The 57,671-nt window shown below is 60.4% G+C and carries 48 protein-coding genes (1 of these 48 only partly in view); 19 read left to right on the top strand and 29 right to left on the bottom strand.

Annotation, left to right across the window (positions count from 1 at the left end):
• The 6 genes from BK670_RS22285 to BK670_RS22260 form a co-directional block, all read right to left on the bottom strand.
• Positions 1-325: the 5' portion of a response regulator transcription factor gene (locus BK670_RS22285; protein WP_123452988.1), read on the bottom strand. 302 nt of this gene lie to the left of the window's left edge; 325 of the gene's 627 nt are visible here — the first part of the coding sequence; its start codon is at positions 323-325; the stop codon falls past the left edge of the window.
• Positions 326-683: 358 nt separating this feature from the next.
• Complete coding sequence (locus BK670_RS22280) at positions 684-2,012, bottom strand: deoxyguanosinetriphosphate triphosphohydrolase (RefSeq protein ID WP_123452986.1); 1,329 nt, start codon at positions 2,010-2,012, stop codon at positions 684-686.
• Between the two features lie 76 nt (positions 2,013-2,088).
• A complete protein-coding gene (locus BK670_RS22275; protein ID WP_123452984.1) occupies positions 2,089-3,252 on the bottom strand; it encodes an EAL domain-containing protein in 1,164 nt (387 codons plus the stop codon).
• 123 nt (positions 3,253-3,375) lie between these two features.
• Positions 3,376-3,714, bottom strand: a complete 339-nt coding sequence (locus tag BK670_RS22270) for a hypothetical protein (RefSeq protein WP_093435122.1) — start codon at positions 3,712-3,714, stop codon at positions 3,376-3,378.
• The gene (locus BK670_RS22265) at positions 3,711-4,097 is read right to left on the bottom strand and encodes a phage holin family protein (RefSeq protein WP_007908652.1); all 387 of its coding nucleotides are present in this window, start codon (positions 4,095-4,097) and stop codon (positions 3,711-3,713) included. Before BK670_RS22265 ends, BK670_RS22270 begins: the two co-directional genes overlap by 4 nt.
• Positions 4,098-4,099: 2 nt before the next feature.
• Positions 4,100-4,414, bottom strand: a complete 315-nt coding sequence (locus tag BK670_RS22260; RefSeq protein ID WP_007908653.1) for an ElaB/YgaM/YqjD family protein — start codon at positions 4,412-4,414, stop codon at positions 4,100-4,102.
• Positions 4,415-4,719: 305 nt separating this feature from the next.
• On the opposite strand from BK670_RS22260, the gene BK670_RS22255 reads away from it, so the two are divergent.
• Entirely contained in the window at positions 4,720-5,928 is a 1,209-nt protein-coding gene (locus BK670_RS22255) for an ammonium transporter (protein ID WP_123452982.1), read from the top strand.
• On the opposite strand, the gene BK670_RS22250 is transcribed toward BK670_RS22255, so the two are convergent.
• Positions 5,925-7,637 (bottom strand): cation:proton antiporter, encoded by a 1,713-nt coding sequence (locus tag BK670_RS22250; protein WP_123452980.1) that lies wholly within the window; start codon positions 7,635-7,637, stop codon positions 5,925-5,927. The genes BK670_RS22255 and BK670_RS22250 overlap by 4 nt on opposite strands.
• A 208-nt stretch (positions 7,638-7,845) precedes the next feature.
• On the opposite strand from BK670_RS22250, the gene BK670_RS22245 reads away from it, so the two are divergent.
• From BK670_RS22245 to BK670_RS22235, 3 genes are all read left to right on the top strand, one after another.
• On the top strand, positions 7,846-8,082 hold the full coding sequence (locus BK670_RS22245) for a glutaredoxin family protein (RefSeq protein WP_123452978.1): 237 nt from the start codon (positions 7,846-7,848) through the stop codon (positions 8,080-8,082).
• A gap of 109 nt (positions 8,083-8,191) precedes the next feature.
• Positions 8,192-8,509: a transcriptional regulator gene (locus BK670_RS22240; protein WP_016985469.1), complete on the top strand. Its 318-nt coding sequence runs from the start codon at positions 8,192-8,194 to the stop codon at positions 8,507-8,509.
• Positions 8,510-8,579: 70 nt separating this feature from the next.
• The gene (locus BK670_RS22235) at positions 8,580-9,470 is read left to right on the top strand and encodes a pseudouridine synthase (protein ID WP_123452976.1); all 891 of its coding nucleotides are present in this window, start codon (positions 8,580-8,582) and stop codon (positions 9,468-9,470) included.
• Between the two features lie 80 nt (positions 9,471-9,550).
• Here the strand turns inward: BK670_RS22235 and BK670_RS22230 are convergent, their stop codons facing one another.
• Together BK670_RS22230 and mobA are read right to left on the bottom strand one after the other, a co-directional pair.
• Positions 9,551-9,772, bottom strand: a complete 222-nt coding sequence (locus BK670_RS22230) for a YgdI/YgdR family lipoprotein (protein ID WP_123452974.1) — start codon at positions 9,770-9,772, stop codon at positions 9,551-9,553.
• A 78-nt stretch (positions 9,773-9,850) separates the two neighbouring features.
• On the bottom strand, positions 9,851-10,453 hold the full coding sequence (gene mobA / locus BK670_RS22225) for a molybdenum cofactor guanylyltransferase MobA (protein WP_123452972.1): 603 nt from the start codon (positions 10,451-10,453) through the stop codon (positions 9,851-9,853).
• An 81-nt stretch (positions 10,454-10,534) separates the two neighbouring features.
• On the opposite strand from mobA, the gene moaB reads away from it, so the two are divergent.
• Positions 10,535-11,074, top strand: coding sequence for a molybdenum cofactor biosynthesis protein B (moaB, locus tag BK670_RS22220; protein WP_123452970.1), 540 nt, complete (start codon positions 10,535-10,537; stop codon positions 11,072-11,074).
• Positions 11,058-12,284: a molybdopterin molybdotransferase MoeA gene (locus BK670_RS22215; protein ID WP_123452968.1), complete on the top strand. Its 1,227-nt coding sequence runs from the start codon at positions 11,058-11,060 to the stop codon at positions 12,282-12,284. Before moaB ends, BK670_RS22215 begins: the two co-directional genes overlap by 17 nt.
• Before the next feature lie 60 nt (positions 12,285-12,344).
• Here the strand turns inward: BK670_RS22215 and BK670_RS29690 are convergent, their stop codons facing one another.
• The gene (locus tag BK670_RS29690; RefSeq protein WP_185036814.1) at positions 12,345-12,653 is read right to left on the bottom strand and encodes a hypothetical protein; all 309 of its coding nucleotides are present in this window, start codon (positions 12,651-12,653) and stop codon (positions 12,345-12,347) included.
• Positions 12,654-12,967: 314 nt separating this feature from the next.
• On the opposite strand from BK670_RS29690, the gene yegS reads away from it, so the two are divergent.
• A complete protein-coding gene (gene yegS / locus BK670_RS22205) occupies positions 12,968-13,885 on the top strand; it encodes a lipid kinase YegS (protein WP_123452966.1) in 918 nt (305 codons plus the stop codon).
• On the opposite strand, the gene BK670_RS22200 is transcribed toward yegS, so the two are convergent.
• From BK670_RS22200 to BK670_RS22190, 3 genes are all read right to left on the bottom strand, one after another.
• Positions 13,869-14,528, bottom strand: a complete 660-nt coding sequence (locus BK670_RS22200; RefSeq protein ID WP_123452964.1) for a response regulator — start codon at positions 14,526-14,528, stop codon at positions 13,869-13,871. The genes yegS and BK670_RS22200 overlap by 17 nt on opposite strands.
• Positions 14,525-15,418: a sensor histidine kinase gene (locus tag BK670_RS22195; protein WP_123452961.1), complete on the bottom strand. Its 894-nt coding sequence runs from the start codon at positions 15,416-15,418 to the stop codon at positions 14,525-14,527. The genes BK670_RS22200 and BK670_RS22195 overlap by 4 nt, the downstream gene beginning before the upstream one ends.
• A 486-nt stretch (positions 15,419-15,904) precedes the next feature.
• Positions 15,905-16,372: a hypothetical protein gene (locus tag BK670_RS22190; protein ID WP_123452959.1), complete on the bottom strand. Its 468-nt coding sequence runs from the start codon at positions 16,370-16,372 to the stop codon at positions 15,905-15,907.
• 454 nt (positions 16,373-16,826) lie between these two features.
• Between BK670_RS22190 and BK670_RS22185 the strand changes: the two genes are divergently transcribed.
• Together BK670_RS22185 and BK670_RS22180 are read left to right on the top strand one after the other, a co-directional pair.
• Complete coding sequence (locus BK670_RS22185; protein ID WP_064391361.1) at positions 16,827-17,762, top strand: chemotaxis protein CheV; 936 nt, start codon at positions 16,827-16,829, stop codon at positions 17,760-17,762.
• A 132-nt stretch (positions 17,763-17,894) separates the two neighbouring features.
• Positions 17,895-18,701 carry an MOSC domain-containing protein gene (locus BK670_RS22180; RefSeq protein WP_123452957.1) on the top strand — a complete coding sequence of 269 codons (807 nt, stop codon included), beginning with the start codon at positions 17,895-17,897 and terminating at the stop codon, positions 18,699-18,701.
• A 72-nt stretch (positions 18,702-18,773) separates the two neighbouring features.
• On the opposite strand, the gene ppnP is transcribed toward BK670_RS22180, so the two are convergent.
• The 8 genes from ppnP to BK670_RS22140 form a co-directional block, all read right to left on the bottom strand.
• A complete protein-coding gene (ppnP, locus tag BK670_RS22175) occupies positions 18,774-19,058 on the bottom strand; it encodes a pyrimidine/purine nucleoside phosphorylase (protein WP_003226701.1) in 285 nt (94 codons plus the stop codon).
• Between the two features lie 105 nt (positions 19,059-19,163).
• Positions 19,164-19,706 (bottom strand): 3'-5' exonuclease, encoded by a 543-nt coding sequence (locus BK670_RS22170; RefSeq protein ID WP_123452955.1) that lies wholly within the window; start codon positions 19,704-19,706, stop codon positions 19,164-19,166.
• Between the two features lie 70 nt (positions 19,707-19,776).
• Entirely contained in the window at positions 19,777-21,738 is a 1,962-nt protein-coding gene (locus BK670_RS22165; protein ID WP_123452953.1) for an acetyl/propionyl/methylcrotonyl-CoA carboxylase subunit alpha, read from the bottom strand.
• A 118-nt stretch (positions 21,739-21,856) separates the two neighbouring features.
• Entirely contained in the window at positions 21,857-22,654 is a 798-nt protein-coding gene (locus tag BK670_RS22160) for an enoyl-CoA hydratase/isomerase family protein (protein ID WP_123452950.1), read from the bottom strand.
• Entirely contained in the window at positions 22,651-23,808 is a 1,158-nt protein-coding gene (atuD, locus tag BK670_RS22155) for a citronellyl-CoA dehydrogenase (RefSeq protein ID WP_123452948.1), read from the bottom strand. Before atuD ends, BK670_RS22160 begins: the two co-directional genes overlap by 4 nt.
• A gap of 30 nt (positions 23,809-23,838) precedes the next feature.
• Positions 23,839-25,455 carry a geranyl-CoA carboxylase subunit beta gene (atuC, locus tag BK670_RS22150; RefSeq protein ID WP_123452946.1) on the bottom strand — a complete coding sequence of 539 codons (1,617 nt, stop codon included), beginning with the start codon at positions 25,453-25,455 and terminating at the stop codon, positions 23,839-23,841.
• 3 nt (positions 25,456-25,458) lie between these two features.
• Positions 25,459-26,328 (bottom strand): SDR family oxidoreductase, encoded by an 870-nt coding sequence (locus BK670_RS22145; RefSeq protein ID WP_123452944.1) that lies wholly within the window; start codon positions 26,326-26,328, stop codon positions 25,459-25,461.
• Between the two features lie 12 nt (positions 26,329-26,340).
• A complete protein-coding gene (locus BK670_RS22140) occupies positions 26,341-28,125 on the bottom strand; it encodes an acyclic terpene utilization AtuA family protein (protein ID WP_123452942.1) in 1,785 nt (594 codons plus the stop codon).
• Positions 28,126-28,309: 184 nt separating this feature from the next.
• On the opposite strand from BK670_RS22140, the gene BK670_RS22135 reads away from it, so the two are divergent.
• The 3 genes from BK670_RS22135 (at position 28,310) to BK670_RS22125 (ending at position 30,924) form a co-directional block, all read left to right on the top strand.
• Positions 28,310-28,933 (top strand): TetR/AcrR family transcriptional regulator, encoded by a 624-nt coding sequence (locus BK670_RS22135; RefSeq protein ID WP_123452940.1) that lies wholly within the window; start codon positions 28,310-28,312, stop codon positions 28,931-28,933.
• Positions 28,934-29,025: 92 nt separating this feature from the next.
• Entirely contained in the window at positions 29,026-29,823 is a 798-nt protein-coding gene (locus tag BK670_RS22130) for a substrate-binding periplasmic protein (RefSeq protein ID WP_123452938.1), read from the top strand.
• A gap of 87 nt (positions 29,824-29,910) precedes the next feature.
• Positions 29,911-30,924 (top strand): GNAT family N-acetyltransferase, encoded by a 1,014-nt coding sequence (locus BK670_RS22125; protein ID WP_123452936.1) that lies wholly within the window; start codon positions 29,911-29,913, stop codon positions 30,922-30,924.
• Between the two features lie 109 nt (positions 30,925-31,033).
• Here BK670_RS22125 and BK670_RS22120 read toward each other — a convergent pair whose 3' ends face one another.
• Entirely contained in the window at positions 31,034-31,588 is a 555-nt protein-coding gene (locus tag BK670_RS22120) for an RNA polymerase factor sigma-70 (RefSeq protein WP_123452934.1), read from the bottom strand.
• A gap of 371 nt (positions 31,589-31,959) precedes the next feature.
• Here BK670_RS22120 and BK670_RS22115 point away from each other — a divergent pair, with 371 nt between their 5' ends.
• Positions 31,960-44,958, top strand: coding sequence for a non-ribosomal peptide synthetase (locus tag BK670_RS22115; RefSeq protein ID WP_123452932.1), 12,999 nt, complete (start codon positions 31,960-31,962; stop codon positions 44,956-44,958).
• Positions 44,959-45,152: 194 nt separating this feature from the next.
• Positions 45,153-45,965 carry an alpha/beta fold hydrolase gene (locus tag BK670_RS22110; RefSeq protein WP_123452930.1) on the top strand — a complete coding sequence of 271 codons (813 nt, stop codon included), beginning with the start codon at positions 45,153-45,155 and terminating at the stop codon, positions 45,963-45,965.
• Positions 45,966-46,047: 82 nt separating this feature from the next.
• On the opposite strand, the gene dsbG is transcribed toward BK670_RS22110, so the two are convergent.
• The 4 genes from dsbG to BK670_RS22090 all read right to left on the bottom strand — a co-directional run bounded on the left by dsbG (position 46,048) and on the right by BK670_RS22090 (position 50,199).
• On the bottom strand, positions 46,048-46,818 hold the full coding sequence (gene dsbG / locus BK670_RS22105) for a thiol:disulfide interchange protein DsbG (protein WP_123452928.1): 771 nt from the start codon (positions 46,816-46,818) through the stop codon (positions 46,048-46,050).
• Positions 46,794-47,675 carry a TlpA disulfide reductase family protein gene (locus tag BK670_RS22100; RefSeq protein ID WP_123452926.1) on the bottom strand — a complete coding sequence of 294 codons (882 nt, stop codon included), beginning with the start codon at positions 47,673-47,675 and terminating at the stop codon, positions 46,794-46,796. Before BK670_RS22100 ends, dsbG begins: the two co-directional genes overlap by 25 nt.
• The gene (gene dsbD, locus BK670_RS22095; protein WP_123452924.1) at positions 47,675-49,408 is read right to left on the bottom strand and encodes a protein-disulfide reductase DsbD; all 1,734 of its coding nucleotides are present in this window, start codon (positions 49,406-49,408) and stop codon (positions 47,675-47,677) included. Before dsbD ends, BK670_RS22100 begins: the two co-directional genes overlap by 1 nt.
• 98 nt (positions 49,409-49,506) lie before the next feature.
• A complete protein-coding gene (locus BK670_RS22090; protein ID WP_123452922.1) occupies positions 49,507-50,199 on the bottom strand; it encodes a hypothetical protein in 693 nt (230 codons plus the stop codon).
• 246 nt (positions 50,200-50,445) lie between these two features.
• Between BK670_RS22090 and BK670_RS22085 the strand changes: the two genes are divergently transcribed.
• From BK670_RS22085 to BK670_RS22065, 5 genes are all read left to right on the top strand, one after another.
• Complete coding sequence (locus tag BK670_RS22085; protein WP_123452920.1) at positions 50,446-51,126, top strand: response regulator; 681 nt, start codon at positions 50,446-50,448, stop codon at positions 51,124-51,126.
• Positions 51,126-52,448: an ATP-binding protein gene (locus BK670_RS22080; RefSeq protein WP_123452918.1), complete on the top strand. Its 1,323-nt coding sequence runs from the start codon at positions 51,126-51,128 to the stop codon at positions 52,446-52,448. The genes BK670_RS22085 and BK670_RS22080 overlap by 1 nt, the downstream gene beginning before the upstream one ends.
• A 214-nt stretch (positions 52,449-52,662) precedes the next feature.
• Positions 52,663-53,148, top strand: coding sequence for a GNAT family N-acetyltransferase (locus BK670_RS22075; protein WP_123452916.1), 486 nt, complete (start codon positions 52,663-52,665; stop codon positions 53,146-53,148).
• Between the two features lie 142 nt (positions 53,149-53,290).
• A complete protein-coding gene (locus BK670_RS22070) occupies positions 53,291-54,703 on the top strand; it encodes an aspartate aminotransferase family protein (protein WP_123452914.1) in 1,413 nt (470 codons plus the stop codon).
• Between the two features lie 83 nt (positions 54,704-54,786).
• On the top strand, positions 54,787-55,011 hold the full coding sequence (locus tag BK670_RS22065) for an MbtH family protein (RefSeq protein WP_123452912.1): 225 nt from the start codon (positions 54,787-54,789) through the stop codon (positions 55,009-55,011).
• Between the two features lie 146 nt (positions 55,012-55,157).
• Here the strand turns inward: BK670_RS22065 and BK670_RS22060 are convergent, their stop codons facing one another.
• The 3 genes from BK670_RS22060 to BK670_RS22050 form a co-directional block, all read right to left on the bottom strand.
• Entirely contained in the window at positions 55,158-56,060 is a 903-nt protein-coding gene (locus tag BK670_RS22060) for a metal ABC transporter substrate-binding protein (RefSeq protein ID WP_123452910.1), read from the bottom strand.
• Complete coding sequence (locus BK670_RS22055) at positions 56,061-56,960, bottom strand: metal ABC transporter permease (RefSeq protein WP_007917717.1); 900 nt, start codon at positions 56,958-56,960, stop codon at positions 56,061-56,063.
• Positions 56,960-57,671 (bottom strand): metal ABC transporter ATP-binding protein (locus tag BK670_RS22050; RefSeq protein WP_259697585.1); only part of this gene is annotated, 712 nt, incomplete at its 5' end. The genes BK670_RS22055 and BK670_RS22050, both read right to left, overlap by 1 nt.

Below are 57,671 nucleotides of genomic sequence, written 5' to 3'. Positions count from 1 at the left end.
CACTCAGGTCTTCCTGTTTGCAGACATAACCCGATGCGCCGGATTGCATGCAGCGAATGCCAAACAATGTCGGACACTGTGCCGTCAGGATCAGGATCTTCAGTGGCGAACCCATGGAATTGAAGCGGGCCAGTACTTCCAGGCCATCGAGTTTGGGGATACTCACGTCGAGAATGACCAGATCGGGCATGCACTCGCGCACCATCTGCATGGCATCGACCCCGTTATCGGTTTCACCGACGACCTTGTAACCTTCATGTTCCAGCAGCATTCGAACGGCGAGACGGATGACCGGATGATCGTCGACAATAAAAACGGAGTTCATAATCAAATCCCATGCAAGCACGAATAAAGCGCGCACCTTAGCTCAGTTGAATGAGCACTCGCATGAAGTGACACGGCTCCAGCCACGTTATCGGATTATTCCTACAATTAATGAGGAAGCGGACTACGTCGAAACTAGGTTTGATGTAAGGAAGTGCAGGATTTGAACGGGCTTATAGTCGGCCTTGATTGATTTGCAAGTACTGGCTGTAAATGGCTTTTTAAAAATGTTTAAAGTTGCTGGCCGGTCAGTTGATAGCCGTGGCCCTGTCAGTCGTTCATTAAAGGCTCGCCGGTCAATCATGACAGGGAAAATGCATGCGGGCGGCCAACGTCATGGCCGCCTGCCTGCGAGAGGATCAGTGACTGGAGCGGCCGGTCATTTCCAGCGCCATGTCACTGGCGTAGCTGTCGGTCATGCCGGCGATGAAATCGATCATGCGCAGAAACGACGTGTGTAACGAACCCTGCGGATCCGGTGCGTTATTGCCCAGCAGATCGAGGATACGTCGGCTCTTGAACGATGGTGTACGACCGTTGTGTTGTTCCAGCGCGGCGCCGCAGAACGAGTTGAGCAGGATCTCCAGCGTGGTATAGGCGCCGATTTCATGCAGGGTTTTGCGTTTGTCCTGAAAGATTTTCTTGCGGGCGATGTCCTTGGCATTCAACACGCAACGCTTGGCCGGGCCGTGCATGTGCTCGACGAGATCGCCGTGCAACGTGCCGGCAAGCAGCGCGTCCTGTTGCTCGACAAAGGCCCGCGCCGCCGCGTTGGTCAAATGCTCGATGGCCTTGCCGCGCAGGATCGCCAGTTTGCGTCGGCGCGAATCCTGCGGGCCGAGCTGGCGATAGGTCTCCGGCAGATCATCGCCGACCAGCCCGAGCAGCAGCGATTCGACTTCGGCGTATTCCAGCAGCTCCATTTCGAGGCCGTCTTCCAGATCAATCAGCGCGTAGCAGATGTCATCGGCAGCTTCCATCAGGTACACCAGCGGATGGCGTGCCCAGCGCTGGTCTTCGATTTGCGGCAGGCCCAGTTTGTGGGCGATCTGCTCAAGCAGCGGCAGTTCGCTCTGATAACAACCGAATTTGTGTTTCTTGTAGCCCAGAGAATCGGCGTGGCGCGCGGTCCACGGGTATTTCAGGTAAGTGCCGAGGGTGGCATAGGTCAGCCGGGTGCCGCCGTCGAACTGGTGGTACTCCAGTTGAGTCAGTACCCGGAAGCCCTGGGCATTACCTTCGAAGTTGAGGAAGTCCGCGCGTTCGGCTTCGCTCATGCCGTCGAGCCAGCCGCGTCCGGCCGCCTGCTGGAACCAGTGGCGAATGGCATCTTCACCGGAATGGCCGAACGGCGGATTGCCGATGTCGTGGGCCAGACAAGCCGACTGCACCACCATGCCGAGGTCCGCCGGGTCGCACCATTCGGGCAAGGCACTGCGCAGGGTCTCGCCCACTCGCATGCCCAGCGAACGGCCGACGCAACTGACTTCCAGCGAATGGGTCAGGCGCGTGTGAATATGGTCGTTGCTGGTGACCGGGTGCACTTGGGTCTTGCGCCCGAGACGGCGGAAGGCGCCGGAGAAGATGATGCGGTCATGGTCTTTGTGGAAGGGGCTGCGGCCAAGTTCTTGCGGGCTGTGCAGCGGCTTGCCGAGGCGTTCGCGGTTGAGCAGGGTGTGCCAATCCAAGGCTGATTCTCTCCGTCAGGTGACTGGGGGCGTTGGCCCCTAGCTTCCCGGTTCACGCCCGCCCCTGCAAGCGGAACTACAGCCCTGCGGCGTCGATGTCGATCAACAGCAAGCGTTCACCGTTGTCGAAAAACTGCCCGGCCGTCAGGCAGTACTGATTGCTGGTGGCATCGCGGTAGGTATTGGAGAGCGTCAAACGCCGCTCCCCCCAGCCTTCGGCGAGCAAATGATAGAAGTACGGACGCCACGACCAGTTGTGCCCCAGATAACGATTGTCGGCGACCCAGCCGTTCTGCCGCCATTCCATATTGGGCGTGAGCTGAGTGCCGTGGCGATCGCATTGATAAAACCGCAGCAGCCAGGGGAAAGCGTCCAGTTGCGGCAATGCGCTCAACGGTGCGTGTGACTGAGCCCAGGCTTGCAGGATCGACATCAGGTCAGCCAGCTGCTGACGCATGTGCATCAGCCTTCCGCGCTCGGCGAGTTTCTGCCGGACATAGCGTTGGCGCAGCTCGGCGAAGCGTTGCACAAACGCATCGGTGGGGAAGAACGCCTCTTGCGCTCGCGCGAACAGGAAACCCTGCACATAGCGCGATCCGCATTCCAGGGCGAAATTCAACTGCGCTTCGGTCTCGACACCTTCGGCAATGATCCAGCAGCCGGTCTTCTCGGCCATCTGCGCGAGGGCCTTGACCACGTCGCTGCTTGGCCCGCCCAGTGCAGCGGCCTGGAACAGACGCATATCGAGTTTGAGAATGTCCGGTTGCAGCGCCAGCACCCGATCCAGTTGCGAGTAGCCGGCGCCAAAGTCATCGATGGCGATTCTCGCTCCCGCCTCGCGATAGCGCGCGACGACTTCGGCCAGACGTTGACCGTTGCCACCCAGTTCGGTGATCTCGAAGACGATGCGTCGCGGATCAATACCGTAGCGCGCCAATTGTTTGAGGCTGGGCAGGGCTTGATCGGCGCGCAGGCGACTGATCCAGCGCGGCGACATGTTCAGGCTGAGAAACCAGTCTGCCGGCGCTTCATGCAAGCGGCTCAAGGCGTTGTCGCGGATCTGCCGATCGAGGCGGCGCAGGGCAATGGCGGGCGTGCGCGGGTCGGCGAACAATGGCCCGACTGAATTCAATTGACCGTCAGCCTGGCGCAGACGCCCCAGCGCTTCAACGCCGGCAATGCGTCCGGTGGCGGTATCAATGAAAGGCTGATAGCAGGCGAGCGGTTGCCCGTCGATCACGGGGCCTCCTTAGTGGTTCTTGTTCTGATGACCCCCGCCGATGAAATAGGCGCACGGGATTGAACCTCCGGATAAAGAGGTTCATCCCGCCGACAGTGCAAGAATGTAGCCAAATGTATCTATTTAGCGTTTCGCCGAGCTCTGCATCACCAGTTTGATCAGCGGCCCGAGGCTGGTGCCGAGCCGGATCAAGCGGGTCAACCCACCGACGCCGCCGCTTTTCGCGCCTTTACCGGTGATGAAACCCAATAGCGTTACGGCGGCCACGCCCCACAATGGCGCGTGTTTGATGCCGAAACCACCCTGCAGATTTTGCGACATGCCGCGCATGCGCTGCAGAGGCTGCAGCACTTGCCCGGCTTCATGGCGGATTTCCTGGCGATGCATTTCCATGCGCAGGCGAATCAACGCCTTGCGCATCTCCCGACGCGAGCTGTTGTGTGGCAGTTCAGGCAGGCTCATGGCAGCAGGCGCTCCCGGTCGTTGGCCAGCTCTTCGAGCGTGCCGTGGAAAGGCGAGGACTCATCGAAGATCGCAGCCTTGAGACGCAGCGCGCAGAAAATCGAGGCCAAGGTATAGAAAACGCACAGGCCGATGATCGCAGCCAGGCGATAGGTATCCCAGAACACGATCATCACCAATGTCGATAAACCCACCAGCAGTAACAGGGCAAAGACCAAGGCCAGACCTGCGAACAGCAACAGGCTCACGGTTCGTGATTTCTGCTCCTGCAATTCAATGCCGAACAATTCGACATGGCTGTGCAGCAGACCGAGGACGGCGGCGCCCAGGCGTCGCGTGGAAGAGGCGGTGCCCGCAGTCGGGCCGGATTCACCGATCGACATAATCAGCGCCGGGTAGCCAGCAGGCCGATCAGGAAGCCGACACCAGCGGCAATGCCGACGGATTGCCAAGGGTTGGCCGACACATAATCTTCGGTGGCGGTGACCGCCGCCTGACCGCGATCACGCAGGGTTTCTTCGGTCAGTTTCAGGGTCTCGCGTGCGCGCAGCAGGCTGTCGTGAATCTGCTCGCGCAGCTCATCGGCCTGATCGCCGGCCAGGGTGGCGGTGTGCTCGAGCAAGCGTTCGGTGTCGGCGACCAAAGTCTGGAAGTCGTTCATCAGGATTTCTTGAGCAGTCTTTGCCTTGATGCTGGCCATGGGTGGATCTCCGTAAGTGACGTCTGAAGCGTTCGAGTATGAGCCTTGCGCGAAGGTTCAGTACAAATGACTGGTACAACTTTTGCTGTGTCGTGGTGCGTCGTCCGGCGGTTGTGCGCTGTTGCCGGGCGGACGCCTTGAGAAACCTTATCCCAAACAAGCCCGGTTCGTGTCAGGACATCGACCTTGTGCGCCAAAGCAGTTCGCCGGTCCTTCGGTTCCGTGACTGCGTGGTCGCAACTTGGTGCATGAAATGTGCGCATGAACCGCTTTGGTGCCTTTTTCGCCTTTAGGTCTGCCTGCTTATGGAAAATCTGCAAAGCGCTGTGGACACGCTGGTTCACAGCTCCAATACCTTGTTCATTCTGATCGGTGCGGTGATGGTACTGGCGATGCATGCCGGTTTCGCCTTTCTCGAAGTCGGTACTGTCCGCCAGAAAAATCAGGTCAACGCGCTGTCGAAAATTCTCAGTGACTTCGCCGTCTCGACCCTGGCCTATTTCTTTATAGGCTATTGGATCTCCTACGGCGTGACGTTTATGCAACCGGCGGCGGTGTTGAGTGCCGATCACGGTTATGGACTGGTGAAGTTTTTCTTCCTGCTGACCTTTGCTGCAGCGATCCCGGCGATCATTTCCGGCGGTATCGCCGAGCGCGCGCGTTTCGTGCCGCAGTTGTGCGCCACGGCGTTGATTGTCGCGTTCATCTACCCGTTTTTCGAAGGCATGATCTGGAACGGCAACTACGGTCTGCAAGCGTGGCTGACGGCGCAGTTCGGTGCCGCTTTCCATGATTTCGCCGGTTCTGTGGTGGTGCACGCCATGGGCGGATGGCTGGCGCTGGCGGCGGTATTGCTGCTGGGGCCGCGTAATGGTCGTTACCGCGACGGTCGCCTGGTGGCGTTCGCACCGTCGAGCATTCCCTTTCTGGCGTTGGGTTCGTGGATTTTGATTGTCGGCTGGTTCGGCTTCAATGTGATGAGCGCACAGACGCTGCAAGGCGTCAGCGGTCTGGTGGCGGTCAACTCGTTGATGGCGATGGTCGGTGGGACCATGGCGGCGCTGCTGGTCGGGCGCAATGACCCGGGCTTCCTGCATAACGGCCCGTTGGCCGGGTTGGTGGCGATCTGTGCCGGGTCCGATCTGATGCATCCGGTCGGCGCGTTGGTGACTGGCGCGATCGCCGGTGCACTGTTTGTCTGGTGCTTTACCGCCGCCCAGGTGAAATGGCGCATCGATGATGTCTTGGGTGTGTGGCCATTGCACGACTTGTGCGGCGTGTGGGGCGGGATTGCCTGCGGGATCTTCGGCCAGACTGCGCTTGGCGGTATTGGCGGCGTCAGCTTGATCAGCCAGTTGATCGGCACCGCGCTGGGTGTTGTGGTGGCGCTGATCGGCGGCTTCGTTGTGTACGGCGTGATCAAGGCGCTGCACGGGCTGCGCCTGAGTCAGGAACAAGAGTATTACGGCGCCGACCTGTCGCTGCACAAGATCGGCGCGGTGAGCCAGGATTAAGTCTCGGCATCGTCGCTACCGGGATAAAAACCGTGGAGCAGGCGATAGCGGTCGATGCGCACCTGATCGACTTTTTCTTGCACCTTATGCGCCGGCAAGCCGAGCATGATCAAGGCGTGGGAGGCGAGCATCAGGCTCGATTCCAATAGCTCCGGCACCACTTCGGTGGCGCCGGCCGCTTTCAGTTCGGCCCACTGGCTGTCGTCGCGGGTGCGTACCAGTATCGGCACGTGGGCGTTGAGCCGACGCGCTTCCTTGAGGATGCGCAGGGCAATGTCGCTCTGATCCACGGCAACCACCAGCAGTTTGGCGCGCAGCAGGCCAACGGCGCTCAGCAGATCGCCACGCGAGGAGTCGCCGTAATGCACGTCACTTTCTCCACTGGCGGCTTCCTGTACCCGCACCGGGTCATTGTCCAGCGCGATAAACGGCTGCTTGGCGTTGCGCATGAAACGACCAATGGATTGGCCGACGCGGCCGTAGCCGCAAATCACCACGTGCTGGTTGAGGCCAGCGTTGAGTGCGCTGATCTCTTCGATCTGTGCCTCCTGATTGGGTTTGCGGTGCAGCACCGCAGCAATGCGTGGTGCGGCGCGCAGCAACAGGGGCGTCAGCAGCATTGAGCAGAACGTCGCAGCGAGCAGCAGGTCGCCGAGCGCTTCGGGCATCATGCTGTGTTGCTGCATCTGCGCCATCAGGGCGAAGCAGAACTCGCCGCCCTGGGCCAGCGCCAGACCGCTGCGCCACGCCGTTTCGCGGTCACTGCCGCGCCACTTCACCAGCAAGGCCACGACGATACCCTTGATCACCATCAAGCCGACGGTGAGTCCGAGGATCAGCAGGCTGTGACTGACGAACAGTTGCAGGTCGATGAGCATGCCGATGCTGACGAAAAACACCCCAAGCAGGATGTCGCGGAACGGTCGGATATCCGCCTCGATCTGGTGCCGGTAGTGGCTTTCACCGAGCAACATGCCGGCCAGAAATGCGCCGAGGGCAGGGGACAGGCCCATCAGGTGAGTCAGCCATGCGGTCAACAGCACAATCACCAGCGCCAGCAGCACGAACAGCTCTGCCGAGCGCGAGGCGGCCACTTCATGGAACAACCTCGGCAGTAACCAGCGACTGGCCAGCAGCAGACCGACAAACAACACCACGGTTTTTGCCAGGGTCAAAGGCAACGCCCAGTACCAGGCTTGTTCGCTGCTGCCGGCAAATACCGGCACCAACGTCAGCAGCAACACTGCGACAACGTCCTGGAACAGCAACACGCCGACGGCGTTCTGGCCGTGACTGCTGAATACCTCACCGAGGCTGCCCAACTCTTTGGTCACAATTGCCGTCGAAGACAGCGAAAGCCCGGCACCGAGCAACAGCGCCGGCGTCATCGGCATGCCCAGCAGCATCAGCAGCAGACCCAGCAGCGCGGTGCTGATCAGCACCTGCTGACTGCCGAGACGGAACACCACTTGGCGCAGCGCGATCATCTTGGACAGAGAAAACTCAAGCCCCAGTGAGAACAACAGAAACACCACGCCCAGTTCGGCGACGTCGGGCAAGTGTTCACTTTCGTTGACCCAGTCGAAGGCACTCGGCCCGACCAGCAGTCCCACGCACAGATAACCCAGAACCGGCGGCAACCGCAGGCGACGGAACAGGGCAATCACCACGAGGGACGAGGCGAGGATGATCAACAGATTGGCAAACACTGGACACTCCGATGTCAGATTCAGGCTTTTCAAGCGTAGAGGCAAAAAGACCGGGAGGATCGCGTAATTGGTTTTTGTGCAGACTGATTTGCGTCAGGTTTTTGCCTGTGAACCTTTATTGGGGCGATGGAGCCTTTGGGCGGCGGTGGCTCGACGGGTTTTCAGGTGCGGCCTAGAATAGGCGCACTCATTTTCTGGTTGAGCAATCATGCCTCCTGAATGTCAGCTATTCGGCACCCTTGGATGCCATTTGTGTGAAGTCGCCGAGGCCGAGTTGATGCCTTTTGTCGAGCACGGCTTGCTGGTGGAACTGGTCGACATCGCTGAAGACGAATCCTGGTTCGAGGCTTATAGCCTGCGGATTCCGGTATTGCGCCGTGTCGATACAGGCGCTGAGCTGGGCTGGCCATTCAGCGCTGATGAAGTCGTCGCGTTTCTGCGTTAATCCGTTTTTCTGGTTTATCCCGCCGGTCGCCCTGCCATCCATTCCTTGGCATTTTGCGGATTGTTCGGTTACTGTATGTTCATACAGTAAAGCGTCAGAGGGATGAACCGTGGTCAATGTCGAACAGTTGAAGAACAGCGTGAACCGGATGTCGGTTGACGTAGTGCGCGAGGCCGTTCTCGAATTGCGCCTGGACGGGCTGGTCACGGAAGGCAAGACGCCCTTCAACAAGTTGCATTTCAACACCTGCTTCGCCGAGATTGAGGCCTTGTTTCAGCGGGCTGGATACCACAAGCAACTGGATGTGGTCGGTTATCAGGGGTTGCTTTACGCCTTGTACGACCCGGGCCGCTGGGATGCAGTCGATGTGTTGCGCTGGCTCAAGGAATTCACCGACGCTGCAGCGCTGAAAACAATCCCGGCCTGAGCATTCTGCGCTAGGTTCGTTTCCCTCAGTGCTAGATAATGCTGCCCTGCATTGAGGGTCCGATTTTCGTATGTCCACATCTACATTCTCTGCTGCTCAGAATCAGGCGAGCACACTTTATCTGCCGCCCGGTAAATGGCTGACCGTACTCGATTGCCTGTGCGAGCATTTCAGCGCCATTGACCGTGAGCAATGGCTGGACCGCATCGCTCGGGGACGTGTGCTGGACGGCCATGGCCAGCCGATTCCGGTGGACCTGGCTTATAAGGAAGGTTTGCGGATTCATTATTTTCGCGAAGTGCCGGACGAGAAGCCGATCCCGGTGGTCGAGTCGATCCTGTACGCGGACGAACATCTGGTGGTGGCTGACAAACCGCATTTTCTGCCGGTCACGCCTGCTGGCGAATACGTTGAGCAAACCTTGTTGCGCAGGCTGATCCGACGTCTGGACAACCCTCACCTGGTGCCACTGCACCGCATCGACCGGCATACGGCCGGACTGGTGATTTTCTCGGCCAATCCGCAAACCCGTTCGGCCTATCAATCGCTGTTCCCCACGCGCCAGATCGATAAGCGCTATGAGGCCATCGCTCCGGCGCTGCCCGATCTGAATTTCCCCTTGGTGCACAAAAGCCGTCTGGTGGATGGCGAACCGTTTTTCCGCATGCAGGAAGGCGCGGGTGCCAGCAACACCGAAACGGCGGTGGAAGTACGGGAAAAACATGGCGATCTGTGGCGTTATGGGTTGTTTCCGGTGACCGGCAAGAAACATCAACTGCGTGTCCACATGACTGCGCTGGGCGCGAGCATCTGCAACGATCCGTTTTATCCGGATGTGTTGAAAGACGTCGAGGATGACTACGCCAATCCGCTGAAACTGCTGGCGCAAGGTCTGCGTTTTATCGACCCGGTGACCGGTGAAGAGCGCGAGTTCGAGAGCCGGATCACGCTGCAGTGGTGACACTGAAACCACTTTTCGAACACCCATGAAAAAGCCCGCAATCAATGCGGGCTTTTCTGTATCCGGTTTCGATCCAGAGCTTACAGCTCTTTAACGGTACGAACCTGATCCTTGTTGATGCGAGTTTCTTTGCCGTCCAGCTGCTTGATCTCGTAGAAGCCCGAATCGTCATCGTATTTCGGGGTGTCGACGGCCTGGATTTCGCGACCGTCATTCAAGGTGATCACTGTAGGCGACGAGCAACCGGCGAGGGTGGCCAGGCCCAGTGCGAGCATGAAAGTGGCGAGGGTCCGTTGAGTCATGGGTGTGTCTCCGAATGTGAATTCTTTTGGTTACTGAGCTTGAGACGTATACAAGGCGTGAGAGTTCCTTGAGTGGTGTCAGTCTGACACAGTGTTGTGAGAATTTAACAGTTCGGGGGTATTCAGGTTGGCCAGACGCGGATCGTTGTCCGGGCACTCCAGCGCGGTGGCACCGAGGTTGCGCATGACTCGGCCGGGACTGCGCTCACCGGCATTCCAGGCGTCTTCGAAGGCCGCTAGAAGGGCCACCGGAATCACACACAGCAACGGCTCCCAGTGCCCGTCATGGCGCAACATTAAAGGTTTTTCAGGATGCTGATCGGCGGTCTCGCGCATGTCTTGCAGCAGCGCGGCGTCAATTCGCGGCACGTCGCAGGGTAAAACCAGCAGGTGACTATGGCGTGCAGCTTTCAGGCCTGCACGAATGCCAGCCAATGGTCCCGGAAAATCGCCTTCGTCATCGACTACCAATTGATCGGCGAACGGCGCGTAACGCTCGCGATTGCGGTTACAGGAGATGATCAAGTCGTCCGTCAGTGCGCGTACCTTGCGTTGCACATGCGCAATCAGCGGCTCGCCCAGCCACTCGACCAAGCCTTTGTCCTGGCCGCCCATGCGTTGGCCGCGTCCGCCTGCCAGGAGCAGAATCGAGCAGGGGGGCAATTGCGAATCCAGGGTCATGACTGCTCTCCAGAGGGGCGGCGAAAAAATGAGGCGCTGTGATATAACACCGGGCTGTTTCTCCTACAACTGGACGAGCCTATGAAAGCCAAGGCTGATGTACCTTTCGTGCCGCTCAATATTGCGGTGCTGACAGTCAGTGATACCCGAACCCTGGAAACCGACACCTCCGGTCAGGTCTTCGTCGACCGCTTGACGGCCGCCGGCCACCACTTGGCGGAGCGGGTTCTGCTCAAAGATGATCTCTACAAAATTCGCGCGCAAGTCGCCACCTGGATTGCCGACGACGTCGTGCAGGTTGTGCTGATCACCGGTGGCACCGGTTTTACCGGACGCGACAGCACACCGGAAGCCGTGACGTGCCTGCTCGACAAACAGGTGGATGGTTTCGGCGAGTTGTTCCGGCAGATATCTGTCGCCGATATCGGCACCTCGACCGTGCAATCTCGAGCGCTGGCCGGTCTGGCTAACGGAACGTTGGTGTGCTGCTTGCCAGGTTCGACCAATGCCGTACGCACCGGTTGGGATGGCATTCTGGGCGAGCAGTTGGACGCGCGTCATCGCCCGTGCAACTTCGTGACTCATTTGAAGCAGGCCGCGCCTTGTGAATCCCGTGGGTAAGCCGGGCAAAACCGGAGCGCTGATGCCGGTCGAGCTGGCGTTGGCACGCCTGCTCGAGATGGCCGAGGCCTCACCCATCGTCGAGCATGAGTTTTTGCCTCTGGCTGGGGTCGAGGGCCGAGTGCTGGCCGAGGATCTGGTTTCAACCCTGGATCTACCGCCCTGGCCCAATAGCGCTATGGATGGTTATGCGCTGAATCTGGCTGACTGGACGGGTGCCCCACTGCCGGTCAGCCAAAAGGTCTTTGCCGGACAGTTTCCCGAGCCCCTGCAGCCCGGAACTTGTGTGCGGATCTTCACCGGTGCACCGGTTCCGCCGGGTGCCGATTGTGTAGAAATGCAGGAAAATGCCGAGGTTCAGGCTGATGGCTGCGTGCGCTTCGTCGAACCGATGTCAATCGGGCAGAACATCCGTCCGCAAGGCCAGGAAACAACCGCAGGCGAGTTGATCCTGGTGGCTGGAACCCGGCTCGGTCCTATAGAACAGGGTCTCTGCGCGTCATTGGGCTGCGCGGGGCTGAAGGTGGTACGCAAGGTTCGAGTGGCGGTGATTTCCACCGGCGACGAATTGATTGAGCCGGGTCAGCCGCTGGGGCCGGGGCAGATATACAACAGCAATCGCGTGGTTCTGTGCAGCTGGTTACAACGTTTGGGCTGTGAAGTGATCGATGCCGGCATTCTCCCAGATGATCTGGCCATGACCCGTGCCCGTCTGACGGATCTGCAGGATGTTGATTTGATACTTTCCACCGGTGGTGTATCGGTGGGCGAAGCGGATTTTCTTGGCATCGCTTTGCGGGAAGAGGGCGAACTGTCTCTTTGGAAGTTGGCCATCAAACCCGGAAAACCGCTGACCTTCGGCCATTTTCGCAATGTGCCGGTCATCGGCTTACCCGGTAACCCGGCGTCTACGTTGGTGACCTTTGCGCTGCTGGCTCGGCCTTATCTGTTGCGTCGGCAGGGTGTACAGGGCGTCGAGCCTCTCAAGTTTCCCGTGCCGGCGGGCTTCGCCTGGCCCGTTGCGGGCAATCGCCGTGAATACTTGCGTGGGCGTCTTGAGCAAGGGCGGGCAATTGTTTACCGCAACCAGAGCTCCGGGGTACTACGAAGTGCAGCCTGGGCGGACGGATTGGTGGAGGTGCTGGAGGGGCGCACACTGAGCGAAGGCGATGAGGTCGTCTTTATTCCGCTGAGCGACCTTCTAGGCTGATTGCCGCTGTGCGTACGCAGGTGCCGGCTGACTCAGCCAACACCTGCGTGTGCGTTTTGGTTAGCTGCTGATCAGAGTCACCAACTGGTCGAATCGGCTATTCGCCACCCAACCCAGCAGACCCAGCACTACCGCGGTCGCTCCCGCCGAGTAGGCGAGACGGTGTTTGATTGTTCTGACATCGCTTCGGACTTCGTCGATGTCCCGTCGAATGTATTTCAGATGGGTTTCGAGTTCGGTCACGCGAGGTTCCATATGAACTTCTCCGGTGGTCTTGGCGCTGTTGTTGAAATTGGACTTTTGATTCGCGCGACTTTCGCCGAGAGGGGCGACCGGGGTTACTGGCATTCTGGCTTCATGGCTTGGCATAAAAACATCCACGGTTTGCTTCAAGTGCACGCTGGCCGCGGTTTACATGGAACGAATTGTCCAAAGCCCTGGGGGCGTATCCATTCATTCTTGCACTTCCTTGTATTGTTGGATTGATGATTGATACCGCCAGCACACGGTGAACCAATGGTCGTGCGTGGTCAATTGAGCCGATTCCTCATGCTTTGTAAGAAAAAATACCGCTTATGTAGGACGCCGCCCTCGCGAGCTTGAATTAATTAAGTCGCAGCCGGCTCTTTTGCGTGCCACAGCGGTCAAGATGACTTAACCGATTCAATTCAAGGAGTGACGCTATGACTGAACGTCGGGCACTGTTGATTCTGCATGGCAAGCAGGCACTCAACGATGAGGTTCGCACCGCGGTCGAGAACAAGCGCAAGCAAGGCTGGGAGCTGGCTGTTCGCCTGACCTGGGAGGCGGGGGATGCCCAGCGATGGGTGGAGCAAGCGCTGGCGGATGGTTACACAAAGATTATTGCGGGGGGTGGCGACGGCACGTTGCGCGACATTGCCGAAGCACTCGCGGCGCATCCGCACAAAGCCAGCCTGGTACTTTTGCCTTTGGGAACCGCCAACGACTTTTCCCGTGCCGCGGGCATTCCACTGGAGCCGGCGGAGGCCCTTGAGCTTCTGGAGGTGGCGCCGCGTGATATTGATCTGGGGCAGGTGGGCGGGCAAATATTCCTCAACATGGCCACCGGTGGTTTTGGCAGTCAGGTCACCGCCAATACGTCAGAGGATCTGAAAAAAGTACTGGGGGGAGCGGCATATCTTTTCACGGGTTTGTCCCGATTCAGCGAACTGCATGCTGCTTATGGCGAGTTGCAAGGCCCCGATTTTCACTGGAGCGGCGAGTTGCTGGCATTGGGCATCGGCAATGGCCGTCAGGCCGGAGGCGGGCATGTGTTGTGCCCACAAGCGCTGGCCGACGATGGATTGCTGGATATCAGCATTCTGCCGGCGCCTCAGGAACTTGTCGGTACATTGAAGAACCTGCTGAGCGACGGTTTCGGCATCGACAACATGTTCGTGCGAACCCGTTTGCCGTGGGTCGAACTCAAGGTGTCCGAGGGGCTTTACATCAATCTTGATGGTGAACCGCTGGAAGGCGACAGCATGCGTTTCGAGGCGCGTCCAGCGGCGCTGCAGATCCATCTGCCAAAGGACTCGCCGTTACTGACCGTTCAATCGTCAGTCAGTCATCAAGACTGATGATCTGCTCGCGTACGGCGAATAGCACCAGGCCTGCCACGTCGTAGATTTGCAGACGTTTCATGATCTGCGAGCGGTGGGTCTCGACGGTTTTGATGCTCAAGCCCAGGCCATTGGCGATTTCCCGGGTGGATTTGCCGCGCACGATCAGGCGCAGGATCTCCAGTTGTCGCGCGGTCAGGTTATGCGAGTCGGCTGTTTCCGGCGGCTGCTTCTGATTGCGGGTCAAGGCCTGGTTGATCACGGTATGAGCGATGGCAGGGCTCAAGTAACGCTCGTTGTTGCGCAAGGCTTCCAGGGCGTGTTCGAGTTCAGTGGCCGTGGTGTCCTTCAGCAGGTAGCCATAGGCGCCCGACTCCAGCGCCTGCATGATCAATGCGGGGTCGGTGTGCATTGACAGGATCAGCACCTTGCTCTGCGGCCGCACTCGCTTGAGCCGTTGCAGGGCTTCGAGGCCGCCGGTTTCTTTCATGGAGATATCCAGCAAGACAATGTCCGGATTCAGTTGCTCGACCATTTCGAGCAATTGCGAGCCGTCACTGGCCTCGCCAATCACCGCGTAACCGGGAATATCCAGCACCAGAGCGCGCACGCCGGCCCTGATCAGCGAGTGGTCATCCACCAGAAGTAAGTTGCAAGTCAACGCATAACCTTATTCGTACTGGCCCGCTCGAGTGCGCGTGGCGCCCAGGGGAAGAGTGCTTCGATTTGAGTGCCTTTGCCCGGTTCGCTGGTGACGTTCAGGGTGCCACCCAGTTGCTCGATTCGTTCGGCCATCCCGGCCATGCCCCGCTGTCCTTCACGACCAGGATTGGCCGACGGGGCAAACCCCCGACCGTCATCGCTGATCATCAGCGTCAAGCCTTCCGGCAGGCGCTGTACGCGTATCACCAGGTTTTTCGCCTGGGCGTGACGCAGGATATTGGTAACAGCCTCTTGGGTAATACGAAAAGCTGCGACCGCCATTTCTTCCGGGATGCCATTCAGTCGCTGCTGGCAATCGAGACTCCAGTGCACGTTCGTGTTGGCCAATGTCTTGAGCAGGTGCGCGCGCAGGCTGGCTTCAAGCCCCAGGCTGGTCAACTGCCGTGGATTGAGAATGGCCGAAACATCGCGCACCTTGTTGAGGGTTTCTTCCAGGGTGTCGCACAACGCTGTGCATTGGTCCTGCAAGTCATCCGGCATACGTCGCTTGAGCCATTCGCTCTGCAGTTTGGCGGCGGTCAGCAACTGGCCGATATCGTCGTGCAGTTCGCGGCTGAGGCGATGGCGCTCGTTTTCCTGAACTTCCAGCAAGCGGTCAGCGAGTTCCTGTGGCTGGAATTTGATCGATTTGCGCGACAGTCGATATTGCACCCAGACACACGCAGTAGCGGTGATATCGAGCAGCAGCAACCCCAGGCAAAGTGGCGTTGAAAACACGTAGGTCAGCAGGCTGCCGAGCGTGGCCGCGACACACAGTATGAGTGTGAACCGGCGAGCATTTTCCCGGGAAGGTGGCCATGTAATGATTGACTTGAGACTGGCGTACATAACGGATGGAGCCAATGGATGTTCGCTGCGGGCAGACCAGCCGGAGGCAGGCGGGTCTCTGTCTGAAAATGCTGTCAATTATGTTATTGATTTCAACGCGGTTCAGTAAACGGGTTGACCGCGAACTTCAGTGGATAGCTATCTCTGAAATCACTGTGCCATTAATTTGAAAGCAACTAGTGGGCGGCATAATACCACTTAAGATACCGTTGGTCGCGCTTGCCATATATGTCCAATGAGTCAGGAAATACATGAAATTGGACGCAAGTTCCATAATGGAAAACGTCGATTTATTGTGTTCGACAGGATATTGGGTTGCCTGAAGTTGTGCTGCTTAACACACAGGCAAACCCTGAGGCCGGCAAAAAAAATCGTGGCTGTCAGAGCTGATTATTTAATTCGACTTGTCGCTGGCGGGTATGAACTAGTCAATTACGACATTCAATGAGTGCGGTCGGGGCAGCTGCGCGGGGACAAGGGTGCTGATCAGGCCTGTCCCGAGAAGGGGCGTTGAGCCAAACGTTTGCCCACCAGTGGCGCTTGAAGCTGGCTTTGGCCGACCTGGAAGGCGAATGCTTCTATCAGCGAAGTCTGCTCACTGTCATCAAGACTGAGTTGCCCGGTCTGCTGATCGACCAGTTCAAGCTGCCAGGCCATCAGCGTGAAGCAATCCTGGAGCGCTTGCAGGGCCTGCTCGTGAAGATCGACGTGATCCTGATTGAGGTTGAGCAAGCTGTAAATGTGCAGGGAGAACTCGGAAATCGCTTCCAGTGCCAGGGCTTCAGCTCGGCGCGCGAGTTTGAGGAGGGTACTGAGCATGCACTCAATGGCGTCCTTGTCATTGCTGATCAATTGCAGATGGCTGAGGCATTCTTCGGATTTGGCCAGGAGTTGCTCGGCCTCGACAAGGAATTCGGGGAAACGTTGTACCCACTCTTTGCGGTCCATTGGCATGCTTATCTCCACAACGTCATGACTGATGAGGGAATGCCGTGTGTGGCGACGGTCGTGAATCGTCGGGAAATCGCGCCCAGACGTGCAAGTGCACAGACTGAGGGGTTCCAGAGGGCTTGTTTCCACTGAACTGCGATTGCACACAATAGCCTGACTCCGTTCATGCAATGAGAATGGCGTCACATTAATGGCTATTGGATATTGCGAATATCAGGTTGGGCCTGATTGTTACTAGGGGAATCCCTTAGGCGCGGGAACCTAACGTGCAAACCAAGGTCGCGCCGCAGAGAATGTAGCAGATGAAAATCACCGGGCCAGTAAAGCATGATGTTAATGTGACATCAATGCCTGATCATGGCATTTTTGACGGGGTCGTGTACGGCAATCAAGAACCGCCATTTGCCGCCGATAACCTCACATAGTGAATTCATCAGAACAAGCCCAGGAGTCATTGATGGCCGGCATTCTCGACACGGTAGACCAACGCACGCAACTGGTGGGTGAGAATCGCCTGGAAATTCTCATGTTTCGACTGGCCGGACGTCAGTTGTTCGCGATCAACGTGTTTAAGGTTCAGGAAGTGCTGCAACTGCCGAAACTGACCTTGATGCCGCAGCGTCACCCGTTTGTGTGCGGTGTGGTCAATCTGCGCGGTCAAACCTTGCCGGTGATCGATCTGTCGCAGGCGATCGGCATGCGCCCGCTGGTGCCTGGCCCGAACAGCACCATCATCGTTACCGAATACAACCGCTCGGTGCAGGCCTTCCTGGTGGGCGGTGTGGATCGCATCGTCAACATGAACTGGGAAGCCATTCTGCCGCCGCCGACCAGCGCCGGTCGTCAGCACTATCTGACTGCAATCAGCAAAGTCGACGATCAATTGGTGGAAATCATCGACGTCGAGAAAGTCCTCGCCGAAATCGTCCCGTACAACGCCAAGGTTTCGCGTGAAAAACTCGATGATCCTGTGCTGGAACGCGCCCGTGGCCGTGAAGTACTTCTGGTGGACGACTCCAATGTGGCGCTCTCGCAATTGCGCGACACCCTCGGTCAGCTCGGGGTGAAAATGCACATTGCCAGCGATGGTCTGAAGGCGCTGAACATGCTCAAGGCCTGGGCCGATACCGGCGTGAACATGACCGACAAGCTGCTGATGATCTTTACCGATGCGGAAATGCCGGAAATGGATGGTTATCGTCTGACTACCGAAATCCGCAATGATCCGCGTCTGCGTGGCTTGTACGTGGTGCTGCACACTTCGCTGTCCGGCAGCTTCAACGACTCGATGGTGAAGAAGGTCGGCTGCGACAACTTCCTCTCCAAATTCCAGCCGGACAAACTGGTCGACGTCGTTCGCCAACGCCTGATGCTCGACGAAGTCCCGGCCTGATCATCACCCCCGCAAATCCTGTGGGAGCGAGCAGACTCGCTCCCACAGGGGATTTGCAGTGCGCAAACTCTGGCTTTGATTCGCGGATAAAGCTCGTATAGGGTGGCGTTTTTATCCTCCAGGGAGTTGGCCATGTTGCGTCTGAGCGCGCTTTATCGTTACCCGTTGAAATCCGGCAAAGTCGATGTGCTGCAAAGTGTTGATCTCGACAAGCTGGGGCTTGATGGCGATCGACGCTGGATGCTCGTGGACGAAGCCAGCGGCCGTTTCCTGACCCAGCGCGCCGAAGCGAAGATGAGTCAGTTGTCGGCGCTGTGGAATGCGCAGGGCGGCCTGACCCTGAGCGTGCCTGAAAGGTCCTCCATCGACATCGCCTTGCCGGGCAACGACGCCGAACTGCGCGGCGTGACGATCTGGCGTGACACTTTGCGTGTGCCGGATGCCGGAGATGAGGCGGCGCGCTGGGTCAGTGATTTCATCGGCAAGCCGACCCGCCTGGTGCAGGTGCCGCTGGAACGCGCCCGGTCCACTCAGGCAGGCTTCGGCAAGGAGGAAGATCAGGTCGCGTTCGCCGACGGGTTTCCGTTGTTGTTGATCGGCGAGGCTTCCCTGCAGGACCTTTCGCAAAAGGTCGGACGACCGCTGGAAATGCTGCGTTTTCGGCCGAATCTGGTGATCGAAGGCAGTGAAGCCTATGCCGAAGACAGTTGGAAGCGCATTCGCATTGGCGATGTCGAATTCCGCGTGGTCAAGCCGTGTTCGCGCTGCATCCTCACCACGATTGACCCGCAAACCGGCGAGCGCAGTGCCGATCGTGAGCCGCTGGCGACCTTGCAGAAATATCGTGCCGAAGCCGATGGCGCGATGTTCGGCCAGAATCTGGTGAATGACAGCAATGGTCGACTCGAAGTCGGCATGCCGGTGGAAATCCTCGAGTAACCCACGCCTGAAACGAAAATGCCCGTGTCCTTGGACACGGGCATTTTTTTTATCGCAGTGAAAGCCGTGGGTTTAGCCGCGGTACTCGCACAGGTAAGCGGTGTCGACCGCTACCTTCAACTGGAACTTGCTGTTGGCAGGGACGTTGAACTGGCTGCCGGCGGCGAAGGTTTCCCAGTCGCTGCTGTCGGGCAGTTTGACGGTCAGTGCGCCGGAAACCACATGCATGATTTCACGCTGAGCGGTGCCGAATTCGTATTCGCCCGGGGCCATGACGCCGATGGTCGCCGGACCTTCAGCGGTGCCAAAGGCGATCGACTTGACGGTGCCGTCGAAGTACTCGTTGACTTTAAACATGGGCGATTCCTCGAAAAGGGTTAGAAATTGGAGGCGGCCAGTATGCACAAGGCTTTTGGCGCCGTCACCTGCCCGGCGTCTGTCCTCTGAGTTCTCGAATTGACCCTAGAGTGGCAAGACCAGTGGCAATAACCGCGCGGTGTTGCGCGCATCTTCCAGCGCCCGATGCTGCTGGCCGCTGAACTGCATGCCAGCCAGTTGCAGCGCGCCGTTGAGGCCGAGTGGCCGTTCCAGGCGTCTGGCCTTGGCGAAACGTTGTTTGAGGTTCATGTGTGGCACTCGGCTCAAGCCGCTTTCGATGTTCAGGCGTTGCCATTCCTGGAGCAATTGCTTGCGGTCGTAATCGCCCCAGCTGGCCCAGCCTTCGAGGCGTGTCTGGTGTTGCGCGAGCCAACGTTCGAATGCCGGCCAGACTTCAGTCAACGGCTGTGCCGAGTCGATATTGGCCTGGGTGATATGCGTCAGTTCACGGCAGAAAGGCGTTAACAACGGCCGCCGTGTCGGTTTGACGAAGCGCTGGAAGTGATCCTGCTCGCGCCCGGCGCGATCGACCAGGGTGGCGCCGATCTCGATAATTTCCATTTCGGTGACTGGCCAGCCACCCTCATCGGTGGTGGCTTCCAGATCTATGACCAGCCAGTGAGGCATCGCAGGGTTCCTGATTTCCGCGTTCTGATAACTCAGAGCGTAGTCAAAACCCGCATGGGTGTGTGGGCGACTACTCGACCTGCAACAGAACCTGACGATTTTTTACCTGATCGCCGACCTTGACCTGCACCCGCTTGAGCACGCCGTCGATGCCGGCCTTGAGCGGGTGCTCCATTTTCATTGCCTCCAGCACCACCAGCAACTGACCTTTGCTGACCGGGCTGCCTTCGCTGACCAGTACGTCGACAATGGCACCGTCCATCGGCGCTTTCAAGGTGCCGGAACTGGCGCTGGTCTGACTACCGATCACGGCATGAGTTCGATCCTCCAGGCACAAGCTGCCGGGACGGCTGAACAACCAGAGGTGCCCGGCGTCGAGCCTATAGGCGTGACGCTGGCGCAAACCGTCGACTTCCAGCGTCACTGACTGTGCATCATGGTCGATGAGCTTCAATTCGAGCGCGCGTTCGGTTACCAGAACGCTGAACACGCCTTGCGCTTGCGCGAGCAGTTGCACGGCCCAGGTCTGATCGTCGAGGCCGAGGCGATAATGCAGCGGCATATTCGCGTTATTGCGCCAGCCGTTAAGTGGCGCGCGGTGGCTGCGGGCGCTGGTTTGATAGAACAGCACCGTTGCGATCGCCAGCTCCTCGGCATCCGGAATATAGCGGTGCAGGCAAGGGTGATCGCTGAAGTGTCGGGCTATGAAGGCGGTACTGAATTCACCGCTGATGAATTGCGGGTGTTGCAACAGGCTGGCGAGCAGGCGCTGATTGCTCTGTACGCCCAATAACACCGTGTCCTGTACCGCGCGCAACAGTTTGCGTCGGGCCTCTTCGCGCGTGGCGCCAAAGGCGATCAGCTTACCGAGCATCGGGTCATAGAACGGGCTGACCGATTGCCCTTCAAGCAAACCATGATCGATTCGCGCCCCGTGCTGCAGTGCCGGTTCCCAGGCTTGCACTCGGCCGGTTTGTGGCAGGAAGTCTTGCGCGGGATCTTCGGCGTAAAGCCGCACCTCCATGGCATGCCCGTTGAGCTGAATCTGGTCCTGGGTCAGCGGCAACGGCTGCCCCTCGGCGACCAGTAATTGCCAGGCGACCAGATCCAGCCCGGTAATCAGTTCAGTGACCGGGTGCTCGACTTGCAGGCGCGTGTTCATCTCAAGAAAGTAGAACTGCCCACGCGCATCGAGCAGAAATTCAACGGTGCCGGCGCCGACATAGTTCACTGCGCGCCCGGCCTGCAATGCCGCTTCACCCATGGCTTGGCGCAACTCGGCGGTCATCACCGGGCAGGGCGCTTCCTCGATGACTTTCTGATGGCGACGCTGGATCGAACAGTCGCGTTCGCCGAGGTAGATCAGGTTGCCGTGCCGGTCGCCGAACAGCTGCACTTCGACATGCCGCGGTTCGATCAGCGCCTGTTCGAGGATCAACTCGTCGCTGCCGAAGCCGTTCAATGCTTCGGAACGCGCGGTGCGCAATTGCGCCGGCAAATCAGCCGCGTTGTGCAGCAGACGCATGCCGCGCCCACCACCGCCGGCGCTGGCCTTGATCATCAGTGGGTAGCCGATGCGCTCGGCTTCACGCAGCAGGGTGGCGTCGTCCTGTTCCGCGCCTTGATAACCGGCGATGCAGGGCACGCCGGCTTCGAGCATGGCGATTTTTGAGCGGCGTTTGCTGCCCATCAATTCGATGGCTTCGACGCTGGGGCCGATGAAGATCAGTCCCGCCTGTTCGCAGGCGCGGGCGAACTCGGCATTTTCCGAGAGAAAGCCGTAGCCGGGATGGATCGCGTCGGCACCGCTACGGCGAGCGGCGTCGAGGATCGCAGGGATGTTGAGGTACGACTGTTGAACGGGGGACGGGCCAATGCGAACGGCTTGGTCAGCCATCTGAACGTGCAGGGCTTCGGCGTCGGCATCGCTGAAGACGGCGACGGTGCGGTAGCCCAAAGCCTGGGCGGTGCGCTGGATGCGGCAGGCGATTTCACCGCGGTTGGCGATCAGGATTTTGTGGATGGCGGGCATGGTCGGTTTCCTGAGGTGTTGGCGGTGAATGTGATGGCCTCATCGCTAGCAGGCTGGTTCCCACAGGTTTTGTGAACGACGCAAATCCCCTGTGGGAGCTAGCCTGCTAGCGAAAGCTTTAGGTGGCCCACCGCGGTTTACGCTTCTGCACAAAAGCCATAGTGCCCTCGATCCCCTCGTTGCCAGTCACTGCCTCGCTGAACCACCGCGCTGCCTCGTCCAGCAGTTCACTCGATGGCTGCCCGGCACTCGCCAAGAGCAATTTTTTGGTCATGGCATTCGCCTCCGGCGCGCAACACAGCACATGTTGCAGCACCTCATCCAGCCTTTCAGCCAAGGCCTGCGCGTCCTCTTCGACGAAATGCACCAGGCCCAGACGCCGTGCCTGATGCCCATCGAAACGTGCGGCGGTCAGCGCCAGTCGGCGGGTTTCGGTCAGGCCGATGCGCTGCACCACAAACGGTGCGATTTGCGCCGGCAGCAAGCCGAGGCTGGTTTCTGGCAAACCGAATTGCGCCTGATGATCGGCGATCGCGATATCGCTGACACAGGCCAGACCGAAACCACCGCCGAGCACAGCGCCTTGCAGCACGCTGATCAGCACTTGCGGCGTGTGCTGTGCTTCTTCCAGCAGAGCGCCGAACGCGCGATTCAAATCGCGATAAGCCTCGGCGCCTTGAGCGCGTGCATTGGCCATGTCCTTGATGTCGCCACCGGCACAGAAATGCCCGCCAGTGCCGCTGAGCACCAAGGCCCGAACACTGCGGTCATCGCGTACGGACGCCAGTACCGCGCGCAGTTCGCTGACCATCTGCAGGCTCATCGCATTACGACTGTCCGGTCGATGGAGGGTGATGTGCAGCACGCCGCCATGCAGCTCCAGCAACAGCGTCTGGCATTGCGGCAGGCTGCTCATTTCTTTTTCCCCGGGAGGATGCCCATGAGTTTGCAGATGATCCCCAGCATGATTTCGTCGGCGCCGCCGCCAATCGACACCAGCCGGACGTCGCGATAGGCGCGGGCCACCGGGTTGTCCCACATGAAACCCATGCCGCCCCAATATTGCAGGCAGCTGTCGCTGACTTCACGACCCAGACGCCCGGCCTTAAGTTTGGCCATCGACGCCAGCCGCGTGACGTCCTGACCTTTCACGTACTGCTCGGTGGCCTGATAGACCAGCGCGCGCAGGCATTCGATTTCGGTCTGCAATTCGGCGAGGCGGAAGTGGATGACTTGGTTGTCGATCAGTGCATTGCCGAAAGTCTTGCGCTCCTTGCAGTACTCAATGGTGCTGTCGACGCAATATTCCAGACCCTTGATCATGTTCGCCGCACCGAACAGGCGTTCTTCCTGAAACTGCAGCATCTGCATCATGAACCCGGCGCCTTCATGGCCGATGCGATTGCGCTGCGGCACGCGCACGTTGTCGAAAAACACCTGCGCGGTTTCCGAGCTGCGCATGCCGAGCTTGTCCAGGTGCGAGCTGAGGCTGATCCCCGGCGTGTTCATCGGCACCATGATCAGCGACTTGTTGATGTGCGGTTTGTCGTCCGAGGTGTTGGCCAGCAGGCAGATGAAATCGGCACTCGGCGAGTTAGTGATCCACATCTTGCTGCCGTTGATCACATAGTCGTCGCCGTCCTTGCGCGCGCTGGTTTTCAGCCCGGCGACGTCGGAACCGGCGCCGACTTCGGAGACGCCGATGCAGCCGACCTGCTCACCGGTGATTGCCGGGCGCAGGAATTCTTCGCGCAGTTCATCGGAGCCGAAGCGGGCGAGGGCCGGGGTGCACATGTCGGTCTGCACGCCGATCGACATCGGAATACCGCCGCAATGAATGGTGCCGAACTCTTCGGCAGCGACGATCGAATAGCTGTAATCGAGGCCCATACCGCCGAATTTTTCCGGCTTGGAAATGCCCAGCAAACCGAGGTCGCCGGCCCTGCGGAAAATCTCGTGGATCGGGAAGCGTCCAGCCTTTTCCCATTGGTCGACGTGCGGATTGATTTCGTGCTCGACAAATTGCCGGACGGTACGGCGCAGGGCTTCGTGTTCCGGGGTGAAGATCATTGTTATTGTTCTCCGTAAGATTCGAGGCGGTCAGAACCGGCTGACGCCGAAGCTGTTGGGTTGCAGCGTGCGAATGTCGGCCTCGTGGCAGATGTCCAGCAGGTAGCCGAGCAAGGTGCGGGTGTCGCGCGGGTCGATCAGCCCGTCGTCCCACAGGTTGGCGCTGCCGTAGAGGGCGGTGGACTGGCTGTCGAGTTTCTGCGCGGTGACCTGTTCAAGCATGTCGAGCATTTTCGGGTCCGGCGTCAGGCCGTCCTTGAGCTGCTTGGCTTCGGTGACGATGCGCAATACCTTGCCGGCCTGCGCACCGCCCATCACCGCCGTGCGGCTGTTCGGCCAGGCGAAGATGAAGCGAGGATCGAGGCCGCGGCCGCACATCGCATAGTTGCCGGCGCCGTAGGAACCACCGACGACCATCGTCAGTTTAGGCACTCGCGCATTCGCCACCGCTTGAATCAGTTTCGAGCCGTGTTTGATCACGCCTTGCTGTTCCGATTCGGTGCCGACCATGAAGCCGGTGGTGTTGTGGAAGAACAACAGCGGTGTCTGGCTCTGGTCGCACAGTTGAATGAACTGCGCTGCTTTGCTCGCACCGTTCGGTGTGATCGGGCCATTGTTGCCGATGAAACCGCAGGCGCGGCCCTGAATCTTCAATTGGCCGCAAACAGTTTGCTGATCGAACTCACCCTTGAATTCGACGAAGCAGGATTCGTCGGCAATGCGCGCGATGATTTCGCGCACGTCGTAAGGTTTTTTCGGATCGTCGGGGATCAGCCCGAGCAATTCATCGATGGGGTAGAGCGGCTCTTTGTATTGCGGCTCCGGCAACCACGGCAGTTGCTCGTCCCACGGCAGCATACGGAGGATTTCACGGACCTGACGCACGCCATCGGCATCGTTTTCAGCGAGGTATTCAGCCGTCCCGGCAACTTGCGCGTGCATCTCGGCACCACCGAGTTCTTCATCGGTGGCGACTTCGCCGGTGGCCGCTTTCAGCAGGGGCGGACCTGCGAGAAACAGCTTGGCCTTGCCGCGCACCACCACCACGTAATCCGACAACCCCGGCTGATAGGCGCCACCGGCCGTGGCCGAGCCATGCACCACAGTGATCTGCGGCAAACCCATTGCCGATATCCGCGCCTGATTGGCAAAACTGCGCGCGCCTTCGACAAAAATCTCGGCGGCGTAATTGAGATTGGCGCCGCCGCTTTCGGCGAGGGTGATCACCGGGAGTTTGTTTTCCTGGGCGATCTGTTGCAGGCGCAGGGATTTTTTCAGGCCGCTGGGCGAAATCGTGCCGCCCTTGATCGCGCTGTTGTTCGCCACCACCATCGCGCGAATACCGCAGACGTAACCGATACCGGCGATCAGTCCGCCACCGGCCGCGCTGCCGTCCTTGTCGTCGTGCAACTTATAGCCGGCAAGGCTGGCCAGTTCGAGGAACGGCGCACCCGGATCGAGCAACAGGTTCAAGCGTTCACGGGGCAGCAGTTGCCCGCGCTGGTCGAATTTGGCTTTGGCCTCGGCGGCTTTGTTCAACAGGTTCTGTTCCAGTTGCTGCACGTGTTCGATGGCCGCGAGCATGGCCGCGCGGTTGCGAGCGAAGGCCTCGCTGTGCGGGTCGAGTTGGGACTGGATCTGCGGCATGGCCTACTCCTTGTCCTTCAATACGTCTGGAACGTACGCGCGGTGGAAACCGTTGAACGACTCGCTGTGAGTGGCCTTGTGCAACGGCCATGCACGGCTGCCGAGGCTGGCCGCACCATCGATTCTCAAAGTGCTGCCGCTGATAAACGCGGCGGCCGGGCTAAGTAAAAATACAATCGCCGCACTGACTTCCGACTCAGTGCCGATGCGCTTGAGCGGCACGTGCTCGCGCAGGGTCGGAATCACCGCTTTGAACACGCCCTCATAAGTATCCATGCCGCTGGAGGCAATCCAGCCCGGCGCCACCGCGTTGACCCGCACGCCGGCATAACCCCATTCGAACGCGGCAGTCTTGGTGAAGTTGTCCATGCCCGAACGCGCTGCGCCGGAGTGACCCATGCCGGGCATCCCGCCCCACATGTCGGCGAGCATGTTGACGATGTTGCCGCCGTGTTTGCTCATCGACTGGTTGAACACTTCGCGCGCCATCAGAAAACCACCGACCAGGTTGGTGCGCAGCACGGTTTCGAAGCCTTTCTGATTGATCGAAGCCAAGGGCGACGGGAACTGGCCGCCGGCATTGTTGACCAGGCCGTGGATCGGCCCGTGCTCAGCGATCAGCTCCTTGATCAGCTGCCTTACAGCTTCTTCATCGCGGATATCGCAAGCCTTCCAGTGCGCGCGACCACCGTCCTCGGCGATTTCATCGGCGACCTTTTGCAGTTTCTCCGGCTTGCGCCCGACCAGCAGCACATTGGCGCCGAGGGCTGCCAGTTCATGGGCGGTGCAGCGACCGATGCCACTGCCGCCACCGGTGACGATGATGGTCTGGCCGCTGAACAGATCGGCGTTGAAAATCGACGCGTAAGCCATGCAAACAATCCTCTAGTCGAGCTGTTCGGCGATGCTCTGCGGCACCGGGATCTGGATTTCCAATAGTTGCTGGGCGAAGGCTTTGCCTTGCGGGTCGATGCGCAGGCTCGCCATGCCACCACCGCCGAGGGCGTTTTCCAGGAGAAAGTTGAGGCTGTGGGTGCCGGGCAGATACCAGCGTTCGACCCGACCGTGGACCGGGTCGAGCACGTGGCTCATCCAGTCGACCACGACGGCCGGGGTCAGCGCTTCGGCGATCCACGGCAGGTATTCGGGTTTGCGCGGCATCACGCCGATGTTGCTGTGATTGCCCTTGTCACCGGAGCGCGCGACTGCCAGTTTCACCAACGCCACACTGGCATCGGCGCGGCCCTGTGGTTTGGGCGGTTGCTGGGGCAGGGGCAAGTCCGCGCTGTCGAGAGCGCTGAGCGAGGGCAGGGCGCATGGGTAGCATTCACCGGCCATATCGATCTGCACGGTGCAGGCGCTTTTATCGATCAGGAATGAAAACAGACGAATCAGCGGATACACCGTTGGCCGCCCGCCGACGATGCCGGTCAGCCCCGGCGCCATGCCGGTCGCGGCCTGAGCGATCTCCCGGGAGAACAGTACCAGCGCCTGTTTGTTCGGATGACGCACGGCGAGTTTGATCACCACTTCACGGCTGTCGCGGCGTTGGCCATGAGGGCCGTAGGTGGCTTCGCTGCCGAGCAGTTCGATGTTGGTTTCGCTGTAAGGCGCCCAACCGCGCTGGCTGAACATCTCCGCCGTCTTGTCGATGATCGCCTGACTGACCCGCCGGGCCTTGTCCACGGCATCGATGCCGGCAATCAGGCAACTGGCGGTGCAACGAAAACCGTCCGGGTAAGTGGCGCTGACCTTGTATTTGTCGCTCGGCGGCAGGCCTTTGGCGCCGTGGACGTGCACGGCGTGCTTGCCTTGTTGCTGAAGTTTGACCTCGGTGAAATCGCAGACCACATCGGGCAACAGATACGCCTGGGGATCGCCGATTTCATACAGCATCTGCTCGCCGACGGTCAGCGGGGTGACCAGTCCGCCGCTGCCTTCAGGCTTGCTGACGATGAATTGGCTGTCGGCGCTGACTTCGACGATGGGGAAACCGATGTGCTCGTAGTCCGGCACCTCGCGCCAATCGGTGAAATTGCCGCCGGTGCACTGCGCACCGCATTCGATGATGTGCCCGGCGAGCGCGGCCTGGGCGAGTTTGTCGTAGTCGTGCCATGACCAGCCGAATTCATGCACCAGTGCCGCACTGACCACCGCGCTGTCGACCACGCGCCCGGTGATGACAATGTCTGCGCCCAGGCGCAGCGCTTCGACAATGCCCGGCGCGCCAAGGTAGGCGTTGGTCGACACGCACATCGGCGGCAGCGGGGCGCCGCTGAACATTTCGGTGATGCCGCTGAGCTGTTTGAACTGTGGTTGCAGATCATCGCCGAGTAAAACGGCGATTTTCAGCGCGACGCCGGCCTTGTCGCAGGCCGCTTGCAGGGCGGCGGCGCAGGCTTGCGGGTTGATCCCGCCGGCATTGCTGATCACCCGGATGTTCTGCTCGGCCAGTTGCGGCAGCAGTGGTGTCAGCACGTCGATGAAGTCGCCGGCAAATCCCGCCTGCGGGTCCTTCATGCGTGCCCCGGCCATGATCGACATTGTGATCTCGGCCAGGTAATCGAACACCAGATAATCCAGGCGTCCGCCGGCCACAAGCTGGGCGGCGGCGGTCGATGTGTCACCCCAGAAAGCACTGGCGCATCCGATACGGACGGTGGTGGGCATTTTTATCTCCGACTCAGCAACCTGCGACAGAAGTGTCTGGAGGCTACCAAGCAAGCGCTTGGTTTGTAAACAGTTGAAACTATCTTCTGCCCAAGCGCTTGCTTGGTTGCCGCTGGCGGCTTAAATTGCGCGCAACCCTGCGGTTTCAGGGGGCAACAGACTGATCGACTGTAGGAGAGAACGGGTGGACGAGCAAAAAGCCCTGAGGGTCATGCGCGAATTGGTCGACGAAGGCCAGTTGACCGACCCCGACAGCGCCCGCGGCAAATTGCTGCAAGTGGCCGCTCACCTGTTCCGCAACAAAGGCTACGAACGCACCACGGTGCGCGATCTGGCCGGTGCCGTCGGCATTCAGTCGGGAAGCATTTTTCATCACTTCAAAAGCAAGGATGAGATCCTGCGTGCGGTGATGGAAGAAACCATTCGCTACAACACCGCGTTGATGCGTGCAGCGCTTGCTGACGCGGCCGATGTGCGCGAGCGCGTGCTGGCGCTGATTCGCTGCGAATTGCAGTCGATCATGGGCGGCAGCGGTGAAGCCATGGCGGTGCTGGTGTATGAGTGGCGCTCGCTGTCCGAAGACGGTCAAGCCAAGGTGCTGGCGCTGCGCGATGTTTACGAAGACATCTGGCTGCACGTGCTGGGTGAAGCCAAAGACGCGGGGTTTATCCGTGGCGATGTATTTATTACCCGACGTTTCCTCACTGGCGCACTGTCGTGGACGACCACCTGGTTCCGTGCCGGCGGCAGTTTGAGCCTCGATCAGTTGGCCGATGAGGCATTGATTCTGGTCCTTGAAGCGCGTTGAAGCACTTTCTATCCGGCCGGGAAACTGGCTAACTGGGCGAAACCGCCTAGCTTGAATGCATTGATCGGTATTTTTTCGGGGAGTGGGGTGTTTTGAAGTCTTCGCCAATTCGGACGGCCGCGGGGTTGATGCTCGCAGCGCTGACTGCATTTTGGGTATTGCCCGCTCAGGCAGCGCAATTGGTCCGGGTCGGCGCGGCGCACTTTCCGCCTTATACCATTCGCCCGGAAAACGGTGCCGACACAGGTCTTCTGCCGCAGTTGGTCGAGGCCCTCAATCGCCTGCAAAGCGACTATCAATTCGTCCTCGTACCGACCTCGATTCCTCGGCGTTTCGGTGATTTCAAGCAGGGCCGGATCGACATGGCGATTTTCGAGAACCCCGATTGGGGCTGGAAGGAAATTCCCCACACGGATGTCGACATGGGCCTTGAGGATGCGGAGATTTTCGTTGCGCAACGCGAAGACGGTCGTCAGCAGAGCTATTTCGCCGACCTCACTGGCAAACGTCTGGCCCTGTTCAGCGGTTATCACTACGAATTCGCCAACTTCAACGCCGACCCCAAATTCCTTGCGCAGAACTTCAACGCCACGCTGACCTATTCCCACGACAGCAACCTGCTGATGGTGCTGCGCGCTCGCGCCGATATTGCCTTGGTAACCCGTTCCTATCTGTTCGATTACCTGCTGCGCAACGAGAAAGTGCGCGATGAACTGTTGGTGTCGCAGCGCATCGATCAGGTTTATCACCACTACGCCATTCTTCGGCCGACAGCGCCCATTACCGGCGCTGCGTTTGGCCAACTGCTGCAAGGGCTGCGCGATAACGGTGAACTGCTGAAGATCTTCGAGCCGTACAAGATTGCCGTGGTGCCGGTAACCCGGCATTGAGGCGTCGATTTCCCTTCAGGGGCTAAATTTCCCTGCTCGGCTCACGTCACATGGTGGAACTGTCGACCATTATCGTGAGCCCGACCCATGTCCAATCTGAATGACCTGACTGCCTTGGCTCTGCCCTCGGGCAGTCAACTGATTGCTGATGCCACTGAAAGCCGTCTGAGCCTGAGCCTGGACGGACAACCGCTGATCCGCTTGCGCCTTGATCGGGAAGCCAAGGGACCGATCCAGATCGATGAGCGCTTTGCGCTGCCGCTGGGGCAGGCCCTGTGGGCGGCCTGTTACTGGCTGTTCGCGCGGGATCCGGCGTGCCAGCAATTGACCTGGCAGCTGGATCAGCCACCGACTGAGGCCTTGCTCAGTGGCTTGCTGGTGAGCACTGAAGTGGCCGGCGAATATCGCTGCGAGCGCACGCTGTTCTGGCAACTGCCGCAACCGTGGCTCGGCACTTCGCTGAGCGGAAGTTATCCGCAGCAAATGGTCATCAGCCAGGGCAAGCGTCATCCGCTGCGGCCGGTCAAACCCCGTGGTGAAGTGTACCGGCGCTTCGATGCGCGTCTAGGCGCGTGGATTTCCTTGCGCACCGTTGAGATCGAAGATGACCTGCCGCGCTTCAATCGCTGGCAGAACAGCCCGCGCGTTGCCAGTTTCTGGCAGGAAGAAGGCAGTCTCGAGAAACATCGCGAATACCTGAACAAGCTCGATGCCGATCCGCATACGCTGACCTTGATGGGTTGTTTCGATGATCAGCCGTTTGCCTATTTCGAAGCCTATTGGGCCAAGGAAGATCGCATCGCGCCGTTCTACGACGCCGACAATTACGACCGCGGTATTCACATGCTGGTCGGCGAAGAGGATCACCGCGGGCCGCACAAAGTGGCGAGCTGGTTGTCGGCACTGGTGCACTACCTGTTTCTCGATGATCCGCGCACTCAGCGGGTGGTCGCCGAACCCCGGGCCGACAACGCGAAGATGATCGGGCACATGCAGAATCAGTGCTTCCACTGCGAGAAAGAGTTCGACTTCCCGCACAAGCGCGCGGCGCTGATGATGCTGGGACGTGAGCGGTTTTTTGATCGGTGCAAATTGGCCTGAGGTCATTTAGAAGCAAAAGATCGCAGCCTTCGGCAGCTCCTACAGAGGAATGCATTTCCCTGTAGGAGCTGCTGGAGGCTGCGATCTTTTTCTATCTGACCACGTGGTCTTAACGACGACCGGCAATCACCGCATCTCGACGACTGCCCGACACCTTGCGGCAGTGCACCAGCGCATCACGAATCATGAAGTTGACCAGGGTTGGCGAGACGCCGAGTTCCTTGGCGATGTCCTTTTGCGGCACGCCGTGCAAACGGTACATCTCGAACGCATAGCGCGTGCGGTTGGGCAGTTCGGTCAGCGCGTCGGCGATGTTTTCCAGGGTCGAGAAATTGATGTGCGAGGTTTCCGGCGAAGCACCCTGGATGACCACATTCAGCCCTTCCTCTTCAGGGCCGGAGTACTTCTGCTCAAGCGCCTGTTTACGGTAGTGATCGATGGCGAGGTTGCGCACGATCTGGAACAGATAACTCAGTTGAGCCTTGATCGACGACGTGATCGGTGGCGCCGATTGCAGTCGGAAAAACGCATCCTGCACCACGTCCTCGGCGCGCGACCGGCAGCCGGTAATACGGGCTGCAATCTTGACCAGAATCAGTCGATTGTCGACGAATGCTTGAAGTAGCGGTGAATCGCACCTGCTTGTGGATACTTGTTCCGTCATGGAAATCACCTTGCTGCCAAATAGGTTCGTGGGACGCCTTGGGGGAGGGGGGCGTCCTACACATCGAGCGACAAATTATGTTGAATGATAATGATTGTCAATTGAGAAAGAGAAGTAATGCACTGCCGAGGTGCGTTCTGAGAACTGCGACACGCCGCCACACCCCGGCCCCATTGGCGCTTCCGCCCGCCGACTAATTATTTCAAGACGTCATCCGTTCTCATTGGTGAATGGTTCCGGACGCACAACCCCGACCAGACAGCATTCCGAAGCCTTGCGCGGTCGGCACAGATCGCGCCCTGCACGCTCTCCGAGGGGCGTGACGCAGCAACCCGATTCCACTAGCAAGCCGAATTCAGGCAGGAAACCTCATGACCGACGCGTTCGAACTCCCCAGCTCCCTGGTCCAAGCCCTCCAGCGCCGCGCGGCCCTGACGCCGGACCAACTGGCCTTGCGTTTTCTCGCCGAAAACCCGGAGCAGGCTGTGGTGCTCAGTTATCGCGAGCTGGATCAACGCGCACGCATGATCGCCGCCGCGTTGCAGGCTAATGCTCAATTCGCTGATCGCGCGGTGCTGCTGTTTCCCAGTGGCCCGGATTACGTCGCGGCGTTTTTTGGCTGTCTGTACGCAGGGGTGATCGCGGTGCCGGCCTATCCGCCGGAATCCGCGCGCCGTCACCATCAGGAACGCTTGCTGTCGATCATCGCTGATGCCGAACCGCGCCTGCTGTTGACCAGTGCCGACCTGCGCGACGCCTTGCAGCAGATCGAGGGTGCGCCGCCGTTGTTGTGTGTCGACACGCTCGACAAATCACTGGCGCAAAACTGGGTTGAACCGAGCCTGCCGCAAGACCACATCGCTTTCTTGCAATACACCTCCGGCTCCACTGCGCTACCCAAAGGCGTGCAGGTCAGCCATGGCAATCTGGTCGCCAACGAATTGCTGATCCGTCACGGTTTTGGCATCGACGTGAACCCTGACGACGTCATCGTCAGTTGGCTGCCGCTGTACCACGACATGGGCCTGATCGGCGGTCTGCTGCAGCCGATTTTCAGCGGCGTGCCGTGCATCTTGATGTCGCCTGCGTATTTCCTCGGCCGGCCATTGCGCTGGCTGGAAGCGATCAGCGAATACGGCGGCACCATCAGCGGCGGGCCGGACTTCGCCTATCGCTTGTGCAGCGAACGGGTCAGCGAGTCGGCGCTGCAACGTCTCGACCTGAGTCGCTGGCGCGTAGCCTATTCCGGCTCCGAGCCAATTCGTCTCGACACCCTGGAGCGCTTCGCCGAGAAGTTCGCCGCATGCGGTTTCAGCGAGGACAGCTTCATGGCCTCGTACGGTCTGGCCGAGGCCACGCTGTTCGTCGCCGGCACCCCGCGTGGCACCGGCATTCCGGCGCTGCGCGTGGACGATCAGGCCCTGGCACAAAACCGTGCCGAGCCAGGCGCGGGCAGCGCGATCATGAGCTGCGGCAGCAGCCAGCCGGAACACGCGGTGCTGATCGTTGAACCGAACACGCTTGTCGAACTCGCCGACAACGCCGTCGGCGAAGTCTGGGCTGCCGGGCCGAGCATCGCCCTCGGTTACTGGCGCAACCCCGAAGCCAGCGCCAAGACCTTCGTCCAGCATGCCGGCCGTACCTGGCTGCGCACCGGCGACCTGGGCTTTATGCGAGATGGTGAACTGTTCATCACCGGACGCCTAAAAGACATGCTGATCGTGCGCGGCCACAACCTGTATCCACAGGACATCGAAAAAACGGTCGAGAACGAAGTGGAAGTGGTGCGCAAGGGCCGCGTCGCTGCGTTCGCGGTCAATCAGGATGGCGAGGAGGGCATCGGTATCGCGGCGGAAATCAGCCGCAGCGTGCAGAAAATCCTGCCGCCGGAGGCACTGATCAAAGCCATTCGCCAAGCGGTGGCCGAGGCTTATCAGGAAGCCCCGAGCGTGGTGGTGCTGCTTAATCCCGGCGCCTTGCCGAAAACTTCCAGTGGCAAATTGCAGCGCTCGGCATGCCGCAATCGTCTGGCCGATGGCAGCCTCGACAGCTACGCGGTATTCCCGTCGAGCACCAGTGAAAGCCATGACGCAATCACCAGCGCCTCAGAACTTGAAGCCTTGATCGGCAAGATCTGGGCCGAACAACTCAACGTCAAACAGGTCAACGCCGACGACCACTTCTTCCTGCTCGGCGGCAACTCGATCGCCGCCACGCAAGTGATTGCCCGTGTCCGCGAAGAACTCGCTCTCGAGCTAAATCTGCGCCTGCTGTTCGAAGCGCCGACCCTGTCCGCGTTTGCCGCTGCCGTGGCCCAACAGCAGCAGGACGGCGGCAGCACCCAAGGTGCGATCACCGCGTTGTCGCGCAGCGAGCCGATGCCGCAATCGCTGGCACAAAACCGTCTGTGGATCACCTGGCAGCTCGACCCGCACAGCAGCGCCTACAACATTCCCGGTGCCTTGCGTTTGCGTGGTGAACTCGACGAAGAGGCGTTGCGTGGCAGCTTCCAGCAACTGGTCGAACGCCACGAATCCTTGCGCACACGCTTCTTCGAACGCGACGGCGTGGTCCTGCAACAAGTCGCTACCGCCGCCGAACTCATCCTGCAACTGATCGACATCAGCGACCTGCCAACCGACGAACGCGAAGCTCGCGCCCAGCAAATCCGCGATGACGAAGCGCGCACCCGCTTCGATCTGCAAACAGGCCCGCTGCTGCGGGTGACGCTGGTACGCCTGGATGACGAAGATCATCAACTGCTGGTGACCCTGCATCACATCATCGCCGATGGCTGGTCGCTGAATGTATTGATCGACGAATTTTCGCGCCTGTACGCCGCCGCTTCGCAAGGCGCAACCGCCAACCTCGCGCCGCTGCCAACCCAATACGCCGACTACGGCTGTTGGCAGCGTCAATGGCTGGCGCAAGGCGAGGGCGAGCGGCAACTGGCGTACTGGAAAGCGCAACTGGGTGACGAGCATCCGCCCCTGGAACTGGCCACCGATCACCCGCGCTCGGCGCAAAAAAATCACCGCGCCGCGCGCCACACCGTGCGTCTGGGCGTGAGCCTCAGCGATGCGATCCGCAACACGGCGCAGGCTCACCAATCGACGCCGTTCATGCTGCTACTCGCGGCATTCCAGAGCCTGCTGCATCGCTACAGCGGTCAGCGCGACATCCGCATCGGCGTACCGAACGCCAACCGTCCGCGCCTGGAAACCCAGGGTCTGATCGGCTTCTTTATCAACACTCAGGTACTGCGCGCAGAAATCAATTCGCGCCTTTCATTCGTTGAGCTGCTGGCCCAGACCCGCGACGCCGCACTCGGTGCACAAGCGAATCAGGATCTGCCGTTTGAACAACTTCTCGAAGCCTTCCCGCAAGCCCGCGAACACGGCCTGTTCCAGGTCATGTTCAACCACCAGCAGCGCGATCTGAGTGCGCTCAAGCGTCTGCCGGGTCTGCTCGCCGAAGAACTGCCGTGGCACAGCCGCGAGGCAAAGTTCGACCTGCAACTGCACAGCGAAGAAGATCGCAATGGGCGCCTGACGTTGTCGTTTGACTACGCCAGCGAACTGTTCGATGCGGCGACCATCGAGCGTCTGGCCGAGCATTTCAACAGCCTGTTGCGCGAAGTCTGCGAACGCCCGGAGCAAGCCATTGGTGATCTGCAACTGCTGACCGCCACTGAGCACGATCAGCAGCAACACTGGAGCGTTGCGCCGTGCACCCCGGCGCAACAATGGCTGCCAGAACAGCTCAACGAACAGGCGCGCCTGACCCCGGAACGCACCGCGCTGGTGTGGGGCGGCGGCAGTCTGGATTTCGCCGAGTTGCACAGCCAGGCCAACCGTCTCGCGCATTACCTGCGCGACAAAGGCGTCGGCCCGGATGTCTGCGTCGCCATCGCTGCGGAGCGTTCGCCACAACTGCTGATCGGCCTGCTGGCGATCATCAAGGCGGGCGGCGCTTATGTGCCGCTGGACCCGGATTACCCGGCCGATCGTCTGGCCTACATGCTCAGCGACAGCGGCGTCGAACTGCTGCTGACCCAAACCGAATTGCTCGGCCGCTTGCCGGCCTGCGACGGTGTCAGCGTCATCGCCATGGACGCCTTGCACCTGGAAAACTGGCCGAGCCAGGCACCGGGTCTGCACCTGCACGGCGACAACCTCGCCTACGTGATTTACACCTCGGGTTCCACTGGCCAACCGAAAGGCGTCGGCAACACCCACGCGGCACTGGCCGAGCGTCTGCAATGGATGCAGAACACTTACCGCCTCGATGAAAGCGATGTGCTGATGCAAAAGGCGCCGATCAGTTTCGACGTGTCGGTGTGGGAATGCTTCTGGCCGCTGATCACTGGCGCGCGCCTGTTGATCGCCGGCCCGGGCGAACACCGCGATCCGCATCGCATCGCGCAACTGGTTCAAGAGCACGGCGTGACCACGCTGCATTTCGTGCCGCCGCTGCTCGCGCTGTTCATCGATGAACCACTGAGCGCCGAATGCACCAGCCTGCGCCGGGTATTCTCCGGCGGTGAAGCGCTGCCGGCCGAACTGCGCAACCGCGTGTTGGCGCAACTGCCAGCGGTGCAATTGCACAACCGTTACGGCCCGACCGAAACCGCGATCAACGTCACTCATTGGCATTGCACCACTGCCGATGGTGAGCGCTCGCCGATCGGTCGGCCGCTGGGCAACGTGATCTGCCGCGTGCTCGACGCCGATCTCAATCCAGTGCCGGCCGGCGTGCCGGGTGAGCTGTGCATCAGCGGCATCGGTCTGGCCCGCGGTTACCTGGGTCGTCCATCGATGACCGCTGAACGTTTTGTTGTAGATCCGCTGGGCGAGCAGGGCGCACGGTTGTACCGCACCGGCGACCGTGCGCGCTGGACATCCGACGGCGTAATCGAATACCTCGGCCGCCTCGATCAGCAGGTCAAGCTGCGTGGCTTCCGCGTCGAACCGGAAGAGATCGAAGCGCGTCTGCTTGCGCAAGATGGCGTCGCCCAAGCCGTGGTGCTGGTGCGCGAAACCGCTGCCGGCGCGCAGTTGATCGGCTACTTCACCGCCCTTGACGCCAGCGAAGATCAGGATGAGCAAATTGCTCGCCTGAAAGCAGCACTGGCCGCCGAGCTGCCGGAATACATGGTCCCGGCGCAACTGATGCGTCTGGACGCAATGCCCCTCAGCCCCAACGGCAAACTCGACCGCCGCGCCTTGCCCGAGCCGCAATGGCAAGTACGCGAACACGTCGAACCAGTGACTGAACTGGAACAACAGATCGCCGCGATCTGGCGCGAAGTGCTCGGCCTGGCGCAAGTCGGCCTGCGCGACGACTTCTTCGCCCTCGGCGGTCATTCGCTGCTGGCCACGCAAATCATCTCGCGCACTCGTCAGGCCTGCGACGTCGAACTCCCGTTACGTGCCTTGTTCGAGCACAGCGAACTGGCTGACTTCGCCGAACAGATCCGTCTGATCCAGGTCAGCGGCCGCACTAACCAGCAACTGCCAATCACCAAGGTTGATCGCAGCCAACCGGTGCCGCTGTCGTACTCGCAACAGCGCATGTGGTTCCTCTGGCAGATGGAGCCGGACAGCCCGGCGTACAACGTCGGCGGCATGGCGCGCCTGCGCGGCGTGTTGCATGTCGAGCGTTTCGAGTCGGCGTTGCAAGCGTTGATCCTGCGCCACGAAACCCTGCGCACGACGTTCCCGAGCGTCGACGGCGTTGCCCGTCAGCAGGTGCATGCCGAGACGGGCGTGCGCATGGGCTGGAAGGATTTCTCAAAACTTGCCGCCGATGTGCGCGAGCAAAAGGTTCAGCAACTGGCCGATGAAGAGGCGCATCTGCCGTTCGACCTGGAAACCGGTCCGCTGCTGCGCGCCTGTCTGGTCAAGACTGCCGAGCAAGAACATTACTTCGTGCTGACCCTGCACCATATCGTCACCGAAGGCTGGGCAATGGACATCTTCGCCCGTGAACTCAGCGCGCTCTACGAGGCCTTTGTCGACGACCGCGATTCGCCGTTGGAGCCGCTGCCGGTGCAGTACCTCGACTACAGCGTCTGGCAGCGCAACTGGCTGGAATCCGGCGAGCGTCAGCGCCAACTCGACTACTGGACGGCGCAACTCGGTCGTGAGCATCCGCTGCTGGAATTGCCCAGCGACCGTCCGCGTCCCCCAGTGCAAAGCCATCAGGGTGAGCTGTTCCGTTTCGACCTCAGCGACGATCTTGCCGCGCGGGTTCGTGCCTTCAATGCGCAAAACGGTCTGACCCTGTTCATGACCATGACTGCCGCGCTCGCCACGCTGCTTTACCGCTACAGCGGCCAGACCGATCTGCGCATTGGTGCGCCGGTGGCCAACCGCATCCGCCCGGAAAGCGAAGGGCTGATCGGTGCGTTCCTCAACACCCAAGTGCTGCGTTGCCAGCTCGACGGTATGATGTCGGTCGGCGAATTGTTCGAGCAGGTGCGTCACACCGTGATCGAAGGCCAGTCACATCAGGACCTGCCGTTCGATCATCTGGTTGAAGCCCTGCAGCCCCCGCGCAGCGCCGCATACAACCCGCTGTTCCAGGTGATGTGCAACGTGCAGCGCTGGGAATTCCAGCAAAGCCGCATGCTCGCCGGGATGACCGTCGAGTACCTGGCCAACGATGCGCGGGCGACCAAGTTCGACCTCAATCTGGAAGTCACCGACCTCGACCATCGCCTCGGCTGCTGCCTGACCTACAGCACGGATCTGTTCGATGAACCGACCATTGCGCGCATGGCCAAACATTGGCGCAACTTGCTCGAAGCGCTGATCGCTGATCCGCAGCAGCGCCTCAGTGAACTGCCGCTGCTCGACCAGCCTGAGCAACAGCAACTGCTCGACAGCCTCGGCATCGAGCCGGGCGAGCATCGCCTCGACCAGTGCATTCATCACCTGTTCGCCGAACAGGCGCTGGCGCGCAAAGACGCGCCGGCCCTGACGTTCGCCGGGCAGACCCTGAGCTACGCCGAACTCGACGCCCGCGCCAATCGTCTGGCCTGGGCCTTGCGTGAACGCGGCGTCGGCCCGCAAGTGCGGGTCGGTCTGGCACTGGAGCGGTCGCTGGAAATGGTCATTGGTCTGCTGGCGATTCTCAAGGCTGGTGGTGCGTATGTGCCACTGGACCCGGAATACCCGCTCGACCGTCTGCATTACATGATCGAAGACAGCCGCATCGGCCTGCTGCTCAGTGATCGCGCGATGCTCAAAGCCCTCGGCGATATGCCGCCAGATGTGGCGCGCTGGTGTCTGGAAGAGGACAGCGCGGCACTCGCCGCTTACCCGGCCAGCGAGCTGCCGTTTATCAACCTGCCGCAGCATCAGGCGTACCTGATTTACACCTCCGGTTCGACCGGCAAACCGAAAGGCGTGGTGGTCTCCCACGGCGAAATCGCCATGCACTGCCAAGCCGTGATCGAACGTTTTGCCATGCGTCCGGATGACTGTGAACTGCACTTCTATTCGATCAACTTCGACGCCGCGACCGAGCGTCTGTTGGTGCCGCTGCTCTGCGGCGCGCAGGTTGTATTACGTGCACAAGGTCAGTGGGACGCGGAAGAGATCTGCGCCTTGATTCGCACGCATAAAATCAACGTGCTCGGTTTCACCCCGAGCTACGGCAGTCAGTTGGCGCAGTTCCTCTCGACGCAAAACCAGATCCTGCCGGTGCGGATGATCATCACCGGCGGCGAAGCGCTGACCGGTGAACACCTGCAGCGGATTCGCGCGGCGTTCAAACCGGCGATGTTCTTCAACGCCTACGGCCCGACGGAAACCGTGGTCATGCCACTGGCCAGTCTGGCGCCGGAGGTACTGGAAGAGGGCGCCGGCAGTGTGCCGATCGGCAGCGTGATCGGTGCGCGCGTGGCGTACATCCTCGACGCTGATCTGGCGCTGGTGCCGCAAGGCGCGACCGGTGAATTGTTCGTCGGCGGTGCCGGTCTGGCGCAGGCCTATCACGATCGTCCGGGCATCACTGCCGAGCGCTTTGTCGCTGACCCGTTCGCCACCGCTGGCGGGCGCATGTATCGCACCGGCGACCTGGTGCGCCAGCGTGCCGATGGTCTAGTGGAGTATCTGGGGCGAATCGACCATCAGGTGAAAATCCGTGGATTCCGTATCGAACTGGGCGAAATCGAAACGCGCCTGCTCGATCACGATTCGATCCGCGAAGCCGTGGTGCTCGCACTGGATGCGCCGAGCGGCAAACAACTGGTCGGCTATCTGGTGACTGAAATCGCCGAGCAAAGCGAGGCCAGACAGGCTGAACTGCGCGACGCCCTCAAGGCGCACCTCAAGGCACAACTGCCGGATTACATGGTGCCGACCCACCTGATTCTGCTGGCGAGCATGCCGCTGACTGCCAACGGCAAACTCGACCGCCGCGCGTTGCCGGCGCCGGACCCGGAGCTCAATCGTCAGGACTACGTCGCGCCGAGCAATGAGCTGGAGCAGACCCTGGCGCAGATCTGGTGCGAAGTGCTCAATGTCGAACAGGTTGGCCTCAACGACAACTTCTTTGAGCTGGGCGGCGACTCGATTCTGTCGATTCAAGTGGTCAGCCGTGCGCGCCAGCAAGGCATTCATTTCAGCCCGCGTGATCTGTTCCAGCACCAGACCGTACAGACATTGGCCGCTGTGGCCAGCCGCACCGAACAGGTGACGGCCGAGCAAGGGCTGGTGGCCGGTGAATCGCGTCTGACGCCGATTCAGCACTGGTTCTTCGACACGGAAATCCCTGAGCGTCAGCACTGGAACCAGGCACTGTTGCTGGAGCCGACTGTGGCGCTGGAGCCGCACCGTCTGGAGCAGGCGCTGCTGGCGGTGATCGAGCAACACGACGCCTTGCGTCTGCGCTTCACCGAGGCCAATGCTGAGTGGCAAGCCACGCATCGACCGACGTCTGACGTTGCTGTTCTCTGGCAAGTACGCGTCGCGTCGATGGACAAGTGTGAAACGCTGTTCGCCGATGCCCAACGCAGCCTGGATCTTGCGCAAGGCCCGTTGTTGCGCGCCGTGCTGGTCGACGGCCCTGAAGGCCAGCAACGCCTGTTTATCGCGATTCATCACTTGGTGGTCGACGGCGTGTCGTGGCGTGTCTTGCTCGATGATCTGCAAAGCGTCTACCGTCAACTCGATGCCGGGCAAGCGGTGAACCTGCCGGCGAAAACCAGTGCTTTCAAGGACTGGGCGGCGCGTTTGCAGGCCTACGCCGGCAGCGAATCCCTGCGCGAAGAACTCAACTGGTGGCAGAGCCAGCTGGCCGGGCCGAACGCTGACCTGCCGTGCGAAAACCCGCAGGGCGGGCAGCAGAATCGCCACGCGCAAACCGTCAGCGTGCGCCTCGATGCCGAGCACACCAGACAGTTGCTGCAACAGGCGCCAGCCGCGTACCGCACGCAAGTTAACGACTTGCTGCTGACGGCATTGGCCCGCGTACTCTGCCGCTGGAGCGGCCAACCGTCGGCGCTGATTCAACTGGAAGGCCACGGCCGCGAAACCCTGTTCGACGAGATCGATCTGACCCGCACCGTCGGCTGGTTCACCAGTGCCTATCCATTACGTCTGACCCCGCACAACATCGAAGAAGCCGCCGGGCAGGGCGCTTCGATCAAGGCGATCAAAGAGCAACTGCGCGCGGTGCCGCACAAAGGCCTCGGCTACGGAGTGCTGCGTTATCTCGCCGATGACCTCAGCCAGCGCAGCATGGCCGCGCTGCCGCAGGCGCCGGTCACCTTCAACTACCTCGGCCAGTTCGACCAGAGTTTCACCAGCGACGCGCTGTTCCGTCCGCTCGATGAAGCGGTCGGTGCTGCCCACGATCCACACGCGCCATTGCCGAACGAACTGAGCATCGACAGCCAGGTTTACGGCGGTGAACTGCTGCTGCGCTGGACCTTCAGTGCCGAGCGGTATGACGCGCAGACCATCAACGATCTGGCCGACGCTTACCTCGGTGAGCTGCAAAGCCTGATCGCCCATTGCCTGCAAGATGAGGCCGGTGGCCTGACGCCGTCGGACTTCCCGCTGGCGAAACTGACTCAGGCGCAACTCGATGCCTTGCCGGTGCCGGCCGCGCACATCGAGGACGTCTATCCGCTGACGCCGATGCAGGAAGGCATGTTGCTGCACACTTTGCTCGAACCGGGCACCGGCCTGTACTACATGCAGGATCGCTACCGCATCAACAGCGAACTCGACCCGCAGCGTTTCGCTCAGGCCTGGCAAGCGGTGGTCGCCCGTCATGAAGCACTGCGTGCCTCGTTCTGCTGGAACGTCGGCGAAGACATGCTGCAAGTGATCCACACGCCGGGTCGTACGCCGATCGAGTATCTGGACTGGAGCGCCATCGCCGAAACCGAACAGGAGCCGCAACTGCAAGCCCTGCTGAAAAGCGAGCGCGAGGCCGGTTTCGATCTGCTCAATCAGGCACCGTTCCACCTGCGCCTGATCAAGGTCGGTGCGGCGCGCTACTGGTTCATGATGAGCAACCACCACATTCTCATCGATGCCTGGTGCCGCTCATTGCTGATGAATGACTTCTTCGAAATCTACACCGCCCTTGGTGAAGGTCGCGAAGCGCAATTAAGCGTGCCGCCGCGTTACCGCGATTACATCGGTTGGCTGCAACGCCAGAGCCTCGCCGAAGCGCGGCAGTGGTGGCAGCAGAACCTGCAAGGCTTCGAACGCACCACGCCAATCCCGAGCGACCGTCCGTTCCTGCGCGAACATGCCGGTGAAAGCGGCGGCATGATCGTCGGCGACCGCTACACCCGCCTCAATGTCGAGGACGGCGCGCGTCTGCGGGAACTGGCGCAGGCCCATCAACTGACCATCAATACCTTCGCCCAAGCAGCGTGGGCGCTGGTGCTGCGGCGCCTGAGCGGCGATCGCGACGTGCTGTTCGGCGTCACCGTGGCCGGGCGCCCGGTGGACATGCCAGAGATGCAGCGCACCGTCGGCCTGTTCATCAACAGCATTGCCCTGCGGGTGAAAATGCCCGAGGACGATCAGCGCAGCAGCGTGCGTCAGTGGCTCAGCGCTTTGCTCGACAGCAACATGCAACTGCGCGAGTACGAATACCTGCCACTGGTGAACATTCAGGAACAAAGCGAATTGCCGAAAGGCCAGCCGCTGTTTGACAGCCTGTTCGTCTTCGAAAATGCCCCGGTAGAAGTCTCGGTACTCGATCGTGCGCAGAGCCTGAATGCGACCTCGGACTCGGGTCGCACCCACACCAACTTCCCGCTGACGGCGGTGTGCTACCCGGGCGATGACCTCGGTCTGCACCTGTCGTATGACCAGCGTTACTTTGACGAGTCGACCATCGAGCGCATGCTCGGCGAGTTCAAGCGTCTGCTGCTGGCGCTGGTCGATGGCTTCCATGGCGACATGGCCGATTTGCCGCTGCTAGGCACGGAGGAACAGGACTTCCTGCTCCACGGTTGCAATCAGAGTGCCCACGATTATCCGTTGGAGCAGAGCTACGTCGCGCTGTTCGAAGCGCAGGTTGCCGCGCATCCGCAGCGCATCGCCGCCAGTTGCCTGGATCAGCAGCAGAGCTATGCCGAGCTGAACCAGAATGCCAACCGCCTCGGTCATGCACTGGTCGCCGCCGGTGTGCAGATGGATCAACCGGTGGCCCTGCTCGGCGAACGTAACCTTGACCTGCTCGGCATGATCATCGGCAGCTTCAAGGCTGGCGCGGGTTATCTGCCACTGGATCCGGGTCTGCCGAGTCAGCGTCTGCAACGCATCATCGAACTGAGCCACACGCCGGTGCTGGTCTGCAGCGACGCGTGCCGCGCACAGGCGCAGACTTTGCTGGATGAGTTCAGTTGCGCCAATCGCCCGCGCTTGCTGGTGTGGGAAGAGATTCAAGCGGCGGCGACATCGGCGCAGGACCTGGGCATTTACAGCGGCCCGGACAACCTCGCTTACGTTATCTACACCTCGGGCTCCACCGGCCTGCCGAAAGGCGTGATGGTCGAGCAGCGCGGCATGCTCAACAACCAGTTGAGCAAGGTGCCGTATCTGCAACTGAGCGAGGCCGACGTGATTGCGCAGACCGCTTCGCAAAGCTTCGATATTTCGGTCTGGCAGTTCCTCGCCGCGCCGCTGTTCGGTGCGCGAGTGGACATCGTGCCGAACACCATCGCCCACGATCCGCAGGGGTTGCTGGTGCATGTGCAGGCGCAGGGCATCACTGTGCTGGAGAGTGTGCCGTCGCTGATTCAGGGCATGCTTGCCTCGGAGCGCTTGAGCCTTGATGGCTTGCGCTGGATGTTGCCGACCGGTGAAGCCATGCCGCCGGAACTGGCGCACCAATGGCTGCTGCGTTATCCGGACATTGGTCTGGTCAACGCCTACGGCCCGGCGGAATGCTCGGACGACGTGGCGTTCTTCCGCGTCGACATGGCGTCGACCCGCGGTAGTTACTTGCCGATCGGCACGCCGACCGACAACAACTTGCTGTACCTGGTCGATGGCGCGCTGGAACTGGTGCCATTGGGTGCGGTGGGTGAGTTGTGTGTAGCGGGCACGGGTGTCGGTCGCGGTTATGTCAGCGATCCGCTGCGTACGGCGCCAGTGTTTGTGCCGAATCCGTTCGGTGCACCGGGCGAGCGTCTGTATCGCACCGGTGACCTGGTGCGACGTCGCAGTGACGGCGTGCTGGAATACGTTGGCCGGGTTGACCATCAGGTGAAGATCCGTGGTTATCGCATCGAGCTGGGTGAAATCGAGGCGCGTCTGCATGAGCAACCAGAAGTGCGCGACGGCGCGGTCGGCGTGCAGGAAGGCGTCAACGGTAAACACTTGGTGGGTTATCTGGTCGCGGCAGACTCCGCGCTGAATCCGAGCGAACGCCTGGAGCGGATCAAGCAGCGCCTGCGTGCCGAACTGCCGGAATACATGGTGCCGCTGCACTGGTTGTGGCTCGAGCAAATGCCGCTGAATGCCAACGGCAAACTCGATCGCAAAGCCTTGCCGGCGCTGGAGATCGGCCAGTTGCAGAGTGCGGATTATCTGGCGCCGCGCAATGATCTTGAACAGACGTTGGCTGATGTTTGGGCCGAGGTGCTGAAGGTCGAAAAGGTCGGTGTGCGCGACAACTTCTTCGAACTGGGCGGGCATTCATTGCTGGCCACGCAGATCGCCTCGCGCGTGCAGAAAACCCTGCAGCGGGATGTGCCGCTGCGGGCGATGTTCGAGTGCAGCACGGTGGAGGAACTGGCCGAGTACATTGATGGATTGGCGGCGAGTGACATCACCGAGGAGAAGGTTGATCGGTTGAATGATCTGATGGCGGAGCTGGAGGGGCTTTGATTCTCTAGTGGCTGCACTGGCCCTTTCGCGAGCAGGCTCGCTCCCACACTGGATTATTGGCGTTCACAAAATCCCTTGTGGGAGCGAGCCTGCTCGCGAATGGCGGCGGTACAAACGCGTACATTTGCAGGGTTGACGATCAGCAACCGGCAGCTCAGTCTGCCGGTTCTCTTTTTTTGTCGCGGGGGTGGTCGATGCCTTTTTTTACGGTGGACGGACAAGCGCTGCATTACATTGATCAAGGCACCGGTCCGGCGGTATTGCTGGCCGGCAGCTATCTGTGGGATCAGGCCATGTGGGCGCCACAGATTGCCGCGTTGTCACCACACTATCGGGTGATTGCACTGGATCTGTGGGGCCATGGCGAATCAGGGCGGTTACCTGAGGGCACGACCTCTCTGGACGACATTGCCCGTCAGGCGCAGGCCTTGCTCGATCACCTGGGCATCGACCGCGTTACCCTGGTTGGCCTGTCGGTCGGCGGCATGTGGGGCGTGCGTCTGGCATTGGCGGCACCGCAGCGGATCAACTGTCTGGTGCTGATGGACACCTACGTCGGCGTCGAGCCTGAACCCACCCGTCAGTACTACTTCTCGCTGTTTAAACAGATCGAAGAAACCGGCGAAATCTCTGAGCAATTGCTGGACATCGTCGTGCCGATCTTCTTCCGTCCGGGCATCGACCCACAGTCGGCGCTGTATCAGGATTTTCGCGCGAAACTGGCGGCGTATTCCTCGGATCGGCTGCGTGAAAGCATCGTGCCGATGGGGCGAATCACCTTTGGCCGTGATGACTTGTTGCCACGACTGGGCGAATTGAACGCAGCGACCACGCTGGTGCTGTGCGGTGATCAGGACAAGCCACGACCACCGTCGGAAGCCCAGGAAATGGCTGAGTTGATCGGTTGCCCGTGGGTGCTGGTGCCGGAGGCGGGGCATATCTCCAATCTGGAGAATCCGCAGTTTGTCACCGAGGCGTTGCTCGCATTTCTGGCTGAGCGACATTGAAAAGATCGCAGACTGCGGCAGCTCCTACAGAAAGCGCGTTCCCATGCAGGAGCTGCCGCAGGCTGCGATCTTTTCACTTTGCTTATTTAGGCCCGAGAATCTTCGCCAACTTGTCCGGCGAAGGCGCACCTTGCTGCTGTTGCAGCTCGCCCTTGTCATCCATATAGAAAATCGCCGGTGTGGCTTGCAAGTCGAGGTCTTCCATCAACTGCATGTTCGCCGCCAGTTTGCTCTGCACCGCCGCAGGAATATCTTTCAGCGCTTTGAGCGAGCTGCCCTTGCCGGCCTTTTCGTGATCTTCCAGTGCCTTGGCCGGGTCTTTCGCCGCGAGCAGCGCGGCCGATTTGCCCGGGCTGTCCTCGCGGATGATGCCAACCATGATGTGCCGCAACTGCACCTTGCCGGTCTTGACCCATGGCCGCGCCTGTTCCCAGAACATGTTGCAGTACGGGCAGTTCGGATCGCTGAACAGGTACACCGTGCGCGGTGCATCCTTGTTGCCGTCCTGAATCCAGTTGCTCGCCTCGAATTTGGCCCAGACTTCCTTGGCCATCGGCGCATAGACCAGTTTTTGCAGCGGCTCGCTGCTCAAGTCTTTGCCGTCAGCGTCGTACAGATTACCCAGCAGAACATGTTTGCCATCCGGGGTCAGGTACAGCGCCATGCCGCGATTCTGATACTGCGCCGCATACCCGCGCAGGCCATCGGGGGCGTCGAACTGGCCGACGATTTTTGCGCCTTTGGCTTCGATCTGCTTGATTGCCGCGGGCAGTTCTTCGGCGGCCTGCACCGACGGCAAGTGCAGCAGGGCGGTGCCCAGAGTCAACGTCAGCAGGTGGCGGAGGCGGGGCATGGCAGTTTCCTTGCAGAGGTGGCCGGTGCAGTGGCCGGGTTCGAATTCGGGGTCGGTGTGTCGAAGTTTTCCAGCGCGCGTGCCAGGCTGGCGTTCGACAATTCACCCAGATGGCTGGCCAGCAGGCGACCGTCGGGGCTATAGAAGAGCGTAGTCGGCAACGCCATGGAACCCACGGCCTGACCGAGTTGGCCGCGACGATCGAACAGCACGTTGTTCAGGCTCAGGCCCTGGGTTTCGAGAAACGTCGCCACGCTTTGCATGCTTTCGGCCTGATTGACGAACAGGAAGGTCAGGTCCGGGCGTTGCATCTGGGCGTTTTCCAGCACCGGCATCTCGCGGCGGCACGGTGGGCACCAGGTCGCCCACAGATTGATCACCAGCGGGCCGCCCTGATAGTCACGGAGCTGGATGGTTTCCCCGGCTGCGTTGCGCAGGGAAATGTCCGGCAGACGCGTGCCCTGTTCGTAGAGGTTCAACGACAGTGTCGCCATCAGCCAGAACACTACGCCGCTGGCCACGCCAAAACCCAACGGGCGACGCAGGCCCGGACGCCGCCAGCCGCGATACAGCGCCGCGAGTAACAGAACAATCACACCCGGCCAGGCGAGGAAACCACCGTCACGCAAGTCGATGATCTGCCACGGGTCATTGCGATAGTGCGACCAATACAGCAGCACAAAGGCAATCCGCGCTGCGAGCATGCCCAGCAGAAACAGGCTGAACAGCGCTGACTCGGGGTTATCGCCGCCACGCTTGGCCACGCGCCAGCCGACAAACGTCGCCAGTGCCAAGGCACTGATCAGCAGCAAATGGTTAAGCGCGATGGCAAAGGTGCCGAGGGTGAGAGTCAGCATTAATTGGCGTCTCGAGTGCTGGTCCAGCGTTGCAGGAACGTATCGGCATCAACTTCGCCAGTGATGCGCTGGCTGCGCCGTTCTTCGCCATCCGTGCCGATCCAGACGAAACTCGGTGGGCCGGGTACTTTGTAGCGGCTGAGCAGTTCGCGGCTGGCGGCGTTGTCGTCGGTGACATCTAGCCTGAGCAGGCGCACGTCATTCAACGCCTGCATGACCTTGTCCTTGCCGAACACCTGCTTCTCCATGACCTTGCACGACACGCACCAGTCGGCGTAGTAATCGAGCAACACCCATTGACCCTGCGCCTTGGCGGCATCGAGTTCACGTTGCAGGGCTGCCGGCTCCTTGATCGTGGTGAACGCGTCATGAGCCGATGGCGCGGTGGCGCCAGCGCGGCCGGCACTGTAGACCTGCAACGGTTGATACGGATCATCGCTGCCACCCGCCGCGCCAATCACCAGCAAACTGCCCCACAGACCGAGCAACAGCGAACTGGCGCCGAACAACTGCGCAACGCGGCCAAAACCTTCGGACTGTTTCCAGGCACAGAACGCAGCGATCAACAGCAGTGCACCGCACAGGCCCAACCACAACGAAGCCTCCAGCACCGGGCGCAGCATCAACAGCGCGGTGGCGAGGAAGAGGAAACCGAACACGCCTTTGAGCAGGTTCATCCAGGCGCCGGGTTTGGGCAGGAAGCGGTTGCCCACGGTCACCAGCAACAGCAACGGCACACCGATGCCGATGCCCAGCGAGAACAGAATCAAACCGCCGTGCAGCGCGTTGCCGGTCTGCGCGATGTACAGCAATGCACCGGCCAGCGGCGCGGTCATGCACGGCCCGACCAGCAGGCCGGACAAGGCCCCGAGCACCCCGGCGCCGATCAGACTACCGCCGCTGCGGCTGCGCGAGGCGTGTTCAAGACGATCGCGCAGGGCCACCGGCAGTTGCAGTTCAAAGAAGCCGAACATCGGCAAGGCCAGTACCACGAAGATCGCGGCGAACGTGCCGAGCAGCCACGGATTCTGCAGCCATGCCTGCAGGTTTGCGCCGAGCAGCGCAGCAATCACGCCCATCGCCGCATACACCAGCGCCATGCAAATCACATAACTGCCGGCCAGCGCGAAACCGCGACGGGGAGTGGCGCCACTGCCAACGACCATACCGGCCAGAATCGGTAGCATCGGCAACGTGCAAGGTGTAAACGCGAGCAACAGACCGAGGCCGAAAAACACCAGCAAGCTCCAGCCCAGCGCCCGTTGTTGCAGGCTGCTGGCCAAAGCCTGATCCGGCGCTTCAGCGCTGGCGGCCACCGCCGCTTTGCCACCCAGATCAATGACCCGGGTTTGCGGCGGATAGCACAGGCCAGCATCGGCACAGCCCTGATAGCTGACCTTGATCTGGCCTATGGCTGCCGCCGGGATTTTCACTTCCAGCCCTTGGCGGTAGACCGGTTGTTCACCGAAAAACTCGTCGCTATGGGATTCGCCTTCCGGGAGCGCCGGCTGCTGTGCTGTGCTCAGTCCGTCGAATTTCAGGCGTTTCTGATACAGGTAATAGCCGTCGCTGATTTGCCAGAACAGCTGGGTTTCACCGGATTCCAGACGTTCGGACGTGAGCACGAAGGCCTTGTCGACCGGCAGAAACTCGGGTTTTGTCTCAAATGGATTGTTTCCAGCCTGGGCCAGGCTGGAAATCAGCAGAGCAAACAAAAGAAAAAAATGACGCATGGAGGAGCCTTGTCCCTGTGCAGATGGGGTGCAGAATGGGCGGCGGCGATTAACCGATAATTAACCGTATCCTACAAGGCCCTCCGGGCTTCGGCCAATCAGCCTCGCAGCAATCCGGGCCAGTTCGCGTCATTGATGGTTTTCGGTCCGGAAACCAGACGGTCGGACTGAATGTTGTAAGTCAGGTATTGGTTGTCGGTCAGGAAGATGTACCAGTAGCTGTCGGCGAAAGTCCGGTCATTTTGCGCTGCCGTGATGATTCGGTCCTTGTACGGTTTCAGCGCGCCAAGTTGATAATCCCCGAAGGACTTGTAAGTCAGGGTCTTTGCCTTGTAGTTAAACGATAGATAGTGTCCGTCGTTGAGGATGAACCTGAACAGAAAGGGGTGACCGGTCAGTTGGAACCAAGTGCCGGCGATGATCTTTTCGAAGTAGGGCAATATCGGCTTCCAGATCGAATCGGAAACTTTATAGAAGGCATCGACCTGGTCGTTGTCTTGATTGTATTTACACACCATGGGCGTTGTTCCCTGATAGAAGAACAACCAGGCAATATCTTCATCGGACGAGGTGTTCCAGCCGAATGACGTGGTTGTCAGTCCGAAACGCAAGTCTTTGGCATGGGGGGCAAAGCTGTCCCAGCTAGCGCCGACCGATGCGGGATAGCTGGCGGGTACCTTATTGTCACCGAGATCGAAGCGCGAATAGGTGTCACTGTCCTTGAAGAAGAAATAAATACGGTCAGGGCCGGAACGCCAATCGATCGCGACGAAGTTTTTTAGTTGAGGCATGTTTATTAAGTCCCTTTAAAAGTTGTAGGTAATTGCCGGCCAAAAACTAAATGATCGGAGGATTCTTACAAGGGAGGAATTGTTTCTTTATTAGTGGCGGAAGTTTCAACGCCGGGTGGCTATGGGTTTCCCCATCCGGCGGACGCCCCAGGCGTTTGCGGCCAGCTTCCCGTACGCACCGATGATGGCCATAATTGCGGCTTAATCCTTGGCTGCTTCACTCACGTTTTTTCCTGCGGAGTTCCCATGCACGTACTGGTTTGCGAAGACGATGAACTGATCGCCAGCGGTATTGTTGCCGGTCTCAGTGCCCAAGGCTTGACCGTCGAGCACGTCAACACCGCATCGAAAGCCCGCGCGATCCTTAAAGTCGCCGAATTTGACGTCATGGTGCTCGATCTCGGCCTGCCCGACGAAGATGGCCTCAAGTTGCTGCAACAACTGCGTCAGAGTGGCCTGGAGATTCCGGTGCTGATTCTGACCGCGCGCGACTCGGTCACCGACCGCGTTGACGGTTTGCAGGCCGGGGCTGACGATTACCTGCTCAAACCGTTTGATCTGCGCGAACTGTTCGCCCGTCTGCAAACCCTGTTGCGCCGGGTCGCCGGGCGCAGCGTCAACCTGATCGAGCACGGTGCACTGACTTACGACCCGAGCAGCCGCGAAACCATGCTGGCCGGGCAACCGGTGGACTTGTCGCGGCGCGAGCAATCGCTGTTGCAGGCGCTGCTGCACAATCGTGGCCGGGTGCTGTCCACCGAGCAATTGAAGGACAGTGTCTATGGCTTCAATGACGAACTGGAAAGCAACGCGCTGAACGTGCACATCCATCACCTGCGCAGCAAGCTGGGCAAGGGCATCGTCGAAACCGTGCGCGGTCTGGGCTATCGGCTCGGCCCGGCCGACGGTGGAGATCGAGACAAGTGATGAGCCTGCGACTGCGCCTGAGTCTGACCCTCGGCGCTGCGTTTGCGCTGATCTGGGCGCTGGCGGCGGCCTGGATGCTCAGTGACTTGCGCAATCAGATGATGTTTTCCCTCGACCAGCGTCTGGTGGCGTCGGCGCGCATGGTTGCCGGGCTGCTGGAACAGCTGCCGACGCTGCCGAGCAAAGGCGAGGGCACGCATTTCAGTGCCGAACAACTGAATATCCCCGGCGGCATGGCCTGTCAGGTCAGCTCGTTGCGCGGGGAAATTCTTGCGCGTAGCCACAATAATCCCGAGCAAGCGCTGGAAGCCGAAAAAATGGGCTTCCATGACCAGATGATCGACGGCGCGCCTTGGCGCAGCTTCACCCTGGCCCGGGGCGATGTACGCATCACCACGGCCGACCGGCAGATCGAGCGCGAAGCCCTGAACATGTCGATCCTGCTGGCGGCGTCGGTGCCGGTGGGTGTGGCGTTGCTCGGCTGTCTGTGCCTGTTGTGGCTGGGCATCGGCCAAGGGCTGGCGCCGCTCAACCGTCTGCGAGAAGCACTGATGCGGCGCAATGCCGACTCGCTGGAGCCGTTGCAGATCCAGACGTTTCCAAGCGAATTGAAGCCGCTGCTCGAAACGCAGAACCAGTTGTTCCAGCGCATCGGCAAGACCATTGAGCGTGAGCGGCGCCTGACCGGTGACGCGGCCCATGAATTGCGCAGCCCGCTGACGGCGATCAAGACGCACCTGCAAGTCGCGCGCATGACCGATGGCAGCGCCCGCGATCAGTCGCTGGCGCGGGCCGAGGAGGGCGCCGATCGCTTGCATCGCACCCTCGAACAATTGCTGTTGCTGGCGCGGGTCGAGGGCAGTCTGTCGTTCGATGACGGTTCTCAGTGCAGTGCCGAGCAAGTGGCACGCCTGGCGATTCAAGACGCGACGGGTGGCGAGCGCCTGCGCATCAAACTGCAACTGCCGGCCGGGCTTTCTACGGCACCGCTGCAAATGCCGTCAGTGCTATCGATTGCGGCGCTGCGCAACTTGCTCGACAACGCCTTGCGTCACACCCCCGAGGACTGCGCGGTTGAGCTGACTCTGGAAACCATTGGCAGCCGCGTGCGTTTTGTCGTGCGTGACCATGGCCCGGGGATTGCACCGGATGATCTGCAACACCTGACCCAACGCTTCTGGCGCAACGGCCAGAGCACCGGTTGCGGCCTCGGCCTGGCGATTGTCCAGGCGATCGTTCAGCGCTGCGACTGCGCCCTGCATTTCGACAGCCGCCCGGATGGCCTGCGCGTCGAGCTGACCATGCCGTTGCAGCCTGTTTGATTCCAGCACAGCCTGTGTAGGAGCTGCCGAAGGCTGCGATCTTTTGATTTTGTTTTTCAAGATCAAGATCAAGATCAAAAGATCGCAGCCTTCGGCAGCTCCTACAGGAAATCGCGCCAGACACATCAAATGTAACTTCTCGACATTCGCTATCCGGCAGGGCTGGAGGTAAGGTCAACGCAGCTTTGACTCAATGGATTGAGGGAACTGCGCCATGGAAGCACCCATCTGCATTCGTCCGGCCACACTGGCCGACGCCGGCATCATCAGCCGCATCATCGAGCGTTCGATCCGCATCGGTTGTGCGCTCGACCACCGCAACGATCCGCCACGGGTCAGCACCTGGATCGCTCAGCAATCCGCCGATTTCATCGGCGCCCGGCTCGCCGATCCCCACTTCTATTTATGCATGGCTTTACTGGCGGACAAACCGGTCGGTGTCGGCATGGCACAGGCCAGTGGTGACATTTCGTTGTGCTACGTGCAGCCGGAATACTTTCGTCGCGGCGTCGGCCGCGCGCTGATGCAGGATCTGGAGGGCTGGATGCGGGTTCGCGGTGTTGCTCACGCTGATCTCAACAGCACGCGCACCGGCCGCGCTTTTTATCGGCGTCTGGGTTATCGCGAATCTGCGCCGCCCGTCGAATACCAAGGCTTGCAGACCCTGCCCATGCACAAGTCGTTGGTAGTGTCGGCCTGACAACTCGATCACGGGCTAAATCCTCAGGCCCCTTATGCGTTTCCAGAACAGGAAAACCTGCAAGTGCGCCCCGCGATCGGAATGCGCACCTGTCCGGTGTGCTGTTTTGGTCACTATGCATAGCCAATTGAGGGGTCGAGAGATGTCAGTCGCCACCAGCCTTATCGAAGAGTCGTCGGCCCGGGTTACTTCGGCACCGGCCGAAACGTTGTACCAGTTCAATGAATCGCCATTGCTGGCCCGTCAGGCCCAACAGGAATCCAATGCCCGCAGCTATCCACGACGTATTCCGCTGGCTCTGAAACGCGCCAAAGGCCTGTATGTCGAAGATGTCGAAGGGCGCACGTTCATCGACTGTCTGGCCGGTGCCGGCACGCTGGCGCTGGGGCATAACCACCCGGTAGTGATCAAGGCGATCCAGCAGGTGCTGGCCGATGAGTTGCCGCTGCACACCCTCGACCTGACCACGCCGGTCAAGGATCAGTTTGTCCAGGATCTGTTCGGGTTGCTGCCGCCCGCCCTCGCGGCGCACGCGAAAATCCAGTTCTGCGGCCCGACCGGCACCGATGCCGTGGAAGCCGCGTTGAAGCTGGTACGCACGGCGACCGGACGCAGCACGGTGCTGTCGTTCTCCGGTGGCTACCACGGCATGAGCCAGGGCGCCTTAAGCCTGATGGGCAGCCTGGGACCGAAAAAACCGCTGGGTGCGTTGCTCAGCAATGGCGTGCAGTTCATGCCGTTCCCGTATGACTACCGTTGCCCGTTCGGCCTCGGTGGCGCGGCGGGCGTAAAGGCCAACCTGAGTTACCTGGAAAACCTTCTCAACGACCCCGAGGCCGGCGTGCAATTGCCCGCAGCGGTGATCGTTGAAGCGGTGCAGGGTGAGGGCGGCGTGATTCCGGCGGACATCGAGTGGCTGCGCGGCTTGCGTCGGATCACCGAGAAGGCCGGTGTGGCGCTGATCGTCGACGAGATCCAGAGCGGTTTCGCCCGCACCGGCAAGATGTTTGCCTTCGAGCACGCCGGCATCACCCCGGATGTGGTGGTGTTGTCCAAAGCCATTGGCGGCAGCCTGCCGTTGGCCGTGGTGGTTTATCGCGACTGGCTCGACACCTGGCAGCCGGGCGCGCACGCCGGCACCTTCCGTGGCAATCAGATGGCCATGGCGGCAGGTTCTGCGGTGATGCGTTATCTGGTCGAACACAAGGTCTGCGAACACGCCGCCGCCATGGGCGAACGCCTGAGCGAACACTTGCGCATTCTGCAACGGGACTTCCCGCAACTCGGTGATATCCGCGGTCGTGGTCTGATGCTCGGCGTCGAACTGGTCGAGCCGAACGGCACGCCGGATGCGCTCGGTCATCCGCCAGCGTTTGCACGACTGGCGCCGCTGGTCCAGCGCGAATGTCTTAAGCGCGGGCTGATTCTGGAACTGGGTGGTCGGCATGGCGCGGTGGTGCGTTTCCTGCCACCGCTGGTGATCACTGCTGCCGAAATCGACCGTGTTGCCGAGATCTTCGGCCGTGCTTTAGCCGCTGCCACGGCTGCGCTGTAAATTTTTCGCCACGCCAAACGTTCTTTCTACATACCCGGCTGCACCCCGCGTGCAGCCCACCCTTACAACGATGGAGAACCAGCATGACGTCAGTATTCGACCGCGAGGACATCCTCTTTCAGGTCGTGGTCAACCACGAAGAGCAATACTCGATCTGGCCGGACTACAAAGCCGTGCCGCAAGGCTGGCGCACCGTGGGCAAGAGCGGCCTGAAAAAGGAATGCCTGGCCTATATCGAAGAAGTCTGGACTGACATGCGTCCGCTTAGCCTGCGTCAGAAGATGGAAGCCCAGGCCGCCGTGCAATAAGCGGCCGGGCAAAAAGAAACCCGCTGGACTGGTTGCAGTCAGCGGGTTTTTTCATGCCAGCAAAAAAAGATCGCAGCCTTCGGCAGCTCCTACAGTGCAGCGTTTACATCCTGTAGGAGCTGCCGAAGGCTGCGATCTTTTGATCTTCAGCCCTTCAAGCCCTTGAGCAGCAAATCCACATTGCCTTCCAGCTCCGCCACCGGATCTGCCGCATCGGTACTCAACACCACCAGACGACTACCCGACTCGGCAATCGCCGCTTTCAGCGCCTCGGATGGCTCACGATGATGCAGCACCACTGCCACGTCATTGTCCTTGAGCGTTGTCGTGAGTTTTTTCAGGTCCTCCGGCGTCCACTCCGCATCAGGGCGTGGATCCTGGCCAACCAGCTCCAGATTCAGGCTGCCGATCAGATAACCAAAGTGATCACTCAAACTCATCACAGTCAGATTGTCGGCACTCGCCAACCGTGCCTCGCTGTCGGCGCTGAGTTTCAACAAGCGCTGTTTCAGCATCGCCAGGTTCGCCTCGATTACAGGCTTGGCACCCGGTGCCAGGCGCACCAGATCCGCCGCCATCACATCCGCCATGCGCCCCATGTTGTTGCTCGCCAGCCATGGTTGACTGTTCAAGCCATCGACCTTCAGATCCGGTTGTACGGCAATGCCCGGCAGGGCGCCGTCGACCGGGCGCGCCGCGTCGACTTCAACGATGCGGATATTGCTGCGGCGGGCGATCGGGTACAGCGGATCATCGGCCCACAGCGAACGCACACCGATCACCGCATCGGCACCCGTTGCCAACTTGCTCAGCGCCGGTGCCCCGCGCCCGGTGAAATAAGCGCTCTGCCGGCTGCCCGGCAAGTTCGCCGGTGCCGCACGCTCAAGCTTGACGTCAGTGCCTTTGAGCAGCACTTCGCCCAAGCCATAGGTGATCGGTAACGAGGCCAGCACTCGCAGCGGTTTAGCGTTTTCGGCGGCCATCACCGGCATGCAGACCACACCGCACAGGGTCATGGCCAAGGTCAGTTTGCGCAGTGAAAAAGTCATTTATCCAAGATTCCCTTTCAGACTCGGGACAACCCCGCGCGCAATGGCGGCGAGGGCGAAGGCAATGCCGGCGACCAGAATGATCGCGGCACCGGACGGAATCGGCAGGTCAAACACGATTGGTGCAAGAATCCCGCACAGTGTGCTGACCGTAGCGATCAGCACCGAGCACCAGAAAAAGCCCTTGAGCGACTGGCTGAGCAAACGTGCCGCCGCCGCTGGAATCACCAGCAGCGCGCCGACCAGAATCGCCCCAATGACTTTCACCGCCGCGACGGTGATCAGCGTCACCAGAATCACGAACAGATAATCCAGGGTCTTCACCGCCACCCCGCGCACCGCCGCCAGTTGCGGGTTGAAACTGGCGAGCATGATGCGGTTGTACAGCGGCAAGGCCAGGGCCATGACCAGTGAACCGACGATGGCCAGTACCGCCAGATCGTTGCCGTTAACGGTCAGTACCGAGCCGAACAGCACGTTCTCGAGAATGTGCACATTGATCTTGCCCGCAAGAATCAGCAGCAGACTCGCACCCAGTGCCAGCGACACCGAGAGGAATACGCCGATCAAGGTGTCCGGCGCCAGACCGGTACGGTTGCGCAGGTAATTGAGCAGGATGCCGAACAGCAGGCAGTAGCCGAACAGGCTGCCGTACGGCCCGGTGTACGGTTCGCCAAGCAGGATGCCGATGGCCACACCGGTCAGCGCCGCGTGGCCTACCGCTTCGGAGAAAAACGCGAAACGCTTGACCACCACCAGCGTGCCGAGGCCGCCGAGCACCGGGCCAATCAGCAAGCCGGCAAGCAACGCATTGACCACGAAACCGTAGGCCAGCGCTTCCGGCAGATACCCGGACGAGGCCCAGCCTTGAACCATCAAACGAAAGGCTTCGTAACTCATCAGGCAGCGCTCCGTGGATGGGTCGAAAACAGCGTCAGCAGGCGTTCCGGAGTCAGCGCCTCTTGCGGTGAGGCATCGAACAGCACACGACGGTTAAGACCGGTGACGCGACTGGCCAGACGGCCGACCGCTTGCAGATCGTGCTCGATCCATAGCACGGTGATGCCCGCCGCACGCCAGTCGCCGAGCAGGCGTTCGAACACTTGAATCCCGGCTTCATCGAGGGCCGACATCGGTTCATCCAGCACCAGCAATTGCGGCGCCGGAATCAAACCTTGGGCGAGCAGCACCCGCTGCCGCTCACCGCCGGACAGCGCGCCCATGCGGCGTTGGCGTTTGTCCTGCATGCCGACGCGCTCCAGTGCTTCACCAATGGCGCCGGCGTAACGCTTGCTCAAACCGAGAAACGCCGGACGTCGCTGGCACATGGCGGCCATGAAATCGTTGACGGTCATCGGCAGACCGCGATCGAATTCCAGCGCTTGTGGCACATAACCGATGGTGCCGGGCTCGCCGGGCCATTGCAGGCTGAGCTGGCCCTGATGGGGCATTTGCCCGAGCAGGGTCTTGATCAGCGAACTCTTGCCGCCACCGTTGGGGCCGACCAGGGCATGCACGCTGCCGGGCTGCACCTGGAAAGTGACGTTATCCAAAATCGTCGTGCGGCCCAGCGTCAGACAAACCCCCGCAAAATCCAGAGTCGGCCCACAG

The sequence above is a fragment of the Pseudomonas fluorescens genome (genome assembly GCF_003732425.1).
Classification (GTDB): domain Bacteria; phylum Pseudomonadota; class Gammaproteobacteria; order Pseudomonadales; family Pseudomonadaceae; genus Aquipseudomonas; species Aquipseudomonas fluorescens_BE.
The sequence above is the reverse complement of the archived record's forward strand: the minus strand, read 5'-3'. Positions and strand labels throughout refer to the sequence as shown.

Bases quoted from the DNA above. Each gene is read 5' to 3' on its own strand.
- BK670_RS22195 (WP_123452961.1), bottom strand. From the start codon at position 15,418: ATGTACGCCAGTCTCAAGTCAATCATTACATGGCCACCTTCCCGGGAA.
- BK670_RS22090 (WP_123452922.1), bottom strand. From the start codon at position 50,199: ATGCCTCAACTAAAAAACTTCGTCGCGATCGATTGGCGTTCCGGCCCT.
- BK670_RS22145 (WP_123452944.1), bottom strand. From the start codon at position 26,328: ATGGCTTACGCGTCGATTTTCAACGCCGATCTGTTCAGCGGCCAGACC.
- BK670_RS22245 (WP_123452978.1), top strand. From the start codon at position 7,846: ATGCCTCCTGAATGTCAGCTATTCGGCACCCTTGGATGCCATTTGTGT.
- mobA (WP_123452972.1), bottom strand. From the start codon at position 10,453: ATGACCCTGGATTCGCAATTGCCCCCCTGCTCGATTCTGCTCCTGGCA.
- BK670_RS22060 (WP_123452910.1), bottom strand. From the start codon at position 56,060: ATGACTTTTTCACTGCGCAAACTGACCTTGGCCATGACCCTGTGCGGT.
- dsbG (WP_123452928.1), bottom strand. From the start codon at position 46,818: ATGCCCCGCCTCCGCCACCTGCTGACGTTGACTCTGGGCACCGCCCTG.
- BK670_RS22270 (WP_093435122.1), bottom strand. From the start codon at position 3,714: ATGAGCCTGCCTGAACTGCCACACAACAGCTCGCGTCGGGAGATGCGC.
- BK670_RS22110 (WP_123452930.1), top strand. From the start codon at position 45,153: ATGCCTTTTTTTACGGTGGACGGACAAGCGCTGCATTACATTGATCAA.
- ppnP (WP_003226701.1), bottom strand. From the start codon at position 19,058: ATGTTTAAAGTCAACGAGTACTTCGACGGCACCGTCAAGTCGATCGCC.
- BK670_RS22260 (WP_007908653.1), bottom strand. From the start codon at position 4,414: ATGGCCAGCATCAAGGCAAAGACTGCTCAAGAAATCCTGATGAACGAC.
- BK670_RS22190 (WP_123452959.1), bottom strand. From the start codon at position 16,372: ATGCCAATGGACCGCAAAGAGTGGGTACAACGTTTCCCCGAATTCCTT.
- BK670_RS22055 (WP_007917717.1), bottom strand. From the start codon at position 56,960: ATGAGTTACGAAGCCTTTCGTTTGATGGTTCAAGGCTGGGCCTCGTCC.
- BK670_RS22120 (WP_123452934.1), bottom strand. From the start codon at position 31,588: ATGACGGAACAAGTATCCACAAGCAGGTGCGATTCACCGCTACTTCAA.
- BK670_RS22075 (WP_123452916.1), top strand. From the start codon at position 52,663: ATGGAAGCACCCATCTGCATTCGTCCGGCCACACTGGCCGACGCCGGC.
- BK670_RS22125 (WP_123452936.1), top strand. From the start codon at position 29,911: ATGTCCAATCTGAATGACCTGACTGCCTTGGCTCTGCCCTCGGGCAGT.
- BK670_RS22065 (WP_123452912.1), top strand. From the start codon at position 54,787: ATGACGTCAGTATTCGACCGCGAGGACATCCTCTTTCAGGTCGTGGTC.
- moaB (WP_123452970.1), top strand. From the start codon at position 10,535: ATGAAAGCCAAGGCTGATGTACCTTTCGTGCCGCTCAATATTGCGGTG.
- BK670_RS22115 (WP_123452932.1), top strand. From the start codon at position 31,960: ATGACCGACGCGTTCGAACTCCCCAGCTCCCTGGTCCAAGCCCTCCAG.
- BK670_RS22255 (WP_123452982.1), top strand. From the start codon at position 4,720: ATGGAAAATCTGCAAAGCGCTGTGGACACGCTGGTTCACAGCTCCAAT.
- yegS (WP_123452966.1), top strand. From the start codon at position 12,968: ATGACTGAACGTCGGGCACTGTTGATTCTGCATGGCAAGCAGGCACTC.
- BK670_RS22100 (WP_123452926.1), bottom strand. From the start codon at position 47,675: ATGCTGACTCTCACCCTCGGCACCTTTGCCATCGCGCTTAACCATTTG.
- dsbD (WP_123452924.1), bottom strand. From the start codon at position 49,408: ATGCGTCATTTTTTTCTTTTGTTTGCTCTGCTGATTTCCAGCCTGGCC.
- BK670_RS22230 (WP_123452974.1), bottom strand. From the start codon at position 9,772: ATGACTCAACGGACCCTCGCCACTTTCATGCTCGCACTGGGCCTGGCC.
- BK670_RS22185 (WP_064391361.1), top strand. From the start codon at position 16,827: ATGGCCGGCATTCTCGACACGGTAGACCAACGCACGCAACTGGTGGGT.
- BK670_RS22180 (WP_123452957.1), top strand. From the start codon at position 17,895: ATGTTGCGTCTGAGCGCGCTTTATCGTTACCCGTTGAAATCCGGCAAA.
- BK670_RS22170 (WP_123452955.1), bottom strand. From the start codon at position 19,706: ATGCCTCACTGGCTGGTCATAGATCTGGAAGCCACCACCGATGAGGGT.
- BK670_RS22070 (WP_123452914.1), top strand. From the start codon at position 53,291: ATGTCAGTCGCCACCAGCCTTATCGAAGAGTCGTCGGCCCGGGTTACT.
- BK670_RS22080 (WP_123452918.1), top strand. From the start codon at position 51,126: ATGAGCCTGCGACTGCGCCTGAGTCTGACCCTCGGCGCTGCGTTTGCG.
- BK670_RS29690 (WP_185036814.1), bottom strand. From the start codon at position 12,653: ATGCCAAGCCATGAAGCCAGAATGCCAGTAACCCCGGTCGCCCCTCTC.
- BK670_RS22140 (WP_123452942.1), bottom strand. From the start codon at position 28,125: ATGCCCACCACCGTCCGTATCGGATGCGCCAGTGCTTTCTGGGGTGAC.
- atuC (WP_123452946.1), bottom strand. From the start codon at position 25,455: ATGCCGCAGATCCAGTCCCAACTCGACCCGCACAGCGAGGCCTTCGCT.
- atuD (WP_123452948.1), bottom strand. From the start codon at position 23,808: ATGATCTTCACCCCGGAACACGAAGCCCTGCGCCGTACCGTCCGGCAA.
- BK670_RS22235 (WP_123452976.1), top strand. From the start codon at position 8,580: ATGTCCACATCTACATTCTCTGCTGCTCAGAATCAGGCGAGCACACTT.
- BK670_RS22265 (WP_007908652.1), bottom strand. From the start codon at position 4,097: ATGTCGATCGGTGAATCCGGCCCGACTGCGGGCACCGCCTCTTCCACG.
- BK670_RS22085 (WP_123452920.1), top strand. From the start codon at position 50,446: ATGCACGTACTGGTTTGCGAAGACGATGAACTGATCGCCAGCGGTATT.
- BK670_RS22160 (WP_123452950.1), bottom strand. From the start codon at position 22,654: ATGAGCAGCCTGCCGCAATGCCAGACGCTGTTGCTGGAGCTGCATGGC.
- BK670_RS22165 (WP_123452953.1), bottom strand. From the start codon at position 21,738: ATGCCCGCCATCCACAAAATCCTGATCGCCAACCGCGGTGAAATCGCC.